Source organism: Bartonella sp. TS25HLJMH (assembly GCF_042193505.1).
GTDB classification, from domain to species: Bacteria; Pseudomonadota; Alphaproteobacteria; order Rhizobiales; family Rhizobiaceae; genus Bartonella; species Bartonella grahamii.
Map to the genome: position 1 here is coordinate 173015 of NZ_JBHILV010000001.1, position 57671 is coordinate 230685.

Here is a 57671-nt window from a genome sequence, read left to right on the forward strand (position 1 = left end):
TTTTGTTGGGGGGGCATATATGGCGCCACAGTTATTGGGACAAGGAATGCAGCTTGCTGTTGCAAAAAAGAATGAAAAATTGGTTGATATACTCAATTATGCGCTGAAATCTCTAGAAGAGGATGGTAAACTTACAGAACTTTATTTGCGGTATTTTCCAATAAGTTTTTATTGATGAATAGTTTTTTAATTAAGAGCTGTTAATCTTTCTGTGCCTATTCGATAGGAAATAGCTTCTGCGAGATGATAGCGTGAAAGATTATCTGATTCGTCAAGATCAGCAATTGTGCGTGCAACTTTGAGAATGCGATGATAAGCGCGTGCAGAGAGGTGCATTTTTTCACTTACATCTCGTAAGAGTATGGTCGCACTTTTATCAGGAATGGCAATCTGTTCTATAATTTTGGCAGGGCAATCGCCATTGGTGCGAATATGATCAAACCCCATTGTTGCAAAACGTTTAGCTTGAATGGTACGGCATCGTGCGACGCGTTTGGCAACATCGCAGCTTTTTTCTGATTGTTCTGGTTGCATAAGGTCCATAGCTGTCAAAGCAGGGACATCGATCCGTAAATCAATTCGGTCAAGCAGAGGACCAGAAATACGGGACTGATAATCGATTTGACAGCGTATTCCTTTAGCGCAAACATGGTCTTTTTCGCCTGCCATACCACAACGGCAAGGATTCATTGCGGCAATGAGTTGAAAGCGAGCAGGATAGCTAATATGGTGATTAGCGCGGGCGATAACCGATTCCCCACTTTCTAAGGGTTGACGAAGAGAATCAAGAACCTGCGGAGAAAATTCAGGCAATTCATCAAGGAATAACACACCATTATGGGCAAGGGAGACCTCTCCCGGTCGTCCTTTAAGTCCCCCACCAATCATTGCAGCCATGGAAGCAGAATGATGTGGGGAACGAAAGGGGCAATGAAGTGAAATGGTATTATGAACCGTTTCTCCTGTAATAGAAGCAATCAGAGAGACATCTAAAAGCTCACGGCTATCAAGGGGTGGCAAAATGGAAGGTAAGCGTTGCGCTAACATAGATTTCCCAGCACCAGGAGGTCCTACAAACAAAAGGTTATGGCGTCCAGCAGCACAAACTTCTAAGGCACGTTTGGCTGTTTTCTGTCCTTTGATTTCGCAAAGATCTGGAAGTTCAGTTTCGATAGTATATTGGCGCGGTTGTGGACGTTTTTGAATTTGGGTTCCTTTGAAATGGTTGACTATAGTGAGCAGAGTCTCTGGGGCAAGAATATTTATTTCTGCATTTGCCCAAGCAGCTTCAGGCCCACATTGGAAGGGACAAATCAGTCCTTTATCGAGTGATAACGCTGTCATGGCAGCTGGTAAAACACCATTAACAGCGGTAAGTGAACCATCCAGTGATAATTCTCCTAAAATGATATAGTCTTGTGCTACTTCAGGAGGGAGGATTCCCATAGCAAGCATTAAGCCTACAGCGATTGGCAAATCATAATGCGAGCCTTCTTTAGGCAAATCAGCTGGTGCAAGATTAATCGTAATCCGTTTAGTAGGCATAGAAAGTCCACAAGCATGGAGGGCTGCTTGCACACGTTCACGGCTTTCTGCAACTGCCTTATCAGCTAATCCAACAATAGCCATTCCTATTTTACCAGACGAAATCATAACCTGTACATCGACAGGGACTGCTTCTAGACCGCGAAAAGCAACAGTTGTAACACGTGCGATCATTTATTTATTTTCCCCCTTTAGACTTTGTAGAGACAATCATATCTATGCATAAAAATCAAGAAGCTTCTCTATGGTTTTTTTTATAGAGAGATCTATATACAAAGGCAGTTTTTTAGCGTTCTCATGGAAAGTTATTTGTACAAATTTAACCATGATAGTATGGGACGCAATAAAACATTTATAATAAGCTAAATAAATATGTTAAGAAAAAAAGAATGAGGCTGTTCGTGTTATACAACAGTGCAGAATTTTATGAAAATATAAGGGGAGGGTGACGTTATGTATCGCAGAGTGTTATTTGATGTGATAAAACGTGTAAAATGTGCAAAGTAATTATATTTACCTTTCTTATTTTTATATTATTTAAAGTATAGTAGATGCAAAGTGTATTATAAGGTATCTGATTTTATGGTATACCAGACAAGAATTTTGTTAAAATCAGGGACTGTACGCTGTGTATTTATAGGTTTGTGTTTCGCTTTTGCTTTTCCACAGCCACTTGCTGCATTTGATTTTTTCGACATACCTTTTTTTGGTCAAAAGAAAACAAATTCTCCTTCAAATTATGCTAAAAGTACAGAGAGATTCTATAAAGTTGATGTTGTTGCACCGCCAGGCGCGCCATTAGAAGGTATAAAAATAGTTAAATCTGTTTCTTCTCTTGTTGCTGATAAAGAGAAAGCATCCGCCAGTTCTTCTGGTTTGCTAGCCAAGGCGCGTTCAGATTATCGAGCGATTCTTTCTGCTCTTTATGCTGATGGACGCTACGGTGGTGTTATTAGTATTAAAATTAATGGCTTAGAAGTCGCTGATTTAAGTCCGGTAACTCAGCTTCCAGCACAATCCAATATTGTTATTACAATTAATGCCGGTCCACAATATGTTTTTAGTATTGCAGATATCGATAAAGTAGCTCCGTTTGAAAAACGTAAAGCGCATAAAATGCCCACAATTGAAGAATTGGGCTATAAAGTTGGGGCTATTGCTAAATCTGAAACCATTTTGAAAGCAGAAAAATGGGCGATAGAAGGATGGCGTCAACAAGGTTATGCCAAAGCTAAAATTATGAAGAGTGAGGTCGTGGCTGATCATGCTGCGTTGCGTGTTGAAGGACGGATTGTTGTTGATCTTGGAAAAAAGGCTCATTATGGTCCTTTAAGTGTGCGTAATATAAGTAAGAAACCACGTGTAGATTCAGCTTATATCGCATGGATGACCGGATTGAAGCTAGGTCAGAAATACGATTCCGATGCGTTAGCTAAGGCAAATGAACGTCTTGCGCGCCTCGGTGTTTTTCGTGCTATCAATATACGTGAGGCTGATACCATTAATCTAGATGGCAGTTTACCTCTTGCACTTGTTGTACAAGAACGTAAACCGCGTCGTTTTGGTGTAGGCGGTAGCTATTCAACATTAGATGGCGCTGGTTTTGAAGCTTATTGGATGCATAACAATCTTTTTGGTCATGCAGAGGTTCTTAAAATTGAAACAAAAGTAAATGGTGTTGGTAGCAATAAAAAGCAATCGTATAATTTTAAAAATTTTGATTATCTTTTCGGTGGCACGTTTATAAAGCCTGGTGTACTTACGCCAGATACAGATCTCAGGTCAGAATTAAAAATACAACAAGATGTTCTAGAAAATTATACGACAAAAGCCATCAAAGGAAGATTAGGTATTACGCATATTTTCAATGGTAATCTATCGGGACGGGCTGCTGTAGAAGTTTCAAATGGTTATTCACGTGATATTTATTTTGGGAGCCGTAATTTTACAACAATAGGTTTCCCTAGCGGTTTGATTTACGATAGTCGTAACAATAAGTTTAATGCAACAAAAGGTTTATATGGTGAAGTTTTCATTGAACCTTTTTATGAGATGCGTTTTAGCAACTTTGTTGCAAAAGTAACAGTAGAAGGTCGTTCTTATTGGGCGTTGGATGAAGGGGATCGTTTTGTTTTTGCTACTCGGGCAAAGCTTGGTACAATTCTTGGGAATGATACAGCACAAATCCCCGCGAATACGCTTTTTTTTGCTGGTGGTGGGGGCTCTGTTCGTGGTTATGCTTATCGTAATATTGGTATCAAAACAGAAAATGATGCGGTTGTTGGTGGACGGGCGGTTGTTGAGGGATCGGCAGAGTTGCGTGTTTCTTTAAATGATAAAATAGGGTTTGTCGGTTTTCTTGATGGAGGTTTAGTAGGGGAAAAGGCGAATTTTGATTTTTCTCAAAAAATTAAATGGGGAGCCGGTATAGGAGGTCGTTATATGACGGGTCTTGGTCCTTTACGCGTTGATTTAGCTTTTCCTTTAAAGAGAGAGAAGGGTGATCCTCGCATTGGTTTTTATGTGGGTATAGGGCAAGCATTTTAATGAAAAAAGGTGTACATTTATCAGCTTTCTTCTTTGTATTTTTGTTTTTTTGGGTGGGTGGTTTTGTTTTTGCGCAAAGAGGAGATACTCTTCCCTCTAGCAAAATGAAAACAGATGATCGCTCATGGTTTGTTTCTTTAATTGAACGAAAGCTTTCAGCGCCCAATCGTCAAGTTCGTTTACACAATATGCAAGGGACACTGTCTTCTCAAACATCAATTGATGTTATTACTGTCAGTGATAAAAAAGGGGTTTGGCTTAAAATTACCAATGCTAAAATGGATTGGAATCGTCTAGCGTTGCTGAGAGGGCGGATGGATATTAACCAGCTTTCGGCAGAACAGGTTACATTTTTACGCAAACCGCAAGGCAATTCTTCTTTTGTTTCTTCCCTTGAGACGGGTAAGTTCTCTTTACCAAAATTGCCGCTTGCTCTTTCTATCAATACGCTTACAGCTCAACATGTGATATTTGAACAGAATCTTTTTGGTTTTTCTGCTGATATGTCCTTAAAAGGCAATTTCACTTTGGCGAGTGGTAATTTTGATGTCGATATAGCGGCGCATCGTTTAGATGCACCGGGTTCTTTTTCTGTTCTCACCAAGATATCTGATAGTAATCGTACAGCTCAAATTGATATTTCTGCTAACGAACCACAAAATGGTATTTTGGCGAATATTTTTAACATTGAACAACGTCCAGCATTAAATCTCGTCGTGAAAGGTGATGGTACTTTTGATGATTTGGTTATCAAACTTTCTTTAGAGTCCGATCATCATTCTATTTTAGATGGTAATGTTATTCTTGCAAGTGTTCCAGAAGGACACAGTTTTTCTACGAAACTAGAGGGAACACTGAGCCCTTTAATACCTTCTCAATATCGTAGTCTCTTCGAATCTGATATAATATTAAAAGCAAAGGCAAGAAGAACAAAAGAAGGTGTGACACACCTTGATCAGATAGTTATTCAGAGCAAAGCAATGAATGTTATAGCCAATGCTGAAATAACGGCAGATGGATTTTTGCGGCGGCTTTTTGTTGATGGTAAAATGGCTCTTGATAACGAACAGGAGTCTGTTCATTTGCCTGTATCAGAAGTGCCAAAATCTGCCAATACTCTTGCTTTGAACATTGACTATGGTAGCGAAGGGCAACAATCTTGGAATGGGCGGTTGGTTGTAGGTCATTTAAGCAATAAAAATATTTATATTCGCGATGCAATTTTTGATATGGGAGGAGTAAGCGAAAATCTTGATAATGCAGCTTCTCGTCATGTTGGTGTTCAGGTTAAAGGAACGCTTCAAGGGGTTAAAAAGATTAAGGGAGCGTTAGTAGAAAATTTAAGTCAAGCAGTTCATGTGCATCTAGATACGGATATTGTTTCGAATAAACCAATTTTGATTCATGATCTGAGTGTTACGGCTCAGGGTTTTTCTTCTTGGTTAAAAGGGACAATGGAGAATTTTGTTTTTAAAGGCGATCTCGGTTTAAAAGCTCAAACATTAACTCCTTTGGAAGTGTTCAGTAAACAATCACTTTCTGGTAGTGCAGATATTAAAGCCAAAGGAACGATCAATTTATTGAGTGGCATTTTTGATCTCCAATTATCAGGAATGGCTGACGATATGAAAATAGGCGTGCAGCCTTTTGATCGTTTATTCAAAGGAAACATCACTCTTTCAGGTGGTGCTACTCGAAATGCGAAGGATTTCATTTTTCGTCATTTTAATTTGAAAAATCAATATACAAACATAAAGGCTAATGGTTATTTTTCAGATGAAAGCGCTAAAATGGATCTATCTGCTGAAATATCTGATTTGTCCAAATTAGATCCAAAGATAAGTGGTGCGCTTACAATTAAAAGTACGGTGAGAGGGCGCAATAGCCATATAAAACTAAATACATGTGCCCATATTGCTGAAGCATTAATCGTAGGGAAGAAACTTCAAAACACAACATTTAACATAGATGCACTTGTAGATAATACAGCACCAGTTACTGCTTTAACGGGGGTGGTAAAAGGTGAAGGGATTTTTGCTAAGAAACCTTTGCATTTATCGGCCTCTTTTAAAGATTCTCATAAAATTCGAAAACTTGAAAATATCGATATTAGAGGGGGAAGTGCAAAAATAACGGGTGCTCTTTCTCAACAACTTGGCGGTTTTTTGAAAGGAGCGCTGCATATTGATGCCGATGATATTTCCGTACTTTCAGCGTTATTTTTGCAGGATGGTAGTGGGAAAGTAAACGGAGATTTTATTTTTGATGAACAAAATGGCAGACAAAAAACCAATGTGAAGGCGCATGTTAACCATTTGAATTTTTCCAAGAATAAAATAAAAAAATTGGCAATAGATGCTGACATATTCGATCCTTTTGGCATGACACAGTTTGAAGGAGTTATCAATGCAGAACATATTCAAACACCTTTGATAATGGTCAATCGTTTAAATGCTCACGCCGATAGAAATAATGGACAAACGGTTTTTACTGTCCAAGCGATGTTGCATGATACTCTCAATGCACAGTTTTCTGGTCGTTTAATGGTTGAGGAACTTCCAGACAGTATAAAACGAGAAGTGCAAATTGAAACGGTGGATCTAAAGCAACACACTTTTCATGCAACATTGCTGAAACCATCCATAATTGCTTTTGATAAAGATGGAATGACAATCAATGAATTAGGAATTGCAATAAATGGAGGCAACATCATCCTAGCAGGGAATATTCAAGATACCCTAAATTTGCAACTTACAATGAATGCGCTTCCTGCTACTTTAGTTAATCTGTGGAAAGCCGATCTTGGAGCAGCAGGGAGTGTAACAGGGCATGTTATGATTCGTGGTCATTTTAAAAAACCTGATATAACTTACGATATAAAAGGTGAGGGACTGACAACCGTTGCTTTTCAAGATAAAAAAATTATGCCTTTTTCTTTTTCTGCTACGGGGAAAACCTTAGATCAAAATCTTACTTTGAATGCAAATTTAACAGGAGAAGGAGTACAAGCACAAGCTCAAGGACATGTATCTCTAGAGAAAAATAAGCTTGATCTTCATATTAATTTACAAAATTTATCTGCACGTTTGGTAAATGGTTTTATTGCAGGACAAGCGCTTGATGGGACAATGATAGGCAAAGTTGATATTGGTGGAACAATGAAGGATCCATCTGCTCATTTTGAACTTTCTAGTCAAAGTTTAACCGCTATGACGCATAAAGGACCGATGTCAATCAATATAAATGCTCGTGGTTCTTATAAAAAATCGACTTTTCATATTGAAAATATGATAGCTACTGGAGATAAAGGATTAGATCTTTCTATCCATGGGCCTGTATCTCTTAATGGTTCAGAGGCAAAATTAAATGTTAAAGGGGTAATGCCTCTTGATTTTGTTAATCTTTTATTAGCCAAGCGTGGTGCACATATAACGGGTACAGCAAGAATTGATACAGCTCTTAATGGGGCATTATCAAAGCCACAATTGATAGGAAATATTTCTATAGGCGACGGTAGTTTTTTTGATTCACAAACAAATGTAGGGTTGAATAATATAACGCTTGAAGGCAAATTGAACGGTGATCACATCCTTATAGAGAAAGCTTCAGCTTCTTCGTTTGAGGGGGGAAGAATTTCTGCTTCAGGTCGTATCTCTAATGGTCTAGAGACAAATTTGATATTTCATCTTGATAATGCCAATTATAATGATGGTTCTATGATTCTGGCAACATTATCAGGTGAGATGACAATGACAGGTCATTTTTTAAATGATCTTGTTCTTGGTGGTGATATCATCGTTGAAAAAGCTGAAGTTTTTGTTCCTGATAATTTTAAAAGTGCCAAGTTTCTTGATGTTAGAAATAAGAATTTAACTAAATCGATTCAAACAACACTTGAACGTGCTGATGTTAAGAACATGGACAAAAGCAAAAGCCGTATAGTTACACAAGAATCTTCATCTGTCGTTCTATCAAATATGCGTATTACAGCACGCAATCAATTTTTTGTACGCGGAAAAGGATTAGATGCTGAATTGGGAGGACGTATTAATCTAGCTGGTCCATTGAATGATGTGCATCCAGTTGGTGAATTTAGAATGATTCGTGGACGTTTTGATATTCTTTCGCAACGTCTTAACTTTGATCAAGGACAAGCGAGTTTTAGCGGTAATCTTAATCCTACGGTTTATTTTGTAACCAACAATAACAGTGGTGATATTCAAGTCACTGTAACTGTAAGTGGGACGATTGATAATCTTGATATTAATTTTTCTTCACAACCGAATTTGCCTCAGGATGAAATTTTGGCGCGTTTGATTTTTAATCGCTCTATTAATGAATTATCACCATTTCAGATTGCTCAACTTGCAGCAGCAGCCGCTGATCTTGCAGGTGCTTCTAATACATCTTTGTTGAATACTTTACGAACTAAAATTGGGCTTGATGATCTGGATGTTATTGTTAATGAGAAGGGTAATACGGGCTTACGTATTGGACGCTACATACACAATAATATTTATTTGGGCTTTGAAGCAGCGTCCGATGGAACGACGAAAGGAACAATTAATTTAGATATTTCGCGTCATCTCAAAGCTAAAGGTGCCATAGGAAATGAACAAAATTCTAGTATTGGTCTCTTTTATGAAAGAGATTATTAAAGATTGAATTTTAAAAAACAATTTCTTCGTTTTTTGTCTCTCATTTCTAAATCTGAGGAAGGAGAGATAGACTAGAAATCCTATAAAAGAAGAAGCTTTTTTTGAAGCGTGAAGAAATATATCTAAAACACTCGATTTTTGTTTATGCTATTCTCTAAAGGAGCAAAATCTTCACGGAAGATAGTATGTTATTTTGCTGTTATATATTTATTTAGAGAAATACCTTACCTTGTTCTCAAACTCATCTCGTACTGTTGCCTAAAGAATGTAATGTATGCAATATTGATTTATAAAGATAAATTATCTTTGTTCAACTTGAATTAGAACTTTGAATATCGTATGGTTCTCTCATTGCGCATTTCTCTCATGTTGAATCAATCAAAACCATTCGGTTTGCATGTTACAAGCGGGGAATCCTGTGTGGATAAAACTATTAAGAAATGACTAAAAATGCCTCTTATGAATTATCTCGAGAGCTAAGAGCTGTCGCAACATTAGGGGTTGGCAAAATAGTGTGAATAGTGCCAGCTTGTTACTCTATAAGCGTAAAGATGGGGGGCTTAATGGATTTATCGTTATACAATTCACAAACGTTATGGCGAAATGGTCTTGGAGAGGACTTTGAGAGAGGTCTCTTTAAAACAAGCACCTGAATTTGCAACACAATGGCATTCTGTTTTTACGTGAAGGACGTGATTCCATTAAAGAAAGCGATAAACAAAAGCGTAAGACAAGTGTAGAATTTATAAAATATCGATTTTATTTTCAAACGCATTTAAAGCAATATTTTTTAATAATAAAAATTACCTATTATTTTAGATTATTGTTTACTGTGTTTTTGAATGAGATCACTTTTCTTATGAATGAATCCCCCCCAAACAGAACACTCCAAAATATAACACTATTGTGTTGCAAATTCATGTGCTTGTTTTAAAGAAACATTTCTCAGTGTGCGCTTGAGCCTATTTCACAAGCAACCTTATGAAATGATATAAAGTACTTCTTATGAATAGTATAAAATCCATACTACCATTGTTAATAAAGGTATAAGTATTTATTAAAGATATAAGCTGGCATTATCATTCTATTTTCCAGCTTCTCATGTTGCCGACAATCTTCTCACATTGAAAATGTAGAGGTATTTTTATTGCTTATCTTAAGAGTTTTCATGCATATCCAATATCTCTTATGACGTACAACAAGTGCTTTTGATTGATTCATCATAAATATAAAGAAAATTTGCAATAAGCAAATTACATCATATCTTTTATTTAAGATATAAAGTAATAAATTATGATTATAAATCAAAGTATTAAAATGCAGGTCAAAAGATATTTTTTGTAAAAATATTATCAGAGTTATATGTCATATTTTTTCTATTTAGGTGGTTAAAAGATTAGGTGGTTAAAAGAAAGAGGAATGTCATTTTACTCTTCATCCGTTTTTTTCATATTGAAATCATAGCCTTATATAAGCACTAACGTTGTGCATTTATAAACTCTTCAAAAATTTAAGATATTGGAAGAATATCACTTTAATTTCAGATGTAGAAAAAACAGCAAAGCTTGCTTTAAAGCAATCTACGATAGTAAAAAAGTTTTATAATAAATCCTCTCTTATTTTTTCAATGTTTTTTTACGCTGAGTGTATCTATAATTTGCAGTACAATTTATAATTGTCAGCCTATTCTGTTACCATAAAAGACCGACATTTGAGGCTTGGTGATATAAAGCATGTAAATCTTTTTGAAAAAGTATTTTGAAAGCACGTGGTGAATATTTAGGGTAAGCCTTGTATAAGTGAATCACATAAGTTGTTATCAAGTGGAACGAACTCAATAAAAATATGGATCGTTTACAGATCAGATTGGGTAGAATCTTTGTCCTTTAAAATGTGTGGAGAAAAAATTGTCAGTGCAGGGATAAATACGGATAAAGGTTGTATGAATTCAGATACATCATCATAATTCGCGGCAATTTTTTCAAACTTTTATGCTCTCTCTTTTAGGATTCACAACATTTATGAATGTTTCAACACTTATTTGAGGAAGGGAGGGGGTTTTTGAAGTTTCATTGTTAAAGTCAATTGCATTCAACAAAATAGCGAGTAAAGTTTTCATCTAAATCCAAGAAGTTTATTTTCAATAAACCATAAATTCTTTGCCAATTTTTGATTGAAGTAATACTTTTGCTTGGTAACAAGCCTTTTTTATAAATGGATCGTTATCTTCTATCCATTTTTATTTCAAATCTTATTTAAGGATCTAGAAATTAGGAGGTATGTTTTTGAACTGGATATTATGAAGTTTTTTATAAAACCCATGTTCTTTTGCTAGCAATTCTTTCTGAGTACCTTGTTCAATCAGTTGTCCATTTTGTATGACCACAATTTTATGAGCACGAGCAATCGTTGAAAGGCGATGAGCAATAATGATTGTTGTGCGTCCTTTGGTAAGGTGGTGAATGGCTTCATTAATTTGTGCTTCGGTGTGTGAATCAAGCGCACTCGTTGCTTCATCAAGAATCAGAATTTCGCTATCGTGAATCATTGCTCTAGCGATAGCGAGCCGTTGTTTTTGCCCCCCTGAAAGGTTACAGCCATTATCACCTATCTGTGTATCATAACCATTTGGCAAACTCATAATAAAGTCATGAGCATTTGCTGCTTTTGCTACTTCGATAATTTCGTCATCACTAGCCCCTTCTTTTCCAAGCCCGATATTATATTTAACAGTTCCTTGAAAGAGAAAAGTATCCTGTCCTACATAGGCCATCAGATTTCTTAGAGAGCGAAATGTTGTGTAGCGAATGTCTTGATCATTAATCAATATGCGTCCTTTTGTGGGGTCATAGAGGCGCATAATAAGGTTGATAAGGGTTGACTTTCCCGAACCGGATGGTCCTACCAATGCTGTCATTTTTCCGGCTTCTATTTCTAGGTTTATGTCTTTCAATATCATTTTGTTATTAGTGTATGCAAAAGAAACATTTTCGAAACGAATAGTTCCTTGCGTTTTACTCAGATCTTTAGCTTCTTTATGTTCTATAACTGTAAGGGGACAATCGAGTATTTCAAACATCGTACGGATATTAACCAAGCCAGATTCAATTTTGACACGTACATTTGCTAGTCTTTTTGCAGGTTCATAAGCTAAAAGTAAAGCAACAATAAAGGACATAAATTCACCTTGAACACCTGCGCGTTGGGTTGCAAGATAACCGGAAAAACAAATAATACCTGCAATGGCAACACCCGTGAGTGTTTCCATAATCGGATTGGTAATAGCTTCGAGTATTGCAATATTGTTTGTTTGTTTTTCAACATCACAAATGGCTTTGTTCATCCGTTTTTTCATGACTTCTTCTAGTGAAAAGGCCTTGATGATTCGAATACCAACAGCCGTTTCCTGTACGATTTTGATAATTTCACCAAGTGAAAGGAGCTCTTTTTCCATCAGGCGGCGAACGCGTTTTAAAGCCATTCGAACGCCTAAAAAAGCGAGTGGTCCTACGATTAAAGTAATGGAGATTAACACAAAGTTTTGAATGAACATGACAAGCAACAGACCACTAACGGAAAGCAAATCACGTACAAAAGTTGTGATAATAGTATCAATTATATTACGTACAGCTGTCGCATTATGAGTTACACGAACAAGAAGATCAGATGAAGTGTTATTATGATAAAAAGAAACTCCTTGTTCCATAAGTCGTGCAAAAATTTTACGCTGTTGTTCAGCAATGATACTATTTCCTGCTTTGTTTAGAAAGTAAGTTTGGGAAAAAGTTGCGACTCCTTTGAGAATAAAGATAAAAGCAATGAAGCTAGAAATCAAAACAATCATAGGAAAATCTTGTGCACCAATAATCTGATTAACAACATCCCGCATAATCCATGCACTGGTTGCTGTGGTACAAGAAATGATGATCATTGAGAAAATAGCCGCACTATACCAACGCATATGTTTACGAAAATTTTCTCGCAAAAGGCGGATAATAAGATGTTTATCAAAAGAAGAAATTTGTTTTCTAGCCATGAAGTGCTTCTATATTCTCCATTATTTCATGCAAGATTGAAACATTCTTAATTAAAAAGCTCCTTAACCTTTTTTACAAAAATAGCCTTTTCTTTCAAGGTTCATCATATCAATTTCACGACGGCGAGAGTGAAAAATGTAGCGCAAAGTTTCTGTGAAAGGTATAACGAAAATTTGTTGTTCATCATTATTTTTAATTTTTAATAAAAGGTAACGGCGAGTTTCACCATTGTATTTACCAATTTCCATATTGTGATAGCCTTTGGCACTTGAAATGGCTCACAAAAAACATTTCTGCTCTTCTAATAATTTTTATGTATCATCTCCGTTTGTGATGTGTAAGCAAACAATTTTGCTGCATTGCATGATAAGAGAGCTTGAAATAAGAAGACCTTACGATGTTTGAACTTTCTCATTTAATATGCAAAATAACGAATTCTTCTTATAAATCGATAAAGCATTATTAAACTCTTAAAAGGATTTATACACATTTATAAAACCTTAAAAGCACCACAAAAACTCTATGTGGTGCCTCTAAATAATACCATACGCTCATTTTAACGAGTTGCATGCTGATGAGTTGCACGCAAATATTATTCCAATGCAAAACTATTTAGGTGCTATCACCATCATCATTTGCCGGCCTTCAAGCTTTGGCTCCAATTCGATTTTGGCAATTTCACTTGTATCTTCTTTCACACGCTGAAGAAGCTTTAATCCAAGATCTTGGTGAGCCATCTCACGACCACGAAAACGCAAAGTAATCTTTACTTTATCACCATGATCAATAAAGCGATGAACAGCTTTGAGTTTGACTCCATAATCATGGACATCAACATTTGGGCGCATCTTAATCTCTTTGATTTCTATGACTTTTTGCTTCTTACGTGTTTCAGCAGCTTTTTTTTGGGTTTGATATTTTAATTTGCCCAAATCGATGATTTTACATACAGGTGGCTCCGCATTTGGTACAATTTCAACCAAATCAAGTCCCGCATCTGCAGCCATAGCAAGAGCCTCTTGTATCGCAACAACTCCCTGATGTTGTCCCTCATCATTGATAAGCTGAACATGAGGTACTCGGATATCCTGATTTGAACGTGGTCCGTCTTTTTGGGTAGGTGTCATTTTAAATGGTTTACGAATGGTTTATGCTCCTTAATTTTGATTCAACTACAGTTAATTTAATATACAATTATGCGCCTAAAAACAACTATAATTCGCGCCTTTTTCATTATTTGATTTATTACTTTTTGGAATGATTTAGATTATAAAAGTTTTTTTCTTAATTTAAAGAAATTGTTTTATGGAGGATAAAGAATTATGGATCAAAATATTCCTTGTCAGTTTTTTTCGTTTGAGAACACCGCACTTGCAGTACGCTATCGCAAGGGACGGCAATCTCCAGGGTTGGTTTGGCTTCATGGCTATCTATCCGATATGTCAGGGGATAAGGCGATGTTGGTTGATAGTTTTGCTCAGAAGAATGATTTGTCTTGTTTACGTTTTGATTACTCTGGACATGGAGAATCAGGTGGTGATTTTTTTCAAGGAACGATTTCACGCTGGGTTAAAGAAAGTTTAGCGGTTTTTGAAACTTATTGTGAGGGTCCACAAATTTTGATTGGCACCTCTATGGGCGGGTGGATTGCGCTCAAGCTTGCTATGATGCTAGCACAGAAAAATAAGAAGCTTGCTGGCATGGTCTTGATTGCGCCAGCTCCTGATTTTACACAAACATTGATAGAATCAGGGTTGGGTCGAAAGGGGTGGAAAATTTTAGAAGAAACAGAGCATATTGAACGATCTGCGATTAGTTATACGGAGCCGGTTCCCTTTACAAAAGTATTTATTGAAGATGGCAGAGACAACTGCGTCATGAGGGGATGTATAGATGTTGGATGTCCAATCCATATTCTACAAGGGATGGAAGATGTGGAGATACCCTATCAGCATACATTGGCTTTACTGGATCATTTGCCTCTCCATGATGTAACATTGACACTTGTTCGTGATGCTGATCATCGCTTTTCTCGTCCGCAAGATTTGGATTGCCTCGAAACGGTATTGAAGTCATTGATTGACCGGATTAATTAATGCGGGAGAAGGGTCAAATTCATTGATGATGAAGATATAATGTATGAGCATTTCTAAACAGCATTTTATTTTTTCTGATCGCTCTGTACCTGTACAGGTGCGGGAAAATAAATGCGCGCGCCGTCTTACCTTACGTATTGATGCGAGCGGACAGAGGATTTGTGTAACAACACCACCAGCGATAAGTCTCTGTACAATTCAAGGTTTTATTGAAAAGCATCGGTCTTGGATTGAGGAACGTCTTGCTCGTGTAAAAATCTCTCATGAAAATGCTTATCTCAAAGAGGGAGCGACGATTCCTTTATTGGGTGTTTGCCATTCCATAAAGCATAGAGAAGGACGTGGGGTGACGGAAATTATTGCAGGAGATGCAGAACAAGAACCTCAAATTATCGTTTATGGTCAATTAGAATACCTCCCAAGACGCATTGCTGACATTTTGAAAAAACAAGCAGCACGTATTATAACACCTTTGGTGGTACATTATGCCCATAAAGTAGAGAGTAAAGTCAAATCAATTTGTTATAAAGATACGAGAAGTCGTTGGGGGTCATGTTCAATAGATAAGCGTCTTTCTTTTTCTTGGCGCCTTGTTATGGCACCAAAAGAAGTTGTGGAATATGTTGTTGCTCATGAGGTTTCTCATCTTGTTGAAATGAATCATGGTCCAAGATTTTGGGCTCTTTGTGAAGAACTATGTCCTGATAGTAAAACGTATCGTGCTTGGTTGAAGGAAAATGCTCATAGATTGCAAGCAATTAATTTTGATTCATATAATTTAAAGGCGTAAAAAACTTTCCAATGAAGGCAATATTTAACGGAACTTTTTATTGAGTGTTTTGTTGAGTGTGTACTTGCTCATGCATAATGAGGAAGCCATTGAAGCTCTCAGCACGATTGTTCTCCCCAGCTTGGTTTGCTGAGTGTCTTCAATGTTTTTGCTTTATCTTTTTTGTAATTCGGCGTAATAACCTTAAGTTCCGATGATTTATAAAAAATGGGAAGGGGAACTTATGCCTATTCTTACAGATCCACTTCAGCTATTACAGAGACTTATCCGTTGTCCTTCTGTTACACCTTATGAAGCAGGAGCTTTATCAACTTTGGAACAATTTTTGAAAAAAATGGGATTTCATGTTGAACGCCCTATTTTTACGGATAAAAATACAGATAATGTTGAAAATCTTTATGCAAAAATGGGAAATGAAGGACCCCATCTTATGTTTGCAGGTCATACAGATGTCGTACCACCAGGTGCATTGGATGAATGGACCTATTCACCTTTTGAAGCTGTCATAGATCAGGGGAAATTATATGGGCGGGGTGCTGTTGATATGAAGGGCGGAATCGCTTGTTTTATTGCGGCGCTAGCGCGAGTTCTTGAGAAACGGTCCATTAAAGGAATGGTAAGTTTTTTGATTACCGGTGATGAAGAGGGACCTGCTGTTAATGGTACCATCAAACTTCTCAAATGGGCAGAAAAAAAAGGCGAAAAATGGACTGCGGCTCTTGTGGGGGAACCAACAAGTGTAAAAACTGTTGGGGATGTCATCAAAATTGGTCGCCGCGGATCGCTTTCTGGTATCATTACTGTGAGAGGTCGCCAAGGTCATGTTGCTTTTCCAGAGCGGGCTGCTAATCCCTTGCCTTTAGCAAGTAAGCTTATTCAAGCATTGACACAAACTGCTTTAGATAAAGGGACAGAGGATTTTCAACCCAGTAATTTAGAGCTAACAAGCATCGATACCGGTAATTTAGCGGTCAATGTTATCCCAGCGCAGACCACAGTTCATTTTAATATACGCTACAATAATCTTTGGACAAAAGAAACACTGATGGAGGAAATTAAAAAGCGTCTTGCTTTGGTGCAATCAAAAAACAATGATGATCAATATCCCTTTTATCAGCTTGAATGGATTCCAAGTTTAGGGGATGTTTTTTTGACCAAAAATGATAGTCTCATTCAAACTTTATCCAATGCTATTAAAAGTGTAACAGGGAATATACCAGAATGTTCCACTTCTGGTGGTACTTCAGATGCGCGATTTATTAAGGATTATTGCCCAGTGGTTGAATTTGGCTTACCAGGGCAAACGATGCATATGGTAGATGAGTGTGTAGCTCTTGATGCAGTAGAAACGCTCACTACTATTTATGAGCGTTTTATTGTCGATTTTTTTGCATGAAGAAATGATTGCTGGTTCAAAAATACCTTTATCTTATTGTGCCATAAGATATTGCCATTTGAGGTGTGGTAATATGAGACACGTAAGACTTAATATATTAAGTGGGTTTAGAATAAGTGATGAATATTCTTAAGTTGTGATTCTTGCCTGTAGAGTCTTTAGTTAAGTAAATTACATAACTGGAAAGCCAAGTGGGACCTGCTTTAAGAAGTAGAACTGTTTACAGACCATATTAGGTTAAAAATATTCGTTCTTAAAGTGTAGAAAGGAAGTCAATACGCAATCATATATGGAAAACAGTGAATATTATATCATAATTGTGTTATGACAGGGTGAAGCTATAGAGACACACAAAAACATGCTGCTATTGTAAAAAATTCGTACAACATAAATGCACTCATTCACAGCTCATGCCTTAATATGGTTTCTGCACTCTCATAAAAGGTACTTTTTGTTTCAATTAGCCTCTCTTGGAGTAAAGCCCATAGAAATGCGCTTTAAGTTTGTTTTATTTCATATATTTTCCCCTTCTTTTTTGTCCCCAAAAACTTCCATTGCAAAATCATTACGAGATAGAAGGTGAGCTTATTTAATCAGCTGTAATATTGGTTATGATAAAGATACACAGAAATTCTTTAGTAGTAGTACGTTTAATTCTTTAGCCAAGGAGTGTCCTAGTATTATTCTCAATTTTTTAATAAAATAACCTTAAAGGACGCGTACAGATACTCATAAGCATGTACGAAAGTAAGATCATATGGGATTAATATCGTTTTGCTTTCTAACAAAGTAATCTCGATTCATATCTGGTATATTTGCCATTTGAGTGCATTATTTGTTTAATAAAGCCCATGATTTTGCTGTGATCTATAAATCAATACCAATCATACAGCTGCGTATCTCAAATAAATATTGGTTCGGTATTTTTTGCGACAACAGCTTTTATATGCCAGAATAGAATAAAAGTATTGTGTATCTATTCTTTGTAATCTCTGAAACAGACATACAACCACAACCTGATTGAGGGAAAATATAAAGGTATAAAGGTGAAAATCAACGTGCTTTTTTACTCGGTTTTACGGTTTTCAAAATTATCTAGAGTAATATCATTTTTAAATGATTAGAGATTGATACATGGTTTCATGCTTATTTCTTTGGTTCTTTAAATGGTGCCACGATTTTATAAAGAACAATACATTATCGTATTATGCATTCACGTACTTGTAGCAATTTTCTCAATACTTGTCACATTCGTGCCACTACGGTGCTTATGAATAGTGTAGTATAAAATTTTCCGTGAAGTGTATAAAGTCTACAGTTCCTAACCATCTTTACGTTTATGAAAAAGAAAGTTAGACCACCATACACTTTCTAGCTCAAAATATTGTGATAGCTTTTATCCATACGCTTCTCTACTTTTAAGGTGTAAGGAAATGGTGGTAACTAATTTACTATAAATAGTTTTGAAATGAGAGAATCTCACGATATTCTAATCTGGCCTTTTTTATGAAAAATGATGATTATGATTAAAATAAGTATGTTGTTATAAAAACTTTAGTTTGCGAGTTGGCTGATGATGTGATCAAGAACAATACGTCCTTTGGTTGTCGCTTTTAAGCGTTGGTTATCCACCATTTCTATCAATTCTTGGTGTTGTAAATCGATCAGTTTTTCCACTGGGATGCGTTTAGGACTTAAGGTTTCATAGCGTATAAGTTCTAAGCCTTCGCAAAGACGTAATCCCATAAGGAGCATTTCATTTGCCTGTTGTTCAGTGGTTAAATATTCCGTTTCAATACAGCCATGTCCTGTTGTTTCTACCAAATTAAGCCACTGTTCTGGATGCTTTTCATTTATTGTGACATAACGTTTGCGGTTTTCAAGGTGTGATGACAATGTTTTTGAACAGGCAGAGGAATGATTCGGTGTGTGCTCAATGAAACGTCCATGTGCTCCTGGACCAAATCCTGCATATTGGTGATAACGCCAGTAAAGAAGATTGTGTGCTGATTCAGCACCGGGTATTGCATGATTTGAGATTTCATAGGCAGGAAGTCCATGCAGTGCTGTTATTTCTTGGGTAAGATGATACAGATCTGCTGCTAGCTCTGATGGGGGAAGGATAAGTCTTCCTGCATCATGAAGCCGTTTAAAGGCAGTTCCTTCTTCGATTGTCAATTGATAAAGAGAAAGATGGTCCGCTGCCAAATCAATTGCTTGTACGAGTTCAGATTTCCATTGTTCAAGGGTTTGTTCGGGGCGGGCATAAATGAGATCAAAGGATAAACGTGGAAAAATTTGCCGTGCTAAAACAATGGCACAAAGAGCTTGTTCCACATTATGGAGTCGACCAAGTTTGCGCAATGCTTTATCACTGAGCGCTTGTATCCCTAGAGATAAGCGGTTAACACCTGCCGCACGGTATCCACGAAAGCGCTCTGCCTCCACACTGGATGGATTAGCTTCTAATGTAATTTCAACTTTATCATCGACTACCCATTTTTTTGCAAGTGCTTGCAATAGGGCATCGACAGTTTGCGGCTCCATAAGAGAAGGGGTTCCTCCACCAATAAAAATACTTGTAATATGGCGTGGGCCTATTTTGTGGTATTGCGTTTCTATTTCGCGCTTAAAGGCGGTGACAAAACGTGGTTGATCAACACCATGGATGCGAACATGCGAATTAAAGTCACAATAAGGACATTTAGCTGCACAAAAGGGCCAATGAATGTAAATGCCAAAAGGTTCATTCATGAAAGTGCTAAAAGGTTTTCTGCCAAAAGTTTGAAAGCACGTGCACGATGTGAAAGAGGGGGATCATTACGTTTCCAGTTGTGTTTTTGCTCTGTTGACATTTCTCCAAAGGTATTTTCATACCCATCTGGTAAAAAAATAGGATCAAAACCAAAGCCTTTGTCTCCCCGTGGAGGCCAAATGAATGTTCCTTCAACGCATCCGCGGAAGTAATCTGCATGAGCATCAGGCCATGCAATGCAAATGACGGATATAAAACGGCATTTTCGTTGGCTTTTTTCTCGCGCTCCGACTTTTTGGAGTTCATTTTCTATTTTTTTCATAGCTTTTAGAAAATTACGTGTGCCATCGGCTTGAATTGCCCAATCAGCGGTATAAACGCCTGGCGCACCTTCCAATGCATCTACCTCTAAGCCTGAATCATCAGAAAGAGCAGGAAGTCCTGTCTTTTTTGCTGCTGAAAAAGCTTTAATATAAGCATTTTCTTCAAATGTTTTTCCCGTTTCTTTTGGTTCTGGCAAGTCCAGTTCTTTTGCTGATTGTATTATTAAACCGAAAGGCGTAATTAAAGTAGTGATTTCATGTAATTTGCTGGTGTTATGTGTAGCAATGACAAGTTTTCTATCTGCTATGCTTCTCATATAGATTTCTCCAAAAATGAAAGGGGAACTATTTTTGTGCTAAAACTAGCTTAAATACTCATATACACACATTCTGCTTAATTTTACAGATATGGTTATTTTACACGTTTTATGATAGTTTTATTCCAATAAAATTTTTTATCTTGTATGAAGATAACCTTGCAAAGATATGAAAGACATGTCTTTTTTATGATAGCATTTTAATGGTAAATTTTCAATTTCCTGCTTGCTCTAAAGGGTAAAATTTTCTATTTACAGCGGTTTTTAAATAATCTAGATTCTCTTGGCAAGTCCCTACAGCAGACCACTTTACAGATCATCTCTTATCTTAAATATTTCTCACACACTCTAACAAAAAATACCTCCTGCGTAATTTATCAATCATCACTCTGAAAGGTAGCATTTTACGACTCAATAGGATAATATGTTTTTATACTACTTTAGACTATTTGACCAAACCTTGGCAAAACTTATATAAGAGATGAGGATTTTAAAAGTAGTGAAACAATTGTGATGAAGCACAAAACTATTGATAATGAACTAAAATATCTTGATGAACGTTCGCGTGATATTTTTCGCCATATTGTCGAAGCTTATCTTAATGATGGTGAACCTGTAGGGTCACGCAATCTTTCGCGGCTTTTACGACAGACATTATCGCCTGCGACGATTCGCAATGTGATGAGTGATCTTGAACATCTCGGTTTGATTTATGCACCACATGTTTCTGCGGGTCGAATGCCGACACAATCAGGTTTACGTTTTTTTGTTGATGCATTTATGGAAGCGGGTGATTTGCCAAACGAAGAGCGAGAAAATATTGAAATGCAAGTCAAAGAGGCTGGTCATGCACAATCGGTTGAACATTTTCTTGTTCAAGCAAGCCGAGTTCTTTCAGATCTTTCACGTGGGGCAGGGCTTGTTTTAGCAACAAAACAAGAAGGAACATTGAAACATATTGAATTTGTGCGCCTTGATAGGGAGTACGCTCTTGCCGTTTTGGTGACTCAACAAGGTGAAGTTGAAAATCGTATTGTTCATTTGCCAGAAGGGGTTACCCATGCACAATTGACGGAAGCAACGAATTTTCTCAATGCCCATATCCAAGGGCGTACATTGAGTGAAGCTAAAGGGGAAATTGCCCGCTTATGCGCAGAAACACAGGCAGCACTTGATGATTTATCGCATCATCTTGTTGAAACGGGATTAGCTCTTTGGGGAGGAGAAGGTGCTGATCATAAAATACACCTCATTGTTCGCGGGCGTAGCAATTTACTTGAAGATGTGAAAGCAGAAGAAGATTTAGAACGGTTACGCCATTTGTTTGATGATCTTGAAACGCGTGAGAGTATGGCACAGCTTCTCGATTTAACGGATGAAGGTTCTGGGGTTCGAATTTTTATTGGTTCAGAAAATAAGTTATTTTCACTTTCTGGTTCTTCTTTAGTTGTAGCACCTTATCGTGATTCACAACAAAGAGTCATTGGTGCTTTAGGCGTTATTGGTCCTACACGGCTTAATTATGCAAGGATTGTGCCCATGGTTGATTATACAGCTCAACTTGTGTCACAGTTATTGCGTTAAAATGATGCAGGTAAGTATTTGTACTATAAAAGCTCATTGTATTATATACATCGATACCCCTTGATTTTTGTCTGTAGAATTTCGATATCGAGAATAACGAATCTTATGAAGGAATAAAATTTTTATGTCTGATGAAAAAAACAAATTTACTGACGCTTCATTTGAAAATTGTGATTTAAAAAATCCAGCTGATCGTAATACACTTAAACAGGCAGCCGATGAATTTTTAAAAACACATAAAACAGAGGAACATGAAGACGTTGAAAAAGAAAGCAATGAAGTGAGTGATCTTTTAGCGTCTTTGCAGGATGAAAATAAAGAACTGAAAGATCAGCTTTTACGTCTTGTTGCAGATATGGAAAATCTTCGACGCCGTACTATGCGAGATGTGGCGGATGCAAAGGCTTATTCCATTGCTAATTTTGCACGGGATATGTTATCGGTTTCTGACAATCTCAATCGTGCTTTAGAAGCTATTCCAGAAGGGGCAAAGGAGAGTGATGCTGGTTTGAAATCATTGGCAGAAGGCGTTGAAATGACTGAACGTGCCATGATGGCAGCATTAGAACGTCATGGGGTGCAAAAAATTCATCCAGAGGGACAAAAATTTGATCCTCATTTTCATCAAGCGATGTTTGAAATTCCTAATGCCGATGTTCCAGATAACACTGTTCAACAAGTTGTTCAGGCAGGTTACATTATCGGTGAGCGTGTTTTACGTCCAGCGATAGTTGGTGTAGCTAAAGGGGGAGCAAAAGAAGCTTCTGTTGAAGCTGATTCGGTATAAATGTTTCAACAGAAACATCTGTAACGCGAGATAACAGCATTACAACATATACCGCTTCAAATTTTGAAGAAGTTCATCAAAAAGGTTTTAAAAGGGTGTAAAAACACCCTTTATTTTTGAAGTAGCCAAGTGCCTTTTACAATATAAGGAGCATTGCTTTCAGGAGATGGTGATAAAAGTAAAACGAATCGGTCAACCTCAAAAGGAAGAAATGAAAAATCACCTCGAGAAGATAGATAAGCAGGAAGATCTTCAGGTCTAATATCGAGTAACCGTGCAAGAGTGATATGAGGCATAAATTGTTTTTCATCAGGAGCTAATTTCAAGCGGCTCCGGATTTTTTGCATCTGTTCGTGTAAAAGATTAAGAGTTTCACAAGGTTCAATACGGACAACAAGAGAGTGGGGAGCATCTTTTGAACCAAAAACTTCAAAACCTCTCGTTTTTAGCGCAAAAGATGGAAGCTTTATTGCTTCAAAGGCACAAATAATCTCATCTGCTACAGAGTTCTCAATTGCACCAAAAAAAGATAAAGTGATGTGGAAGTTTTGCGGGTTAATCCACTGCGCATTTGGCAAGCCATTTTGCAGCGATATGAGAGCATTTGTTGCTTCTTGTGGAATTTGAAGTGCACTAAACAAACGTTGCATGTTATCTCCTTATAATTAGAAAACATCACTACGAGCGCAATGATGTATGAATGAATAATGGATTGCTCTACTAGGAATGAGTCAATCATATAGAAAAAGAAGAGCTAAAAAATGGCTAGCATAATTATAAATTGAATTTATAAAGCTTATAAATCTGAAATAATGCTCATAAAAACCATGTTTGCATGAAGTTATTGCAAAGATATCGAGTTAGAGTATCACTCATGCCTTCATTATCAATTCCATAAACACAGCCTAAATAAAGCAAGTCGATAGATTTTTGATTGTGGGGTCATCTTTACAGCGGTCAAAAAGAGATTCAAAGCCACTTTAAGCATATCTCTATAAACATTTAATTATGTGTTTTAAACGTGGCGACAGCCATTAATGTTTAACAAACATGCAAATTCATCAAATAACAATGGAAAAGAAAACTCATACAGATATTATGTATAACACAATTGCTACAAGTATTTATACCTACGATAAATCCAAGGCCAATTTAAACGAATATGAACTCAGATATTATTAAGAAAAAACGAAGAAGTTAACAAAATAATTATTAGAAGAAGTCTCTTTTTATCTTAGGGATGATCACACTTCTTTTTTTGTGAGAAGTTTTAGTTCTCTTCTCCAAAGTTATTATTGATAAGCTTTTCAAGAGCATTAAGAGCATCTGTTGCTTCTGGTCCTGAAACACGAATGGTGAGGTTGCAACCGGATGAAGCCGCTAGCATCATAAGTCCCATAATTGATGATCCGCCAACGATTTTTCCATCCTTTTCAACTTCAACAGTAACATTAAAATTGTCAACAGTTTGTACAAATTTTGCAGAAGCACGTGCATGCAACCCACGTTTATTACAGATATTGAAATGACGACTTATACATGGGAGGGTATCTTTGGAAAACATTGGTATTTTATTATCCGCTATAAAATCATACTTGGTACATTAATATATTTACGTCCTGCTTCTTGTGCTATTCTTAACGCGTCTGATAATGAAATATCAGGACATTTGCGAATAGAAATCAGTTTAATAAGCATGGGCAAATTAACACCCGCAATCATTTCAACGCGTCCTTTTTCAATAGCAGGAATAGCTATATTTGATGGTGTTCCACCGAACACATCTGTTAATATGATTACGCCATGATCCGTATCTGTATCAGTCACTGCGGCTATAATATCACCCCGGCGCTGATCTATATCGTCATCAGGATAAACGCATATTGTTGCGAACTTTTCTTGCGCTCCAACAACATGTTCCACAGCATGTAAAAATTCAACAGCCAGCTCACCGTGCGTTACAAGCACGAGTCCAATCATTTACGCAAACTCCTGTTAACTAATAAGATCCGACCATATTGGTGGGAAAGACATTTTACAAGGCTTTGTCTTGCTGCCAAGAAAAATTTGCAAAAAAAAGGCAAAAATTGTGATTTTTTTATCTTTAGAAAAAAATTAGACAGATTTTTGCCATATTTTTCTAAACAAAAATGCTTCAATAGCTTGACAAATGGCTGTACAATCGGCTTCACGAAGAGAGGGAAGTTTTAAAAGAGGAATATGCAAATCTTCAAATTGAAAAGTTTTATTTGTGGAAAAACGTTCATATTCCGGACCGAGAAAAATAACGCAATCGATAGTTGTGTGCTTTTCAAATTCTATCATATAAAGACCAACGCCACGAATCTCGATACCGCCCTCTAAATTATCAGGAGTGTATCCGTGAAGTTTTCCATTTTCCGCACGCAACATTGTATAATCATCACTGATAAACTTCGCTTCACGTTTTGACCACTCAGCACGGTCGAGCAAAGAAAGGGTAAGGGTTGATTTTCCTGATCCCGATGGACCTATAATTAACAGCCCCTTACCGCCCAATTGAAGGCAATTTGCGTGGAGTATTTCACATTCTGTTGTCATGCATTTTACTTTGGATAAAAGATTTATTTAGCGAGGGGAAGCATAATAATAAAACGTGCACCAGTTTTACACTTTCCAAGTGTAAGATCAATAATATTTTCGGCTGTAATTGTCCCATTATGAGCCTCGATGATTTGCCGACTAATAGAAAGGCCAAGTCCAGAGTTTTGTCCAAAAGCATCTTCGTTTGGTCGATCTGTATAAAAACGCTCAAAAATACGTTCAATATTTTCTGAACGAATACCTGGGCCATTATCTTCAATGGTTAAAATAAGGGTTGAAGCATGACTTTTCATAGTAATGCAAATTTTGCCACGATTCCGAGGAATAAAAGAACGTGCATTTTCAAGAAGGTTTGAAATCACTTGCCCTAAACGGAGTTCATGTCCCAATACAAGATAGGCTTTTCCATGAGGACGTGGGACAATATTAAGGCTTATATCAATGGTTTGCGTATTACGATACACTTCCTGAACAGCATGAACAAGACTTTCCAAAAGCGGTGTCATATCAACAATCTCTGCGGTTTCTCGTGCAAGCTCTGCGTCGAGCCGCGATGCATCAGAAATATCTGTAATCAACCGATCAAGACGGCGCACATCATGTTGAATAATTTCAAGCAATTTCTCTTGTGCTTCTTCATTTTTAGCCAGAGGGAGAGTTTCAACAGCACTGCGTAGGGAGGTGAGAGGATTTTTTAATTCGTGGCTTACATCAGCAGCAAAGCGCTCAATGGCTTCAATACGCATATAAAGGGCATTAGTCATATCACGAATAGAGGTTGAAAGGTGGCCAATTTCATCTTCACGCATTGAAAAATCAGGAATTTCTACACGCTGATTATTGCCATTACGCACTCGATTAGCCGAGGCAGATAATTTACTTAATGGATGGGCAATCGTATGGGCCAAAAAGAGAGAAAGAACCAAAAGTACGCTGCCTACAACGGCAAAAACTTTAAAGATAACCAGTCTTTCACCTTTTACAATGTTATCAATATCAGAACCAGTGGTTGAAAGAAGAAGAGCTCCAACTACTGCGCGATAGCGTTGTACAGGAACAGCAACAGAAACAATTAATTGACCTTGTCTGTTGCGTCTTTTAGCCGTAGCAAGAGATCCGTTTAATGCGCGGTACACTTCTGGATAAGCAATACCACTGGTTTTTGTTTGTTCTCTGTCAAGAGCAATACCTTTGCCATAAAATGTGCTTGAATACCATGAAGTAAGGCGATCCCACATGCTTTGTTCTGTTTTAAGCGGGGGTAAATCATAACTAAAAACTTCTCCACTAGAATAAAGAACGCGCGAATCAAGAAGGAGAGTAGCATCACGATCATAGATACGTGCTCTTGTCGTTTTAGGGGTGATGAGACGCCGTAAAAGAGGGGCAACTTGCTCAGGGTTAATAGGGAAATCCCAAGAATCGGTTGATTGAGGGGCGGGTGTAACGCTTTCACCAGTTTGTAACTCTAAGAGTTTTTGGGGGTCAATGAGGATAGAATTTGTATCTACTGTTGCAGAAGCAGCAATAGCTCCAGCAATAATTTTTCCTTGGGTACATAAACTTTTAATTTTTGCTTCAATTAAACCATCGCGAAATTGGTTAAGGTATAAAATGCCTGTAACTAAAACAGCAAGGGCAGCAATATTTAATATAACAATACGACGTGTGAGGCTGGAAAAAAGCAATTGTCTAAAGAGACGTTGTGTTCGAAGATGCAAACGGGCAAACATAAGAAATGGCGTTGAGGATGTACCATTAACAGTTGTTTTTTGTAAAGTTTCCAGTTGAGAATTGTCTGTCATCGATTTGATGGCCGTTCAAATTTTTGCGACAAAGTAGTTTTATACCTCGTGGAAACGATAACCTACACCATAAAGTGTTTCAATCATTGCAAAATCATCATCCACTTGTTTAAACTTTTTACGCAGACGTTTAATGTGACTATCAATGGTGCGATCATCTACGTAGACTTGATCACTATAGGCAGCATCCATTAAAGCATCACGACTTTTTACAACTCCTGGTCTTTGTGCTAAGGTTTGCAGAATCAAAAACTCCGTAACGGTTAAAATAACAGGTTTATCTTTCCATGTACAGGTGTGGCGTTCTTGATCCATTACAAGATCTCCACGTTTGAGAGAAGAGGTGGAAGAAGTTCCTGTAGAAAGCGGTTGGTTACGTGCATTAGAACGGCGCAAAATAGCTTTCACGCGTTCAATAAGAAGACGTTGGGAGAAAGGTTTAGTAATAAAATCATCAGCTCCCATTTTGAGACCAAATAATTCATCAATTTCATCATCTTTAGAGGTGAGAAAAATAACTGGAAGATCAGATTTTTGACGTAAACGACGCAAGAGTTCCATCCCATCCATTCGGGGCATTTTAATATCAAAAATAGCTAAGTGTGGAGGGTGAAGTGTGAGACCCTTGAGTGCAGATGCTCCATCTGTATAGCTTTCAACCCGATAGCCTTCTGTCTCAAGCGCAAAAGATAAAGATGTCAAAATATTGCGATCATCATCAACAAGTACAATCGTTTGCGTGATTGTTGGTGTATCTTTCATGGTTTCTTAGACCTTTCTATTGCTGTGGTAGCAAATTACCCACACTTATTTATATGGGAGTTCATATTTTTTTTGCAAAACAAATATGATACAAATTGTAGCAAAGTAAAAAACCTTTTGTCATTACTGTAAAATCTTGTTTTGCTTTCATAATTTATAATGTTTCTACGTCTATTAAGATCCCTTCATTTGAGAGAAAATTTTCATAAAGGCTTTTTTAACAAGGTTTATTACAAAGTTTATTATTGTATTTGTCTCATAATTGAACAGATGTAGTTTTGATTGTTGAAGTTTAGAAAATCTGCCTATGTGTTTTAAGAGCAAAGAAAAGAATGTGGCAATATATGCACAAAAATTTGTTTCTGCTACACGAAAGGAGGTCGTAATGGGATTTTTTAATTTTATTAAAACTGTAGGGGAAAAGTTAGATATTGGGGACCATGACCCAAAAGAAAAAGATTTTAAGAGAGCATTTGATCATTTTCAACTCGGTACAGAAAAAGTCAATATTCAAGTTGAAGACGGTAAAGCTATTTTAAGCGGTGAAGTTCCAGACAGGGAAACACTTGAAAAAGCACTGCTGGTTGTTGGCAATTCACAAGGTATCTCTTCTGTAGATGTTGATCAATTAAAGGTTACAAATACAACGCCTAGAAAACCTTCTCGCTTTTATGAGGTTAAATCTGGTGATAATCTTTGGAAAATTGCTGAAGAGGTTTATGGAAAAGGGCAAGGTAATAAAAACACATTTATTTTTGAAGCCAATAAGCCAATGCTAAAATCTCCCGATAAAATTTATCCTGGACAAGTTTTACGTATTCCTGAAATTGACCATAGTTAATTCATTAAAGGGGAGAATTTGTTACTGATGGCATTAAACAGAAAAAGAAGAAGCGTACAAAAATTTCACGCTTCTTCTTAAAAGTGTGTATTATAAAACAAGGAGCCTAGTGCCTATGAGAGGATTTAGAAGGTGATGGTGCTTTCATAGCGTTTACAGAGAAATCAACATCAATCGTTCCTGCTTTCTCAAATGTCAATTGTGCGCTAATTTTATCACCTAACTTGAATGGTTGTGAAAGCCCCATAAACATAATATGATCACCGCCAGGCTTAAGCGTGATTTCGCCATTTCCCGGAATTTCAATGCCATTGTGCATTTTTTCCATTTTCATAATATCATTAACGACAGCCATAGAGTGTATCTCTGTTGTTTTTACTCCGTTTGTGGAAATAGAAATCAAACGGTCTGGGGTATTACTGTGATTAATAATGTAGAGATAACCGCTACCAACTCTTATACCTTCAGGTGTTTCGCGTGTCCAAGGATTGAGAATTTCTATGTCGCCAAGTTTATATTGCTGAGCACTTGCTGGCAGGGTTACACTAGCAAAGAGAAGAGCACACACGATATTTATGATAAGCTTTTTGTATGAATATTGTGTATGTATTATATTCTTAAAGATAAGATTTGTTATTTTCTTAATAATAGATGTCATCATTGATTTACCCTCCTTCATAAGATTCTCACTTTGAATAGCTTTTTATTTTAGCAGAGCTTTTATTTAAAATAAAAGAAAGAAATGCTAAAATGAAATTGATTTGAATATGAGAATAAAAATCATAGAATTCTTGGATTTTAAAGGAAGACAATAAAGTTTACAATGACAACACACCTCTCAATGCTTCCGTATTCACCTCATAATAGTATTTGTAAATGGTATAAAATCTATGATGCACTACTATTTTACTTAATAAAGATATAATACAGAACAATTATAAACCACTTTACCAATTTTTAATATTACGACATCTCTTGGTATTTTAAAGCGTTTATACAGAGGCATTTTTATATATTTTCAAAGTTCAAAATTATATAGTTAAGAAAAAACGCTTTAGGTGAGTTTAAAGCATATCTTTCAAATAGCAGTAAACAATGAGAGCGTTAAAAGGAGAATTTTTGAAAGGATATCGATAGATAATACCTCTACTGATATGAGCATTAGATATGATGACTATTTTAGTCCAAGGAAAATTTATAATATTCGTGATATAAATTATTCGCCTTTTAAAAAGCTTTTACGTGAGTATCATTTTATTAATGATGAGAAGATCAAGAGCGAGAGTGCAATCACTCTTTTGTTCTTTTAATTTTTATAGAAAGATATATTTATTGAGAATTGCAAGAAAAATATATTATAATCTCAAGTCTCTCATAAATATGGTATTTATGGGTCATTAGAGCGCCTATTTTAAAATAAATTTTTTATTTTGGAGATGTTTCTCTCATTATTCTCTTGTAGCAATAAAAGCCTGTTCTTATATACGAGGCAACAAGGCTTATTGCGACTTGCAATTTATTATTATTTTATGTTGCTTGAAGCAATATATGGGTTTTGAGTGTTATGAGGAGCTGTCTTAAAAAGATGCTTTATGAAGGTTGAGGTAGCTTGCTGAATGGAGATTATAATATGGCAAAAGTAATTGGTATTGATTTGGGGACAACGAACTCTTGTGTGGCTGTTATGGATGGCAAAAACGCAAAGGTTATCGAGAACTCAGAAGGAGCACGAACAACACCTTCCGTTGTTGCCTTTACTGATGGGGGAGAGCGGCTTGTTGGACAGCCTGCTAAACGGCAGGCGGTAACAAATCCCGAAGGGACAGTTTTTGCAGTTAAACGTTTGATAGGGCGTCGTTTTGATGATCCTATGGTTGAAAAAGATAAAGCACTTGTGCCTTATAAAATTGTTAAAGGTGACAATGGTGATGCATGGGTTGAAGAAGCGGGGAAAAAATATTCTCCATCGCAAATTTCAGCTATGATTTTGCAAAAGATGAAGGAAACAGCTGAATCTTATCTGGGTGAAAAAGTTGAACAAGCAGTTATTACTGTTCCTGCTTATTTTAATGATGCGCAACGTCAAGCGACTAAAGATGCGGGTAAAATTGCTGGACTTGAAGTTTTACGGATTATTAATGAGCCGACTGCTGCTGCTTTAGCTTACGGTTTGGATAAAAAAGACGGAAAAACAATTGCTGTTTACGACCTTGGTGGTGGTACATTTGATATTTCAGTACTTGAAATTGGAGATGGCGTTTTTGAAGTTAAATCAACTAATGGAGATACGTTTTTAGGGGGTGAAGACTTTGACATGCGCTTGGTTGGTTATTTTGCAGATGAATTCAAAAAAGAGCAAGGAATTGATCTGAAAAATGATAAATTAGCTTTACAGCGCTTAAAAGAAGCGGCAGAAAAAGCAAAAATTGAGCTTTCTTCGTCACAGCAAACAGAAATCAATTTACCATTTATCACGGCAGATCAATCAGGTCCCAAGCACCTAACAATGAAATTGACTCGAGCAAAGTTTGAATCTCTCGTTGACGATTTAGTGCAGCGCACCATCGAGCCTTGTAAAGCTGCGTTAAAAGATGCTGGATTAAAGGCCGGTGAGATTGACGAAGTTGTTTTAGTGGGTGGTATGACACGTATGCCCAAGATTCAGCAAGTCGTGCAAAGCTTCTTTGGTAAGGATCCACACAAAGGCGTTAATCCTGATGAAGTTGTTGCAATGGGTGCTGCCATTCAAGGGGGGGTATTGCAAGGCGATGTCAAAGACGTGTTGCTTCTAGATGTAACCCCTTTATCCTTGGGGATCGAAACCTTGGGTGGTGTTTTTACACGTCTCATTGAGCGCAATACCACTATCCCAACGAAAAAATCTCAAGTTTTTTCAACAGCTGATGATAACCAGAGTGCTGTGACTATTCGTGTTTTCCAAGGTGAACGGGAAATGGCGAGTGATAATAAGTTATTGGCTCAATTTGATCTTGTTGGTATTCCTCCAGCACCACGTGGTATACCTCAAATTGAAGTTACTTTTGATATTGATGCGAATGGTATTGTTAATGTTTCGGCCAAAGATAAGGGAACTGGTAAAGAGCATCAAATTCGTATTCAGGCATCAGGTGGTTTAAGTGATGCTGATATTGAAAAAATGGTACAGGATGCGGAAGAGCATGCAGCTGAGGATAAAAAACGCCGTGAAGGTGTTGAAGCTAGAAATCAAGCGGAAGCTCTTATTCATTCAACTGAAAAATCACTCAGTGAATATGGCGATAAAGTATCAGCTGAAGAAAAAGGACAGATTGAAACAGCGATATCTGATTTGAAATCTGCGCTTGAAGGCAGTGATACTGAAGAAGTAACAACAAAGATGCAAAAATTAGCTGAAGTCAGTATGAAGCTTGGACAGGCTATGTATGAAGCTTCACAAGCAGCGAGCGCTGACACTGAAACAGAAGCAAAGAATGACGATGTTGTTGATGCTGATTTTGAAGAAGTTAATGATAAGAAGAAATAGTGTCAGCATATGTGTTGATTAATTTATAAACCCGGCCTTTGAAATATAAGGCTGGGCTTTATTATTTGAGTGAGTTGCAACTTTGTTGCTAAAAATATAAATTAAAAGCAATCTTATCCATAAAGATGGATGACAGAGAAATTATCAGGAATACATGATGAAGGTTGACTATTATGAAATTCTTGGCGTGACTCGTGAATGTGATGATAAAAAGTTGAAATCTGCTTTTCGTAAGTTGGCAATGCAATATCATCCTGATCGCAACGCCGGGGATAAAGAGGCAGAGCGAAAATTCAAAGAAATTGGCGAAGCCTACGAAGTCCTTAAAGATCCCCAAAAGCGTGCTGCTTATGATCGATTTGGTCATGCGGCTTTTGAAAATAGCGGTAGTCAAGGAGGAGCAAATCCCTTTGGAGGTTTTGCTTCTGGTGGTGGCTTTGCTGATATTTTTGAAGATTTTTTTGGCGAAATTATGGGAGGTGCGCACCGTAAGCGTGGTGATGGTCGCGAACGTGGTGCAGATCTGAGTTATAATATGGAAATAACCTTAGAAGAGGTATTTTCAGGAAAAACTGCAGAAATTACTATTCCCAGTTCCGTTACGTGCGATGTTTGTGAAGGATCAGGAGCGAGAAAGGGCTCTAAGCCGCAAGTTTGTGGAACATGTCATGGATCTGGTCGTGTGCGTGCTGCACAAGGTTTCTTTTCTATTGAGCGAACATGTCCTTCATGTCATGGACGTGGTGAAGCTATTACAGATCCATGCCCAAAATGTCAGGGGACACGACGCATAGAGAAAAAACGTTCATTGAGCGTGAATGTTCCAGCTGGTATTGAAGATGGAACGCGTATTCGCCTTTCTGGTGAGGGTGATGCTGGTATTCGTGGTGGCCCCAATGGTGATCTTTATATTTTTCTTTCCGTTAAACCGCATGAATTTTTTCAGCGAGAAGGAGCAGATCTTCACTGTCGCGTTCCCATTTCAATGGTAACAGCTGCTTTAGGAGGAGAGTTTGAAGTTTCCGATCTTGATGGTGTTAAAGCGCGTGTTAAGATCCCAGAAGGGACACAAAATGGACGTCAGTTCCGCCTTAAGGGCAAGGGTATGCCCATGTTGCGTCGGCAGCAAGCAAGGGGTGACCTTTACATCCATATCACGATTGAGACACCACAGAAATTAACGCAAGAGCAACGTGAACTATTGCAAAAATTTGAAAAACTTTCAAATCATGAGAACTCACCGCAATCACATGGCTTTTTTTCACGTATGAAAGAATTTTTTGAAAATATTTCTGGTTAAATATGTGAATGTTCTCAGAATAGATTAGAAAAAACTTTTGGAAGGTTATTTTAATTAAGCTTTCTATAGTCTTATCATCTGTGAAAAGCATTTTTTTCTTGAAAAGAAAAGAGAGAAACGATTAATTTAGGGTAAGTGCCTGCCGCTGATAGTTTTTTACATTTCACGAGTTTTATGGATAAGTCTTATTTTTGAGTATCTATGATATTTTAAAAAGGGCTTATCCATACAAGAGGAACGCAATTGAGTGACTAATTTCCAGTGTCATGATAACTGCCTTTATGCATTCAGCATTTTTTGTATTTATTGTTTTACTCAAAATGCCTTTTTAAAAGCCCTATACTAAAACTGTCAAATAGGGTAGTAGCCTACCAAGAAGTAGCTAAATAAGCTATTAGACAATCCATCTTTTTGAAATAAAATATCAATTCCTCATAACCAATTTTATTTTTGGCATTTTTGATAGTCTTAAAAATTTCTTGGATAAGGTTACAGTGCTAAGTCAATCTACTTCTTATCTTGGTGATCTGTTAATTTTATTATTATAAGAAAATTTTGTTTTTACCTTACAAAATCAATGGTTGTATATATTCTTATTCATTGTTAAATATCCATAAGCGTAAACTAACGAGTCGAATGTACGGCATAACTTTAAAATTTTTTCAGAACTTTGCTTTTCAATTTTATACATAAAATCATAAAATAATAACGTTTTGTACGCCTGTTTTGTTTAATTTTTCGCTGTCAATTTTTTGAGGAAGTTGTTTTCTTATTTCATTTCGTTATTACTTTTCCTAAATTCCACTAAGAGATGGTAAAAAGTGATGAGGAGGCTCTATTAATGGATGATGCTAAAAACGGTGCTGTAGATGTTTTAGAAAAACAAGCAGCATTTCTATCGTCTGCTTTACCATATATGCAAAAATACGAAAATGAAACGGTTGTGGTAAAATATGGCGGTCATGCTATGGGTGATCCTGCCTTGGGGCGAGCGTTTGCGCGTGATATTGCTCTATTAAAGCAATCGGGGATTAACCCTGTTGTTGTTCATGGTGGAGGACCTCAAATTGCTGAAATTTTGATGAAAATGGGGATTGAATCACGATTTGAAAACGGTTTACGGGTAACCGACGAGCGGATCGTTGAAGTCGTTGAAATGGTTTTGGCCGGTTCCATAAACAAAGAAATTGTTGCTCTCATCAATGCAGAGGGTGAATGGGCAATAGGATTATGTGGCAAGGACGGCAATATGGTTTTTGCCGAAAAGGCTTATAAAACTGTCATTGATCCTGATTCGAATATTGAACGTGTTTTAGATTTGGGATTTGTTGGTGAGCCTATTGAAGTTGATCGCACATTGCTGGATCTTTTAGCATGTTCTGAAATGATACCAGTTCTTGCTCCTGTGGCTCCAGGACGCGATGGAAAAACCTATAATATTAATGCTGATATTTTTGCTGGGGCTATTGCTGGTGCATTAGAGGCTAAACGCCTTTTATTTCTTACTGATGTTCCTGGTGTTTTGGATAAACAGGGCCAACTTTTAAAAGAATTGACAGTTTTTGAAGCAGAGAAACTTATCAAAAATGGGACAATTTCAGGAGGCATGATTCCAAAAGTAGAGACTTGTATGAAAGCCCTTCAAAATGGTGTGGAAGGTGTTGTCATTTTAAATGGTAAAACTCCTCATTCTGTTTTACTAGAACTGTTTACCGAACAGGGAGTTGGAACGCTTATTGTTTCATAAATTGTGCGGAAAATTGGAGGAGAAAGTCTTTCATGACAAATATAAAACAGCTTAAATATCCTTTATTAAGTAAGCCAGAATTGGCAATATTTGCTGCAACAATATTGTGGGGTATTACATTTTTAGTCATTCATATTGCGGTACGCTATAGTGGTCCCCTGTTTTTTGTTGGATTTCGTTTTATTGTTGCATCTCTTATATGTGGGGCAATTTTTTGGCGCTCTATAAAAGGTATAACGGTTTATGAAGTTTTCGCTGGGATGGCGATTGGTTTAGCCATGTTTTTAGGTTATGCTTTTCAAGCAGCTGGACTTCAAACGATTATTAGTAGTCAGTCGGCTTTTATTACAGCGCTTTATGTACCGATGGTTCCAATCTTGCAATGGATTGTTTTTAAAAAACCTCCCCGTTTTGCTTGTTGGGTTGGTATTGTTTTCGCTTTTATTGGGCTTGTTCTTGTTTCAGGACAAAAGCCGGGGAATTTTGATTTTTCAAAAGGCGAAATTTTGACTTTGTTAGGCGCTTTAGCGATTGCTGGAGAAGTCATCCTCATCGGAATTTTTGCCAATAAGGTTGATAGTCGGCGTGTGACCATTATCCAGTTATTTTTTAGTGGTTTTTTTTCATTTTCTTGTATGCCTTTGATGGGTGAAAGCATTCCTGAATTTTCGTGGGTATGGTTTAGTATTGGCATCGGATTGGCATTAATGAGTGCCATCATTCAATTGGCTATGAATTGGGCACAAAAGTCTATTTCCCCTACACGTGCAACACTCATTTACGCAGGTGAACCTGTATGGGCTGGTATTGTTGGGCGTTTGGCTGGAGAGCATTTATCCCCGTTAGCATTATTAGGTGGCTTGCTTATTCTGATTGGGATCATTGTGGCTGAAGTACAACCTTCACAATGGCGTAAAAAAAATAAAGCAATTGAAAAAATTGATTAGCTATGCACCTTTTCTGTTATAATTTTATTACATGAGATTTTTGCTTGCAAAGTTTTCATTTTTGAGGCTTTTTTTAATATGAAGAAAAGGAGGCTTTATAAGTTATTTCAGCTTTTGTATGGCAAATTGGAGCAATAATATTTATCTGTCTGCTTAACCTCTGAAACGGGAAGTCAACCTTCATTGAGTTAAAGCATGAAGTGGTAAAGACAAAAAACAACTCTCATCTTTACTGTTATTGTTAAATTTAGCTTTACAATTTTCAAAAACATCCATGGTAATTTTTTTGAACAATAGAAATTACGCACCGTTGCACGTTATTCCTTTTGTTATTTCATGGGATCACGCTTTTCACGTAAAATAGAACACCTAAAGCAGCCTCCCATAATGTTGTATATTAACGTGTTTTTTAAAAAGACAATTTTCTTAATATACATCATATTCATTAACGGTTCGCGTGAAGTATAGAAAAACCACAGAGCATCTTAAAATAGAAGGCACTAGCATTTTCTTTGCCAGTTCTCAATATTACGACAGCCTTTGGCATTTGAAAGAGAGAGGCATGTTTACTCATTTCTTAAACGTTTTTATCCATACACTAGTCCTGTTTTATAATGGAGAAGCAAAAAATTTGATTGATTCATTATGAGAAGATTTAAAATGAGAGAGTCTCGCAATATTCAGAGTTTTCATTTAAATTGCAAAACAATAAACGATCATTATAAATCAATGTGTTATCCAATGAATCGAAGAGGATTGGTGTTTTTTATCTTTAATGGATGGAGGAAGAAGTTGTATAAAAATTACATAAAAATATCACTCAATAGAGCATATTTCTAAAGTTTTAAAAATTGAGAAGAAACGCCCTCGATATTCATGTTATTTTATATAAGATTGCTAAAAAAAGCAGGTTATTGCGTATAAATAAAAAAGTATTTCTTGCGAATTTTATTGTAAGCCTAAATGATATAAACGCCCATCATATAAATATTATAACACATTGATTTATAATGATAATATAGAATCATTTACATTGAATTAGAACTCTGAATACCGTAAAACTTTCTCACTTCAAATCGTTTTCATGTTAAATCAATCCAAATCTACTTGCTTACACGTCACAAGAAGGTGGGCCATGTGGGTAAAAACTGTACAAGAAAGCCATATCTCTTATAAACTCTTTCAAGTGTAAAGGATTATCGCAACATTTGAGGCTGGCAAAATGTGTTATGGTACCGGTTTATCCAGCATATGAGTCATAAAATAAGATGTGAAAATATCATTTTAGCACCTTTGGATTTAATTTAGCAAATAAAAGCCTCATTTTTTAGGTTATGAAAAGTTGTATTTTGAGAAGCTTTTTAGGTTTATATTCTTTTGATAGAAGCCGGAGCATAATTGGTCTTTGCGTTTTGTATTATTCTTTGCTAAATCGCCTTATATGACAATAGATCGTAATTATATTCGTAATTTTTCCATCGTGGCGCATATTGATCACGGTAAATCCACTTTAGCTGATCGTTTGATTCAAATAACAGGTGGGCTTGATACACGTGAGATGAAAGAACAAGTACTCGATTCCATGGATATTGAGCGTGAACGTGGAATTACTATTAAAGCACAAACGGTACGTTTACACTATAAGGCAAAGAATGGTGAAACCTATATTTTAAATCTTATGGATACACCTGGTCATGTGGATTTTGCTTATGAGGTTTCGCGTTCATTGGCAGCTTGTGAAGGTTCTCTGTTGGTGGTGGATGCAAGCCAAGGTGTAGAGGCGCAGACGTTAGCAAATGTTTATCAAGCAATTGATAATTCCCATGAATTGGTTGTTGTGCTCAATAAAGTTGATCTTCCAGCAGCAGAACCTGAGCGTGTTAAAGAACAAATTGAAGATGTGATAGGCATTGATACATCTCAAGCAGTAGAAATATCAGCAAAAACAGGTTTGGGTGTTCCTGATGTTTTGGAGGCAATTGTTACACAATTACCACCTCCACATACAGGCGATGTTGCAAATCCCTTGAAAGCAATGTTGGTTGATAGCTGGTATGATGCATATCTTGGTGTCATTGTTTTGGTACGGGTGATAGATGGTACTTTAAAAAAAGGCCAAACCATTCGTATGATGGGTACAGGAGCAAAATACCCAGTTGAGCGCGTTGGGGTTTTTACACCTAAAATGGTACAGGTTGATGAGTTAGGACCAGGCGAGATTGGTTTTATCACTGCCTCTATCAAAGAAGTAGCAGATACACGGGTTGGTGATACGATTACAGAAGAGCGCCGTCCTTGTGAAAATGCTTTGCCTGGTTTTAAGCCGGCGCAACCAGTTGTGTTTTGTGGTCTTTTTCCAATTGATGCTGCCGATTTTGATGATTTGCGTGCAGCCATGGGCAAATTACGCTTAAATGATGCGAGTTTTTCTTTTGAAATGGAAACATCCGCGGCTTTGGGATTTGGTTTTCGCTGTGGCTTTTTGGGACTTCTTCATCTTGAAATTATTCAAGAGCGGTTAGAGCGTGAGTTTAATTTGGATTTAATCGCGACAGCACCTTCGGTTGTTTATCGCATGAATATGAATGATGGTTCTGTTAAAGAGTTGCACAATCCAGCGGATATGCCTGATGTGGTTAAAATTTCTTCAATCGAAGAACCATGGATTCGGGCGACAATCATGACTCCTGATAATTATCTTGGGTCAATTTTAGAACTATGCCAAGAACGGCGGGGGATACAGGCTGGTTTGTCCTATGTTGGAACCCGTGCTATGGTAACGTATGATTTACCACTGAATGAAGTTGTTTTTGATTTTTATGATCGGCTAAAATCAATCTCAAAGGGTTATGCTTCTTTTGATTATCAGATGGCAGATTATGCAGAAGGGGATTTAGTTAAAATGTCTATTTTGGTAAATGGAGAGTCTATAGATGCATTGTCTATGCTTGTGCACCGCACGATTGCAGAAAAGCGCGGACGTTCCATGTGTGAAAAACTGAAAGATCTTATTCCCCAGCATATGTTTCAGATTCCAGTTCAAGCGGCTATTGGTGGTAAAGTTATAGCGCGCGAAACAATTCGTGCTTTGCGTAAAGATGTAACAGCGAAATGTTACGGGGGTGATGTCACGCGTAAGCGCAAACTTTTGGAAAAGCAAAAAGAAGGCAAAAAGCGGATGCGCCAATTTGGAAAAGTAGAAATTCCACAATCGGCATTTATTCAAGCGCTCAAAATGAACAAATAATGAAAAAAGGAGTACTGTCTCTCATTGATTGCGCTTTTGCTTTTGTTGATTGGTTCAGGTGCTTAAAGAACACTTTTAAATAGAATTGCGCTGTGCTTCATGTTTTTGTGTATTGCGTAATGGTGTCATGCTTCTCACGTAAAACAGAATGCTTTAAACGAAATACATTTATGTTGTATATTGGTGTGCTTGTTTTAGTGAATCATCACTCAATGCATCAAATTCCATTTCACAATAGGGGCTATGAAAAATATAAAGTAACATACACTGTGAATGATATAAAATCCATTTGGCATCACCGTCTTTACGCGTCATAAAGGTGCAAAGCGCACCTATCATACTCTTTTTAAGCTCAAAATATTATGACAGTCCTTATCACTTGAGAGAATTCTTGTATTCGAGGTTATTATTTAAGTAAAAAAAACGATGAAATATTATTATGAATTAATATTGTGTTTAAGAACGTAAAAGATCATTAATGGATGTTTTTTCTCGTGTTTTTTGATCAACGCGTTTTACAATAACGGCACAATAAAGGCTTGGTCCTGCTTCACCATTTGGTAAAGGTTTTCTAGGGAAAGAACCTGGCACAACCACTGAATAGGCTGGTACCTCACCGATAAAAATTTCACCTGTTGTACGATCAATAATCTTTGTAGATTTTCCAATAAAGACGCCCATTCCCAAAACAGCACCTTCACGGATAATACAGCCTTCAACAATTTCAGAGCGAGCACCGATAAAGCAATGATCTTCAATGATTGTTGGATTTGCTTGCAGTGGTTCCAAAACACCTCCAATACCAACACCGCCAGAAAGATGGACATGTTTACCAATTTGTGCACAAGAACCAACGGTGGTCCATGTATCAACCATTGTACCCTCATCGACAAAAGCACCAAGATTAACAAAGGATGGCATCAATATAACGTTGGGTGCAATGTAAGCAGAATGACGTACAATGGCTCCAGGAACGGAACGAAAATCAGCACTTTTAAAATCTGCCTCTTGCCAACCAGAGAATTTTGAAGGAACTTTATCCCACCAATGTGTTCCATTGATTCCACCAGTGATAATTTGCATAGGATTAAGTCGAAAAGAGAGCAAAACCGCTTTTTTCAACCATTGATGAACATGCCATTGTCCATTTTTTTGTCGTTCTGCAACACGGATTTCACCTTTATCAAGAAGGTTCAATGCATGTTCGACACCCTCACGGATTTCACCTTTTGTGGTAGTGTTGATGGAATCGCGATTGTCAAAAGCTTGTTCAATAATCATTTCAAGTTGTGTGAGATGGGTCATGACGAGAGTTCCGTTAAACAAGTTGAAAGCTTCAAGATTTATTCTCTATGAACTACGCGAAGAAATGTGTTCAGTCAATAAAACGATGAGGAAGTAGGATAGGTGCATGAAAAAAGGCTGTAAAGAAAAAAGAAAAGGAGAGCAAGAAAATTGGACACCACTTCTCCATACGAAGGATGCTCTACAAAAAATACATAAAATCTCTAACTCAGCACAAATGCGTTCGTCTACTTATCGTTTAGCCTATATCGATCAAGATTTTATGATGCGTCCAGAGTTGCGCTCACAACGTATTGGTCTTGAATTTTTAAAGCCAGAAATAACCCTTAAAGAATATGATATTCAATCAACAGTTGTTTTGTTTGGTGGTGCGCGTATTCCTGAATCTGGGCAAGCAGCGTGGGCTGCAAAAAATGAAATACAAAAGAAAAATTTGCGTGCTATGTCACATTATTACGATGAAGCGAGAGAATTTGCGCGTTTGTGCTCACTTTATTCTGCTACGACAGAATATCGTGAATTTGTGGTTGTTACGGGGGGCGGACCAGGAATTATGGAAGCGGGAAATCGTGGTGCTTGTGATGTTGGTGCCCCAACGATTGGTTTGAATATTATTTTACCACATGAGCAAGAGCCTAATTCGTATGTGTCGCCGCATTTGTGTTTCAATTTTCATTATTTGGGGATGCGCAAAATGCATTTTTTAGTACGAGCGAAAGCATTAGCTATTTTTCCTGGAGGATTTGGGACTCTGGATGAATTGTTTGAGACGCTAACTTTAGTACAGACGGGGCGTATGAAACAGGTACCAATTTTATTGTTTGGCAAAGAATTTTGGAGCAATACTATCAATTTTGAGTATCTGTCTGAACAAGGTACAATTTCTCCTACTGATGTTAATTTTGTGAAATTTGTCAATACAGCAGCAGAAGCTTTTGAAGAAATTCGTTCTTTTTATAAACTGCCTTGATGATTTTTAAGACGTTCACTCTTGAAGGATAATTAATACTCTACTTTGGTTAAATAAAGACCTGAAGGAGGAGCAACAACACCACAATGTTTACGATCTTTAGCATGAAGAGCCGCTTCGAGATCTTGAGCTGTCCAACGTCCAATACCCACTTCCATGAGGCTTCCTGCGAATGAACGGATTTGATGATGAAGAAAAGAACGAGCTTGCGCATAAAGGAAAATTTCTTCACCTTCTCTTTGAACATCCAAACGGTCAAGGGTGCGAATAGGGTTTTTGGCTTGGCAATGAGCTGAACGGAAAGTGGTAAAATCATGTTTTCCTACAAGCTTTTGAGCAGCTTCATGCATGGCTTCAGCATTAAGAGGCTTTGGCAACCACCACACGCGTTTGGCATTTAAGGCTGGTGGAGAGCGACGATTAAGAATTTTAAAAAGATAATGGCGTTTTACAGCGGAAAATCGTGCATCAAAGTCATCAGGGACATTTTGTACGTTTAAGATTGAAATCGCTTCTCCCTGTTTACGTAAAAGAGCATTGAGCGCATCACGTACAGTATGGGGATGCCAGTTTTTTATGAAATCAACATGCGCAACTTGTCCCGTAGCGTGTACGCCCGCATCGGTTCTTCCTGCTGTTGTTATAGTCAATTGTTGTCCACTAAAGGAAAAGATTACTTGTTCAAGAGCTCCTTGTACAGTGTGAAGTTTTGCTTGACGCTGCCAACCAGCATAATTTGAACCATCATATTCAAGAGTGAGTTTAAAACGTGGCATCTTAAAAAACAGCAGAAATATGAGCACCTCGCAAAAAGGTTGCGCTATCAAGGATTTTACCACCCGATCTTTGGAGAGAGGTTATTTCTATCCGCCCTTGTCCACAATGGACAATCAAAGAATCTGGTTCGATCCGTCCAATTTCAAGAGAAGGACCTGTTGTTAAGCGACTATCAAGAATTTTTACACGTTCTTCTCGTCCCCCAATATTCATATTGCACCAGCAACCAGGAGAAGAAGAGAGCGCACGGATATGCCTATGAATAAACTCTGCAGGTTTTGTCCAATCAATGCGGGTCTCTTCCTTTTTGATTTTGGCAGCATAGGTGATGCCTGTCTCTGATTGTGGGGTCAGTTTAAGTTGTCCTTTTTCAAGAGTTGATAGGGTTTCTATCATAAGTTCTGCGCCAATATGTGAAAGTTTGTTTAAAAGCTCAGTAGTGGTGGTGTTATCAGTAATGGGGATGGAGCGAGAAAGAGCGATGGGTCCCGTATCAAGTCCTTCATCCATTTTCATGATCATAATACCTGTTTCTTTATCACCAGCCATAATTGCTCGTTGAACAGGTGCAGCACCACGCCAACGTGGTAAGAGTGAAGCGTGGGCATTAAAACAACCAAAACGCGGTGTTTCGAGAATAGCTTTGGGTAAAAGGAGTCCGTAAGCTACCACAATAGCAACATCAACAGAAAGTGCTGCAAATTGCTCCTGTTGTTCGATTGTTTTGAGTGTTTGTGGCGTAAAGATAGGAATAGATTTCTCTTTTGCTACATTGTGAACAGGTGAAGGGATTAATTTAAGTCCTCGACGTCCTGCTGGGCGAGGGGGTTGACTATAAACAGCAACAACATCATGACCTGCATCCAATAAAGCATGTAAAATAGGAACAGAAAAATCTGGTGTTCCCATAAAACTTAATCGTAAAGCCATTACAAAACTGCTTCCTGCATGTTTTTTTCTTTTTCGCGTTTTTTAAATTTTCGTATCACCATATCGCGTTTGATCTTTGAAATGTAATCAATAAAAAGGCGCCCATCTAAATGATCAATTTCATGTTGCAAACAAGTTGCCAAGAGATCGTCTGCTTCAATTTCTGTTTGTTTTCCTTCACGGTTCTGATAGCGAACACGAAGGCGTTTAGGACGTTCAACTTCTGCAAAATAGTCAGGAATAGAAAGACAACCTTCTTTATAAATATTACGCTCATCTGAAAGCCATAAAATTTCAGGGTTGATAATAACAAATGGTTTTTTCTGCTCATCTTCAGAATTTCCAGAGACATCTATAACCAACATACGTAGCGGTATACCAATTTGAATAGCAGCAAGACCAACGCCCTTAGCATTATACATGGTTTCCAACATATCATCCGCAAGTTTTTGGAGAGCTAAATCGACCTGGTCAACGGGTTTGGACACTTCCCGTAAAATCGGATCAGGTAAAGTAACTAAAGATCTCATTGGCATAAGTAGAGATTAATCAATGGTTTGTTATTGGTCAATATTGAATAACGGATTCTTGCGTTTTTTTACAATAAGAGCGTTATATTACAATTTATGTTTGATTCGTTTTTTTCCATACTCACTGGTGAGTTTTTTTCTAAGCTAATGCTTTTGCTTTTATTTTTACTTGTCTGTTTGGCATTTTTTATGTTGGTACATTCTCATCGAAAAAAAGCATTTTTGGAAAATGAAATTGCTGAACGCGCACGGGAGGCACAAATGCAGATGGCTACCTTGCTGAGAACACAAGCTGAAATGCAAGGCAGAATGCAAACGATGGCGGAAATTTTTGGTCAACGGCAGGCTGAATTGAATAAATCACTTAGTGAGCAACTCAATGGGATGACAACAAGCTTAGGCCAAACACTTCAGGTACAGACCAAATCCACTTATGAAAATTTGAATCGTTTGCAAGAGCGTTTAGCAGTAATTGATGCGGCACAAAATAATATTCAATCGCTTACGGGACAAGTTGTTCAGTTGCAGTCCATTTTAAGCAATAAGCAGACACGTGGTACTTTCGGTCAGGGGCGGATGGAAGCAATTATTGCCGATGCCTTACCAACAAATGCTTATGCTTTTCAGGCTGTTCTTTCCAATGGAAAGCGCCCAGATTGTCTCATTCATATGCCCAATAAAGCCCCTTCTCTTGTTGTTGATGCTAAATTCCCTCTGGAGGCTTGGAATGCTATGCGTAAGGCAGAATCAGCGCAAGAGCGTCAAGAGGCAGAACGCCAATTTCGTACCGATATGGAGGTCCATATTCGTGATATTGCACAAAAATATTTGATTCCTGGAGAAACCCATGACACTGCTTTCCTTTTTGTGCCATCTGAATCGATTTTTGCAACAATTTATGAGGACTTTGAAGCACTGGTACAAAAATCCAATAGAGCCCATGTGATTATTGTTTCACCATCTTTGTTGATGCTCTCTGTCCAAGTGGTACAAACCATTATGAAAGATGCACGTATGCGTGAACAAGCGCATTTAATTCAATCAGAAGTAGCAAAATTGATGGAAGATTTTGGACGAATGGATACGCGTGTTCGTGCGTTACAGAAGCACTTTCACAAAGCAGGTGAAGATATAGAGGGAATTTTGATATCGTCCTCCAAAATTATGAAACGAGCAAATCGCATTGAAACTGTCGAATTAAAAGAGAATCACTCCGAACCAACAAAAATGACAACATTATCTCAGTCGCAAACATTGCGTTTTGCTGATGAGGAATAAAGCAAAGCAAGCTTCTTAAATATCACAAGTCAGATCATGTTCTTTATTGATTGGTAATACTTTTTTAGTACCTCTATCTTGTTTTATTTCTTAAACGAGAGGAATAGGAATATGCGACACCTTTTGTTTTTAGGGGCACTGGTGTTTCTGCTAGATGGGTGTGCAACAACCACTCCCATACACACAAACAACGCTTGTGCTATTTTGGCACAAAAAAATGGTTTTTTTGACAATTGGGGTAAGGCTTCTAAACGTGCAGAACTGCGCTATGGGATTCCTATGCCTATTATTCTTGCAACCATTAATATGGAATCGAGCTTTCGTCACAATGCACGTCCTCCACGTAAAAAACTACTTGGTTTTATTCCATGGAAGCGTCAATCGACAGCCTATGGTTATTCTCAAGCGCTTGATAGTACATGGGCAATGTATCTTCGCTCTACGGGCAGATCTTTTGCATGGCGTACGAATTTTGCAGATTCTGCTGATTTTATTGCTTGGTACCATCGCCAAAGTGTTCAACGCAATGGAGTGAGATTTGATGATGCATATAGCCTTTATTTAAATTATCATATGGGACATGGTGCTTATGCGCGTGGCGGGCGTGTCTCTGCTGCACTTTCACAGGCAGCACAGCGCATGGCAAGGATATCTAGGCTCTATGAACAGCAATTAAAGAGATGTGGATGGCGTTAGGGAAGATTTTTGAAAATCTCAATTAGGGAATTTTTGCGGTAAAATTATTTGAGAGCCAAATTTCTTATGGCGTGGTAAAACTGTATCGTTTTTCCGATTGTCAAATGAAATAAATTGTTATTTTTTAGAATAAACCAAAGAGACAGAAAGCTTTTGCAATACACAATATATTTGAGTGCACTCTCGATATTTTTACCTCCTTTGTTTAAAAAATTTACAATGGAAACTGTCTCCTATTTGGCTCTGGTATTTCGCACAGGTCTAAGTAACAGAGATTATTAAAGAAAAATTTTAAAATTTAATCTCATTTTTTATTTTCATTATGCGTATTACTGGCTGATTATTACATGAATATTTTCTTTGTTAACGTATAAAATAGCAACCAAAAAAAAATGCAATTCGAGCATCATATTAAAGTAAGAATCTCGAATGGCGTAGGGTTTTATCATTTCAGATCTCTTGAGGTTAAATCAATAAAAACAATTGGCTTGCACATAACAAGCGTAATTGGCATGTGGATAAAAACTGTGAAAGAAAAGACTAAAAATGTTTCTTATGAACATTCTCAAATGTAAGAATTATCGGTAACATTGGGAATTAGCACATATAATGATGGCGCCACTTCGCTTTCACACTTCAACCTTGTTTGTGACGGGCAAGGAAACAAAATTAATTGATTCAATATGTTATTTAAACGTGAATATACCTTAGGTATTAAGCAGGTAGATGCTACTCAAGGTGGGCAATTTTTTAATTGGCAGGACATTTGATCAGGCTAAAAATACTCGAAAAAAGCTCTGATTCGCAATAATTGAGAAGTATATTTTAATATTTTATTCTCTCATCTTTGTTTAGGTACTTCGTACCTTTTAAAAAGATATCGATAGCCAACATTATTATGATTTTGTGGAAATATTGTGATAAAGGGAATTCAAATTTTGTCCTTTAAAACAAGACGTAAGTTAAACAGATCATTTTCTGTATTTGTGCAAAGCATAAAAATTATCTACTTTCACGGTTACGACAGTAAAATTTTATAATCCAACAAATGATTAAAAATGTGTTATAATATCATTAAAATGCAAGGAACAGGCGCTATTTGAATGATGATTTAATAGCACATAAATCTTTTAAATTGATGCACAGATTCTCTATTATAATTAATACTATAATTAATTCCCTTGATAGAATATCTGGTCCTTTTGGTGGAGCTAAGCGGGATCGAACCGCTGACCTCTTGCATGCCATGCAAGCGCTCTCCCAGCTGAGCTATAGCCCCTATAAAAACAAATTTTTCCAAAAGGAAAGTATACAATTTCAGCTTTTTAGAACGATCAAAATTGAAGATCAAGAAGAATTTACATTCAATGGAAAAGATATCCTCTTTCACTTCTCTTAAGCATCGTCATCATTAGAAACACCGCCTCCGAGAATATCAGTAACGTCATCATCTTCATCGTCATCATCATGAGATAAAAATGTATCATCGTCATCACCGAGATCTACATCACTATCTTCTAAATCAGGAAGATCGTCATCTTTAGAATCCTCATCATCCTCTTCAAGAAGCATAAAAGCAGATTTTTCAAGTGCTGTATCAAGCTCTTCAGCATCAACGTCTTCCTCATTGTTCGCTTCAGCTGCTGCAACTTCAAAGTAAGAACGCGGATAAGAAATTCCTGTATAGGGCGACACAATAGGATCGCGATTTAGATCGTAAAATTTTTTTCCTGTTTCTGGATCAACACGTTTAGTTCCAAGTTCTTGTTTTGCCATAAACCGTGCCTCTTTGATTAACTATTATTCCATTAAAAGATAAATTTTATGGTGCTTAATCGAAAAATAATGCCTTTGTCAAAGATAAATACACTGTTCCACAGTGATTTTTTCATGACGTCTTTTAAAGCATGTGCTAAAGGATGCACAATTTCATAAAAGTTAGATAGAATTAAATAGAATTTCCATGCAAAAAGCAATCCCTATAACCACCTATAAATCGAGTAGTCTCTCTGGAAAAATTAAAATACCAGGAGATAAATCAATCTCTCATCGCTCTCTTATATTGGGAGGATTAGCAAGTGGTGAGACACATATTCATGGATTACTTGAAAGCGCTGATGTACTCAATACAGCTGCTGCTATGCAAGCTATGGGTGCCTGTATTATTAAAAAAGATGACTTCTGGACCATACGAGGAACAGGGAATGGTTGCCTTTTAGCTGCACAAAAACCTTTAGACTTTGGAAACGCTGGAACGGGTGCTCGTTTGGTTATGGGAATGGTTGGTCCATATCATATGAAAACAACCTTTATTGGTGATGCTTCTCTCTCTAAACGTCCAATGGGACGTATCCTTGATCCGCTGCGTCTCATGGGGGTTGAAATTGAAGCAACGCACGACGATCACCTTCCTTTAACGCTTTATGGTCCGAAAATGGCTAATCCGATTCGTTACCGTGTTCCAATAGCTTCCTCCCAAATTAAATCAGCAGTCTTGCTTGCTGGACTCAATACCGCCGGCATTACAACTGTTATTGAACCAGTTCTAACACGAGATCATACGGAAAAAATGTTAAAAGCATTCGGTGCACAACTTGAAATAGAAAAAGATAATGAAGGTGCGCATTTGATTCATCTGAACGGTCAACCCCATCTTACTGGGCAAACGATTCATATTCCGGGTGATCCTTCTTCTGCTGCTTTTCTAATTATTGCAGCCCTTCTTGTAGAAGACTCTGATATCACCATTGAAAATGTTTTGATAAATAACTCTCGAATAGGACTTATCGAAACATTGTGGGAAATGGGTGCTCAAATTGAATTTTTGAACCGACGTCAAACAGGTGGAGAGGATGTTGCTGATCTACGGATAAAATCATCGGTTCTTAGAGGCGTTATGGTGCCCAAAGAACGTGCTCCATCGATGATTGATGAATATCCTGCTTTGGCAGTAGCAGCAGCCTTTGCAGAAGGCAAAACAGTGATGTTAGGAATTGAAGAATTGCGTGTAAAAGAATCAGATCGACTGTCTGCTGTTGCTCAAGGACTCGAAATTAATTGCGTAGACTGTGAAGAAGGTCAAGATTTTCTTATTGTTTATGGGAAAGGTTCTGCCAAAGGTTTGGGTGGTGGACATGTCTCCACACATCTTGATCATCGAATTGCTATGTGTTTTCTCATTTTTGGGCTTGTATCAGAAAAACCTGTTACCATTGATGATAAACGAATGATCGCTACGAGCTTTCCAGAATTTATTCCTTTTATAAAACAACTTGGGGGGAAAATCGCTTGAAGCCTTTTGTTATTGCCATTGATGGACCTGCAGCCTCAGGCAAAGGAACCTTAGCACGCAAAATTGCTGCACATTATCGTCTTCGCCATCTTGATACTGGTCTTACTTATCGTAGTGTTGCTCATACGCTTTTACAACAAAATTTAGCTCTTAATGATGAAAAAAATGCTATTATTTATGCTAAAGAACTTGATTTTAATACTTTAAATCCTTCCCTTCTTTCTTCTCATGAACTTGGTGAAGCGGCTTCAAAAATAGCGATTAACCCTGCTGTACGCAAAATTCTTGTCGAAAAACAACGCAACTTTGCTAAAGTTTTGCCTGGCTGTGTGCTTGATGGACGTGATATCGGAACTATTGTTTGTCCTGATGCCGATATTAAGTTTTATGTTCTAGCCAATGTTCAAACGCGCGCCAAACGTCGCTACCAGGAGATTTTAAAAAAAGGTGTTCAAGCAAATTATCATGAAATCCTAGCTCAACTTGAACAGCGCGACAGTCGCGATATAATGCGCAAACAAAGTCCACTAAAACCAGCAAAAAACACCCACTTGCTTGATACGTCAGAATTGAGTATAGAAGCAACATTTGAAATTGCATGTAGTTTTATTGATCCAATCATAAAAATGCATATAATTGGATAAATTCGTTAAGGTGACTTCCAGCCTAGCGCTAACTTTTTTTCCTTTATTCAAGGAGAAAGGCAGGGAGTTGCTTATGTTAACACTAACCTAGCGCTCATACCTTATAACACAAGGTATATATTAGGAGTTCTTATGTCACAATACAATCCCACAACAGCGGATTTTGAAGCCCTTTTAACAGAATCTTTTCAAACCAATGATCTTAATGAAGGATCTGTTGTTAAAGGTCGTGTTATTGCAATCGAAAAAGACATGGCCATTATTGATGCTGGTCTTAAAGTCGAAGGACGTATTCCTCTCAAAGAATTTGGAGCTAAAGCAAAAGACGGTTCTTTGCAAGTTGGCGATGAAGTTGAAGTTTACATTGAACGCATTGAAAATGCGATGGGTGAAGCTGTTTTATCGCGTGAAAAAGCACGGCGCGAAGAAAGTTGGGTCCGTTTGGAGGAAAAATTCAATGCTGGTGCACGCGTTGATGGAGTGATCTTTAGCCAAGTAAAAGGTGGTTTTACAGTCGATCTTGATGGTGCCGTTGCTTTCTTGCCGCGCAGCCAAGTTGATATTCGTCCCATTCGTGATGTTTCACCTCTCATGCATAATTCTCAGTCCTTTGAAATTTTGAAGATGGATCGTCGTCGTGGCAATATTGTGGTTTCACGTCGTACTGTTTTAGAAGAAAGTCGCGCCGAGCAACGTTCAGAAATTGTACAAAATCTTGAAGAAAACCAAATTGTTGAAGGTGTAGTGAAAAATATCACAGATTATGGTGCCTTTGTTGATCTTGGTGGGATTGATGGTCTCTTGCACGTTACAGATATGGCATGGCGGCGTGTTAACCACCCATCTGAAGTCCTCACAATTGGTCAAACGATTAAAGTTCAGATTATTCGCATCAATCAAGATACACACCGTATTTCTCTTGGAATGAAACAGCTTGAAAGTGATCCTTGGGAAAGTATCAGTGTTCGGTATCCGATTGGTAAAAAAATTACGGGTGCTGTCACCAACATTACTGATTACGGTGGTTTTGTTGAAATTGAGCCAGGAATCGAAGGGCTGATCCATGTTTCTGAAATGAGCTGGACGAAGAAAAATGTTCATCCTGGAAAAATTCTGTCTACATCACAAGAAGTAGAAGTGGTTGTTCTTGAGATTGATCCTTCTAAACGGCGTATTTCTCTTGGCTTAAAGCAAACATTTGAAAATCCATGGGAAGCTTTTGCCAATAAATTTCCTGTCAATTCGCAAATTGAAGGAGAGGTTAAAAATAAAACAGAATTTGGTCTGTTTATTGGGCTTGAAGGCGATGTTGACGGTATGGTTCATTTGTCTGATCTTGATTGGAACCGTCCTGGTGAACAAGTCATTGATACTTACAATAAAGGCGATATCGTTAAAGCTGTGGTCCTTGATGTTGACATTGAAAAAGAGCGCATTTCTCTTGGAATTAAGCAGCTTTCCAGCGATAAAGTTGGAGAAGCAGCGGCTTCTGGCGAATTGCGAAAAGGTGCTGTTGTAACATGCGAAGTGATTGCTGTTAACGACAATGACATTGGTGTAAAATTGATTGACCACAACCTTGAGACAACCATTCGGCGTGCTGATCTCGCGCGTGATCGTGATGAGCAACGTCCTGAGCGTTTCGCAATTGGGCAAAAGGTTGATGCTCGCATCACAGCATTTGATAAAAAAACACGTAAAATTTCAGTATCGATTAAAGCTTTAGAAATTGCAGAGGAAAAAGAAGCTGTTGCACAATATGGTTCTACAGACTCGGGTGCTTCTCTTGGTGATATTCTTGGTGCTGCTTTAAAAAAACAAGAACAAGATTAATCATCAATCATTAAAGCTTACGGTGTTATTAAGGTCACTCATTTTAGGGTGACCTTTTTATTTTCTAAAAAATTGTCTGCTTATTTTCTAATTATTGCGTAAAAAATTATAAATGCTTGCAACTAAAAACAAAAAGTTTGTTTTTTTGTCTATCAACGGTTCACTATTCAGATAAAATGCTTACAATTTAAATAAAAAACGATGTAATTGAATAACAATGGGACATTATGACGTGCATAATACCTTTCATAAAGTGCTTTTTTTCTCAAAAAGAGAAAAAAAACCATTTTATTAATACGGATTTTCCTCTTCGTGCAATTTATAAGGTACGGGAAGATCTTTATAACTTAGGGCATGATATAGCTTCTGGTAAAGAAATTTTACTCCCTGAATATGAAGGAGTAGAAGATTTTCGCAATAGATTGAATGAAAATGCGAAACTTATTCTTAATGCCTTTCATACCAGTGATTTTGCAGCCCGAAATGATGAGACTATCGCACCGTCTGCTCAATGGCTCATTGATAATCATTACACCATTGATAAAACTATACAAAAGCTACGTCGTAATCTACCTAAGTCCTTCATAAAGCAACTTCCTCTTTCTACACACAAAGCGGAAATACCACGAATTTTTGCTTTAACTTGGCTTTATATTGCGCATACCGATAGCAGCTTTTCACAAGAAACACTCACTGCTATGACCAATGGATTTCAAGAAGTTTGTGCGCTCACAATTGGTGAATTGTGGGCTCTTCCTTCTGTTATGCAAATGCTGCTCATTGAAAATGTCCGTCGTCTTTCAGTACGTATCGAAAAAGCGCGACATATGCGCCATCTTGCTAGTCAAGTAGCTGATAAAATTTCTCTTGTAGAAAATAAAACAAATCTACACTCTCTCTTTACGCAGTATAAACCATTTACTGTTGATCCAACGTTTTCAGCACATTTATTCTATCGCTTGCGTAGTGCATCTGTCGATTCAACCGTAGCATTAACTTGGCTTGAAAAGCAATTGAAAAGCCAAGGCAGTAGCTTAGAGATTGCAACAGCTGATGAACATACCCGACAAGCAGCAGATGGTGTGACCATGGGAAATATTATCCGTGCTCTTAAAGCTATAGATGATGTTGATTGGACAGCATGGTTTGAAACAGTGAGTTGTGTCGATTCTATTTTGCGTAAAAATAGTGATTTTTCTGAAATTGATTCTCACTCACGCAATATTTATCGACAAGTCATTGAAAAAGTTGCACGCTTTTCGCCTCTTAGTGAGCTGGAAATTGCACATAAAGTTGTAGAAATGGCAAATTCCACTTCTAAAGATATGCCTCATCATTCTTGTGTGGGGTGGTACCTTGTTGATGATGGTCGTGGCATATTTGAAAAGGCTTGTGGATATATCCCGCCCTTTCTCATAAAATGGACACGAGCTTCCTGTTGCTCAAAATTGAGAGTTATCGCCATTCCTGTCTCTTTTCTGACGCTCGCTCTTTTGCTTGTAATTTACGCCCTTTTACAAATATCTGGCATGACATCATGGATGTCTTTTTGCTTTACTGTATTAGCGCTTTTTCCTACTATCGATGCTGCTTTTGCTTTATTTAACACTGTTGTTTCATGGTTTGTCCCATCAAGACAACTCATTGGCTATGAATATAAAGAAGGTATTCCAAAACATGCACGGACAATGGTTGTTGTACCTACTTTGATGACATCACGCGATGATATTGATGAACAAGTGCGCAATCTTGAAGTGCACTATCTTTCTAATCCTAAAGGTGCCATTCATTTTGCACTCATTACAGATTGGGTGGATGCTCCATTGAGAGAAACGCAAGATGATCTTGATTTATTGCACTATGCGCAAAAGAGTATTGAGAAACTCAATAGTCGTTATCATCGTGATAAACTTCCTCTTTTTTTCCTTTTACATCGCCGACGCCTTTATAATACAAGCGAAAAATGTTGGATGGGATGGGAACGAAAGCGAGGAAAACTTCATGAACTCAATCGGCTCTTAAGAGGCGATAAAAACACAAGCTTTTATCCTCCCGATCCGCATCTCCCTATGGATTGCTGTTTTGTTATGACGCTGGATTGTGATACACGTCTTACTCCAGAGAGCGTCGCGAAACTTGTTGGAAAGCTTAATCATCCACTCAATCATCCCATTTTTGATCCGCAAAGTGGAAAGGTTGTAAAAGGCTATAGCGTTTTACAACCACGCATTATTCCTTCTCTTACAACAGGAAAAAAAACATCAATTCTCCAACGGGTTTTTTCTATCAACCGTGGCATTGATCCTTATGTTTTTGCCGTTTCTGATACTTATCAAGATCTTTTAGGAGAAGGTACCTTTATCGGTAAAGGTCTTTATAATATTGATGCATTTGAACAAGCGCTTGATGGCAAAATTAAAGAAAATACTATTCTTAGTCATGATCTCTTAGAAGGAGGTTATGCTCGTACTGCTCTGGTAAGTAGCATAGAAGTCATTGAAGACTATCCAACCGCTTATAATATTGATGTTATGCGTTATCATCGCTGGATTCGCGGTGATTGGCAGCTTTTGCCTTATCTTTTTTCCCACCGTCAAATAAGTTCCGTGACGCGTTGGAAAATGCAGGATAATTTACGTCGTTCTCTTACTCCACTTATGTGGTTAATCGCAGCATTTGCAGGATGGACTTTTTTGTCTTTCAAGAGTGCAATTGTCTGGCAAATATTCTTGTTGTTTAGCTCCTTCATTTCTCCCATTCTATGTGTATTAAAAACGCTAGTCTCGTCCAATATAGATCATTCTTTGCGTGGACATTTTCAATTAATTTGGAACAAAACTGCTCTTACAAGCGCTGATATATTTCTTAAAACGACGTTTCTTGCTCATTCGGCGTATTTTATGACCGATGCGATTATTCGTACACTCTATCGTATGACGATTTCAAAACAGCATCTTCTTGAATGGAAAACTTCTGCCGCAACAAAATCAATGCCCAATAGTTTGCGTTTCTATGTTTTTACAATGGCACCAGCATCGCTTATTGGTGTCCTTACTGTAGCACTTTCTCTTTTTTCTGATAGTTTTGCAAGCTTGATTGCTTTTCCTTTTGGGATAGCATGGTTTTTTTCACCCTTCATTGCTTGGATTGTGAGTCAACCTTCAACCTTTCAAGATAGCCTTGATCTTTCCTCAAAAGATGAAAAAAAACTTCGCTCTATTGCACGGCGGACATGGCTTTATTATACAACCTTTGTCAATGCACAAAACAACTATTTGCCTCCCGATAATTTTCAAGAAGATCCTGAACCTCTTGTTGCTCAACGTACATCTCCTACGAATATTGGCGTTTATCTCCTTTCTATTATTGCTGCACGTGATTTTGGCTGGATTGGTTTTGAAGAGACCATTACCCGTATTGAATGTACATTACGCTCTCTTACAAAAATGGAAAAGTTCCGTGGTCATCTCTATAATTGGTATGAAACGGATACACTCAGGCCTCTTTTACCTACTTATGTATCAACCGTTGATTCAGGAAATCTTGCCGGTCATTTGATAACACTCGCTTCTGCCTTAAGTGAATGGGCTGAAAAACCGCCTCTTTTTTTTCAAAGTGATCGGGAAGGCTTATCGGATGTTCTTGCTATTCTTGAAGAAACTGTCAAAGAAATTCCAGATCATCAACCCAATTTACGCTCTTTACGTCAAAAAATCGAAGAAAACATCACTCGTTTTCATGACTCTGTCTTCACTTTTGTAGAACAAGAAAATACGATTCCTTCTCACATCATAGACCTTTCACATGCAGCCCATGATATTGTGCACTTAGTCAGTGAACTTGACCACAAAATTCAAACGATAGAATCTGCTCGTGCGCTTTCTTGGGCTAAATGCCTTATCGATACCTGTAACGCTTATCATCATGATGCGACTGCTCATTGTGATACTGAAAAATTACGTAAAAAACTAAACAGGTTGGCTATAGTTGCACGGCAAATAGCCTTTGATATGAAATTTGACTTTTTAGAACAGCCTAAACGGCATCTCTTATCCATTGGATATCGTGTTCAAGAAAACAAACTCGATGAAAATTGTTATGATCTACTTGCTTCAGAAGCACGTCTTGCAAGTTTTTTTGCTATCGCAAAAGGAGACATAAAACTTAAACATTGGTTTCGTCTTGGTCGACTCCTCGTACCCATAGGTTGGAAAGGTGCGCTCCTATCATGGTCTGGATCGATGTTCGAATATCTTATGCCATCTCTCGTAATGCATGAACCTTTAGGATCTGTCCTAGATCAAACAAATCGATTGATTATTCGTTGTCAAATACAATATGCTCATAAACGGGAATTGCCATGGGGTATTTCAGAGGCCGCATTTAACGCTCGCGATCATTTAATGAATTACCAATACGCTCATTTTGGTGTTCCAAACCTCGGACTCCAACGTGGTCTTTCACGCAATGCTGTCATTGCTCCCTATGCCAGCCTTCTAGCGGCACAATATGCTCCTGTTTGCGCTGTCGCTAATTTAAAACGACTTCGTGATCTTGGAGCTTTAGGAACATATGGTTATTATGACTCTGTCGATTTTACCCCTTCACGCGTGAAAACAGGGGAAAAATACGCTGTTGTACGCAATTATTATGCGCACCATCATGGCATGTCTATCCTTGCTCTTAACAATGTTATTTTTCAAGGGCGAATGCGTGACCGTTTTCACCGTGATCCCATTATTGAAGCAACGCAATTGCTGTTACAGGAAAGAGCGCCTCATCTCATTCCTATTATTCATACCAAAGCTGTTAATCGTATGCGCAATAAGTCTCAAGCACTTGACGCCGCTCCTTTGCGCATTATTACAAACCCGTTGCTCAAACCACGAGAAACGTTACTTTTGTCTAATGGCTTTTATTTTACCATGCTAACAGCGAATGGTTCTGGCTACAGTCGGTGGCACGATTATGCGATTACGCGCTTTATTCCTGATGCAACAGAAGATCAACAAGGTACTTTATTCTTCTTACGCGATACGCATAGTGGACGGTGGTGGTCTGTTACTAGTGAGCCAACACGTGTTATTGAAGAAGAAGCTGTCAGCATTTTTACAGATGAAAAGGCTGAATATACAAAAATGGTTGATGGTATAAAATCAACACTTGAATGTCTTATTACATCTGAAGGATGTGGCGAAGGTAGACGTATTCAACTGATGAATACGACAAATAAAGAGCGCCTCATTGAAGTGACTTCTTATGGTGAATTAGCGCTTGCCACAATGGATACAGACGAAGCTCATCCTGTTTTTTCCCGTATGTTTATAGAGACAGAAATTGCTGAGGAAGGTAAAACAATTTTTGCTAAAAGGCGCAAACGCTCACCTAGCGATCCTGAAATCTATGTTGCCCATTTTGTCTCTAGTACAACAGATATTCTCCAAGAGACAGAAGCTGAAACGGATCGCTCTCTGTTTATTGGGCGGGGTCGATCTATTCATCGGCCCGCTGCATTTGACCAAAATACTCGTTTCAGTAACAGTCAAGGTTGTGTTCTTGATCCTATTATGTCATTGCGATGCCGTATCAAAATTTCAGCATATGGAAAAGCAGAACTTATTTTTTGGACTTTTGCTGCTCATACAAAAGAAGCGCTGCATAATCATATTAAACATTATCGACAACCCGATATGTTTCAAAAAGAACTTTCAAGGGCATGGACGCGCTCACAAGTCGCACTGTATCAGAGCGGAACCCAGCCTAAAGAAGCTATTGTCTATCAAAAATATGCCACATCGCTTATCTACCTTGATCGAACATGGCGTC

The 57671-nt window shown here is 37.6% G+C and carries 39 protein-coding genes and 1 tRNA gene (2 of these 40 running past the window's edge); 21 read left to right on the plus strand and 19 right to left on the minus strand.

Annotated features, from left to right (window positions below):
- Positions 1–175, plus strand: partial view of a transporter substrate-binding domain-containing protein gene (locus ACFINF_RS00695; RefSeq protein WP_375619222.1) — the 3' portion only. 731 nt of this gene lie to the left of the window's left edge; only the last 175 of its 906 coding nucleotides appear in the window; its start codon lies beyond the left edge, outside the window; its stop codon occupies positions 173–175.
- Between the two features lie 11 nt (positions 176–186).
- On the opposite strand, the gene ACFINF_RS00700 is transcribed toward ACFINF_RS00695, so the two are convergent.
- Positions 187–1719: a YifB family Mg chelatase-like AAA ATPase gene (locus tag ACFINF_RS00700; protein ID WP_375619223.1), complete on the minus strand. Its 1533-nt coding sequence runs from the start codon at positions 1717–1719 to the stop codon at positions 187–189.
- A gap of 408 nt (positions 1720–2127) precedes the next feature.
- On the opposite strand from ACFINF_RS00700, the gene ACFINF_RS00705 reads away from it, so the two are divergent.
- Together ACFINF_RS00705 and ACFINF_RS00710 are read left to right on the plus strand one after the other, a co-directional pair.
- Entirely contained in the window at positions 2128–4092 is a 1965-nt protein-coding gene (locus tag ACFINF_RS00705; RefSeq protein ID WP_375619224.1) for an autotransporter assembly complex family protein, read from the plus strand.
- The gene (locus ACFINF_RS00710) at positions 4092–8750 is read left to right on the plus strand and encodes a translocation/assembly module TamB domain-containing protein (RefSeq protein WP_375619225.1); all 4659 of its coding nucleotides are present in this window, start codon (positions 4092–4094) and stop codon (positions 8748–8750) included. The genes ACFINF_RS00705 and ACFINF_RS00710 overlap by 1 nt, the downstream gene beginning before the upstream one ends.
- 2263 nt (positions 8751–11013) lie before the next feature.
- Here the strand turns inward: ACFINF_RS00710 and ACFINF_RS00715 are convergent.
- The 3 genes from ACFINF_RS00715 to infC form a co-directional block, all read right to left on the minus strand.
- On the minus strand, positions 11014–12786 hold the full coding sequence (locus tag ACFINF_RS00715) for an ABC transporter ATP-binding protein (RefSeq protein WP_375619226.1): 1773 nt from the start codon (positions 12784–12786) through the stop codon (positions 11014–11016).
- Positions 12787–12849: 63 nt separating this feature from the next.
- The gene (locus ACFINF_RS00720) at positions 12850–13035 is read right to left on the minus strand and encodes a hypothetical protein (protein ID WP_375619227.1); all 186 of its coding nucleotides are present in this window, start codon (positions 13033–13035) and stop codon (positions 12850–12852) included.
- A 360-nt stretch (positions 13036–13395) separates the two neighbouring features.
- Positions 13396–13914, minus strand: a complete 519-nt coding sequence (gene infC / locus ACFINF_RS00725; protein ID WP_026500140.1) for a translation initiation factor IF-3 — start codon at positions 13912–13914, stop codon at positions 13396–13398.
- Between the two features lie 195 nt (positions 13915–14109).
- On the opposite strand from infC, the gene ACFINF_RS00730 reads away from it, so the two are divergent.
- The 3 genes from ACFINF_RS00730 to dapE all read left to right on the plus strand — a co-directional run bounded on the left by ACFINF_RS00730 (position 14110) and on the right by dapE (position 17069).
- Entirely contained in the window at positions 14110–14883 is a 774-nt protein-coding gene (locus ACFINF_RS00730; RefSeq protein ID WP_375619228.1) for an alpha/beta hydrolase, read from the plus strand.
- Between the two features lie 43 nt (positions 14884–14926).
- Complete coding sequence (locus ACFINF_RS00735) at positions 14927–15673, plus strand: M48 family metallopeptidase (RefSeq protein WP_375619229.1); 747 nt, start codon at positions 14927–14929, stop codon at positions 15671–15673.
- 223 nt (positions 15674–15896) lie between these two features.
- Positions 15897–17069: a succinyl-diaminopimelate desuccinylase gene (gene dapE / locus ACFINF_RS00740; RefSeq protein ID WP_375619230.1), complete on the plus strand. Its 1173-nt coding sequence runs from the start codon at positions 15897–15899 to the stop codon at positions 17067–17069.
- Between the two features lie 1554 nt (positions 17070–18623).
- Here dapE and hemW read toward each other — a convergent pair.
- Positions 18624–19823 (minus strand): radical SAM family heme chaperone HemW, encoded by a 1200-nt coding sequence (hemW, locus tag ACFINF_RS00745; protein WP_375619231.1) that lies wholly within the window; start codon positions 19821–19823, stop codon positions 18624–18626.
- Positions 19820–20464, minus strand: a complete 645-nt coding sequence (rdgB, locus tag ACFINF_RS00750; RefSeq protein ID WP_375619232.1) for an RdgB/HAM1 family non-canonical purine NTP pyrophosphatase — start codon at positions 20462–20464, stop codon at positions 19820–19822. Before rdgB ends, hemW begins: the two co-directional genes overlap by 4 nt.
- Before the next feature lie 513 nt (positions 20465–20977).
- On the opposite strand from rdgB, the gene hrcA reads away from it, so the two are divergent.
- Together hrcA and grpE are read left to right on the plus strand one after the other, a co-directional pair.
- A complete protein-coding gene (gene hrcA / locus ACFINF_RS00755; RefSeq protein WP_375619233.1) occupies positions 20978–22048 on the plus strand; it encodes a heat-inducible transcriptional repressor HrcA in 1071 nt (356 codons plus the stop codon).
- A 124-nt stretch (positions 22049–22172) separates the two neighbouring features.
- A complete protein-coding gene (gene grpE / locus ACFINF_RS00760; protein ID WP_375619234.1) occupies positions 22173–22835 on the plus strand; it encodes a nucleotide exchange factor GrpE in 663 nt (220 codons plus the stop codon).
- 110 nt (positions 22836–22945) lie between these two features.
- Here the strand turns inward: grpE and thpR are convergent, their stop codons facing one another.
- The 6 genes from thpR to ACFINF_RS00790 all read right to left on the minus strand — a co-directional run bounded on the left by thpR (position 22946) and on the right by ACFINF_RS00790 (position 27985).
- Entirely contained in the window at positions 22946–23485 is a 540-nt protein-coding gene (gene thpR, locus ACFINF_RS00765; protein ID WP_375619235.1) for an RNA 2',3'-cyclic phosphodiesterase, read from the minus strand.
- Positions 23486–24105: 620 nt separating this feature from the next.
- Positions 24106–24399 (minus strand): HPr family phosphocarrier protein, encoded by a 294-nt coding sequence (locus ACFINF_RS00770; RefSeq protein ID WP_012754483.1) that lies wholly within the window; start codon positions 24397–24399, stop codon positions 24106–24108.
- 17 nt (positions 24400–24416) lie between these two features.
- Positions 24417–24815 carry a PTS sugar transporter subunit IIA gene (locus tag ACFINF_RS00775; RefSeq protein WP_375619236.1) on the minus strand — a complete coding sequence of 133 codons (399 nt, stop codon included), beginning with the start codon at positions 24813–24815 and terminating at the stop codon, positions 24417–24419.
- A 135-nt stretch (positions 24816–24950) separates the two neighbouring features.
- A complete protein-coding gene (locus tag ACFINF_RS00780) occupies positions 24951–25415 on the minus strand; it encodes an HPr kinase/phosphatase C-terminal domain-containing protein (RefSeq protein ID WP_375619237.1) in 465 nt (154 codons plus the stop codon).
- A gap of 23 nt (positions 25416–25438) precedes the next feature.
- On the minus strand, positions 25439–27223 hold the full coding sequence (locus ACFINF_RS00785) for a stimulus-sensing domain-containing protein (protein ID WP_375619238.1): 1785 nt from the start codon (positions 27221–27223) through the stop codon (positions 25439–25441).
- A 39-nt stretch (positions 27224–27262) separates the two neighbouring features.
- Positions 27263–27985, minus strand: a complete 723-nt coding sequence (locus tag ACFINF_RS00790; RefSeq protein ID WP_005774392.1) for a response regulator transcription factor — start codon at positions 27983–27985, stop codon at positions 27263–27265.
- A 385-nt stretch (positions 27986–28370) separates the two neighbouring features.
- Between ACFINF_RS00790 and lysM the strand changes: the two genes are divergently transcribed.
- Positions 28371–28826, plus strand: a complete 456-nt coding sequence (gene lysM / locus ACFINF_RS00795) for a peptidoglycan-binding protein LysM (protein WP_375619239.1) — start codon at positions 28371–28373, stop codon at positions 28824–28826.
- A 106-nt stretch (positions 28827–28932) separates the two neighbouring features.
- Here the strand turns inward: lysM and ACFINF_RS00800 are convergent, their stop codons facing one another.
- Positions 28933–29487 (minus strand): copper chaperone PCu(A)C, encoded by a 555-nt coding sequence (locus ACFINF_RS00800; RefSeq protein ID WP_375619240.1) that lies wholly within the window; start codon positions 29485–29487, stop codon positions 28933–28935.
- A 969-nt stretch (positions 29488–30456) separates the two neighbouring features.
- Between ACFINF_RS00800 and dnaK the strand changes: the two genes are divergently transcribed.
- The 5 genes from dnaK (at position 30457) to lepA (ending at position 39590) form a co-directional block, all read left to right on the plus strand.
- Positions 30457–32349, plus strand: coding sequence for a molecular chaperone DnaK (gene dnaK / locus ACFINF_RS00805; protein ID WP_375619241.1), 1893 nt, complete (start codon positions 30457–30459; stop codon positions 32347–32349).
- 157 nt (positions 32350–32506) lie between these two features.
- Positions 32507–33649 (plus strand): molecular chaperone DnaJ, encoded by a 1143-nt coding sequence (gene dnaJ, locus ACFINF_RS00810; RefSeq protein WP_375619242.1) that lies wholly within the window; start codon positions 32507–32509, stop codon positions 33647–33649.
- A gap of 841 nt (positions 33650–34490) precedes the next feature.
- Positions 34491–35396 (plus strand): acetylglutamate kinase, encoded by a 906-nt coding sequence (gene argB, locus ACFINF_RS00815; protein WP_375619243.1) that lies wholly within the window; start codon positions 34491–34493, stop codon positions 35394–35396.
- Between the two features lie 32 nt (positions 35397–35428).
- Entirely contained in the window at positions 35429–36343 is a 915-nt protein-coding gene (locus ACFINF_RS00820) for a DMT family transporter (RefSeq protein WP_375619244.1), read from the plus strand.
- A 1441-nt stretch (positions 36344–37784) separates the two neighbouring features.
- Entirely contained in the window at positions 37785–39590 is a 1806-nt protein-coding gene (lepA, locus tag ACFINF_RS00825) for a translation elongation factor 4 (RefSeq protein ID WP_375619306.1), read from the plus strand.
- A 456-nt stretch (positions 39591–40046) separates the two neighbouring features.
- Here the strand turns inward: lepA and dapD are convergent, their stop codons facing one another.
- On the minus strand, positions 40047–40895 hold the full coding sequence (gene dapD, locus ACFINF_RS00830; RefSeq protein ID WP_375619245.1) for a 2,3,4,5-tetrahydropyridine-2,6-dicarboxylate N-succinyltransferase: 849 nt from the start codon (positions 40893–40895) through the stop codon (positions 40047–40049).
- A gap of 106 nt (positions 40896–41001) precedes the next feature.
- On the opposite strand from dapD, the gene ACFINF_RS00835 reads away from it, so the two are divergent.
- Complete coding sequence (locus ACFINF_RS00835; RefSeq protein WP_375619246.1) at positions 41002–41865, plus strand: LOG family protein; 864 nt, start codon at positions 41002–41004, stop codon at positions 41863–41865.
- Positions 41866–41897: 32 nt separating this feature from the next.
- Here ACFINF_RS00835 and truA read toward each other — a convergent pair whose 3' ends face one another.
- From truA to def, 3 genes are read right to left on the minus strand one after another with little or no spacing between them, the layout of a single operon-like run.
- Positions 41898–42641: a tRNA pseudouridine(38-40) synthase TruA gene (gene truA, locus ACFINF_RS00840; protein ID WP_375619247.1), complete on the minus strand. Its 744-nt coding sequence runs from the start codon at positions 42639–42641 to the stop codon at positions 41898–41900.
- 1 nt (position 42642) lies between these two features.
- The gene (gene fmt / locus ACFINF_RS00845; RefSeq protein ID WP_375619248.1) at positions 42643–43572 is read right to left on the minus strand and encodes a methionyl-tRNA formyltransferase; all 930 of its coding nucleotides are present in this window, start codon (positions 43570–43572) and stop codon (positions 42643–42645) included.
- Complete coding sequence (gene def / locus ACFINF_RS00850) at positions 43572–44108, minus strand: peptide deformylase (protein WP_375619249.1); 537 nt, start codon at positions 44106–44108, stop codon at positions 43572–43574. The genes fmt and def overlap by 1 nt, the downstream gene beginning before the upstream one ends.
- 90 nt (positions 44109–44198) lie before the next feature.
- Between def and ACFINF_RS00855 the strand changes: the two genes are divergently transcribed.
- Both ACFINF_RS00855 and ACFINF_RS00860 read left to right on the plus strand, forming a co-directional pair.
- The gene (locus tag ACFINF_RS00855) at positions 44199–45380 is read left to right on the plus strand and encodes a DNA recombination protein RmuC (RefSeq protein ID WP_375619250.1); all 1182 of its coding nucleotides are present in this window, start codon (positions 44199–44201) and stop codon (positions 45378–45380) included.
- Between the two features lie 111 nt (positions 45381–45491).
- Entirely contained in the window at positions 45492–46076 is a 585-nt protein-coding gene (locus ACFINF_RS00860; RefSeq protein WP_375619251.1) for a hypothetical protein, read from the plus strand.
- Positions 46077–47279: 1203 nt separating this feature from the next.
- Here the strand turns inward: ACFINF_RS00860 and ACFINF_RS00865 are convergent.
- Positions 47280–47355, minus strand: a tRNA-Ala gene (locus tag ACFINF_RS00865).
- Positions 47356–47471: 116 nt separating this feature from the next.
- Complete coding sequence (locus ACFINF_RS00870; protein WP_012754501.1) at positions 47472–47852, minus strand: TIGR02300 family protein; 381 nt, start codon at positions 47850–47852, stop codon at positions 47472–47474.
- 187 nt (positions 47853–48039) lie between these two features.
- Between ACFINF_RS00870 and aroA the strand changes: the two genes are divergently transcribed.
- From aroA to ACFINF_RS00890, 4 genes are all read left to right on the plus strand, one after another.
- A complete protein-coding gene (gene aroA / locus ACFINF_RS00875; protein ID WP_375619252.1) occupies positions 48040–49368 on the plus strand; it encodes a 3-phosphoshikimate 1-carboxyvinyltransferase in 1329 nt (442 codons plus the stop codon).
- Positions 49365–50012, plus strand: coding sequence for a (d)CMP kinase (cmk, locus tag ACFINF_RS00880; RefSeq protein ID WP_375619253.1), 648 nt, complete (start codon positions 49365–49367; stop codon positions 50010–50012). The genes aroA and cmk overlap by 4 nt, the downstream gene beginning before the upstream one ends.
- A 132-nt stretch (positions 50013–50144) precedes the next feature.
- Positions 50145–51845 carry a 30S ribosomal protein S1 gene (rpsA, locus tag ACFINF_RS00885; RefSeq protein WP_026500132.1) on the plus strand — a complete coding sequence of 567 codons (1701 nt, stop codon included), beginning with the start codon at positions 50145–50147 and terminating at the stop codon, positions 51843–51845.
- Between the two features lie 227 nt (positions 51846–52072).
- A protein-coding gene (locus tag ACFINF_RS00890; protein WP_375619254.1) for a GH36-type glycosyl hydrolase domain-containing protein crosses the window boundary here: on the plus strand, positions 52073–57671 show its 5' portion. It continues 2972 nt past the right edge of the window; 5599 of the gene's 8571 nt are visible here — the first part of the coding sequence; it begins with the start codon at positions 52073–52075; its stop codon lies beyond the right edge, outside the window.

Coding starts and splice junctions, on each gene's coding strand:
- ACFINF_RS00800 (WP_375619240.1), bottom strand. CDS start 29,487: ATGATGACATCTATTATTAAGAAAATAACAAATCTTATCTTTAAGAAT.
- ACFINF_RS00715 (WP_375619226.1), bottom strand. CDS start 12,786: ATGGCTAGAAAACAAATTTCTTCTTTTGATAAACATCTTATTATCCGC.
- lysM (WP_375619239.1), top strand. CDS start 28,371: ATGGGATTTTTTAATTTTATTAAAACTGTAGGGGAAAAGTTAGATATT.
- aroA (WP_375619252.1), top strand. CDS start 48,040: ATGCAAAAAGCAATCCCTATAACCACCTATAAATCGAGTAGTCTCTCT.
- dapD (WP_375619245.1), bottom strand. CDS start 40,895: ATGACCCATCTCACACAACTTGAAATGATTATTGAACAAGCTTTTGAC.
- ACFINF_RS00720 (WP_375619227.1), bottom strand. CDS start 13,035: ATGGAAATTGGTAAATACAATGGTGAAACTCGCCGTTACCTTTTATTA.
- hemW (WP_375619231.1), bottom strand. CDS start 19,823: ATGAATGAACCTTTTGGCATTTACATTCATTGGCCCTTTTGTGCAGCT.
- ACFINF_RS00705 (WP_375619224.1), top strand. CDS start 2,128: ATGGTATACCAGACAAGAATTTTGTTAAAATCAGGGACTGTACGCTGT.
- ACFINF_RS00700 (WP_375619223.1), bottom strand. CDS start 1,719: ATGATCGCACGTGTTACAACTGTTGCTTTTCGCGGTCTAGAAGCAGTC.
- truA (WP_375619247.1), bottom strand. CDS start 42,641: ATGCCACGTTTTAAACTCACTCTTGAATATGATGGTTCAAATTATGCT.
- rpsA (WP_026500132.1), top strand. CDS start 50,145: ATGTCACAATACAATCCCACAACAGCGGATTTTGAAGCCCTTTTAACA.
- ACFINF_RS00790 (WP_005774392.1), bottom strand. CDS start 27,985: ATGAAAGATACACCAACAATCACGCAAACGATTGTACTTGTTGATGAT.
- hrcA (WP_375619233.1), top strand. CDS start 20,978: ATGAAGCACAAAACTATTGATAATGAACTAAAATATCTTGATGAACGT.
- ACFINF_RS00735 (WP_375619229.1), top strand. CDS start 14,927: ATGAGCATTTCTAAACAGCATTTTATTTTTTCTGATCGCTCTGTACCT.
- thpR (WP_375619235.1), bottom strand. CDS start 23,485: ATGCAACGTTTGTTTAGTGCACTTCAAATTCCACAAGAAGCAACAAAT.
- dnaK (WP_375619241.1), top strand. CDS start 30,457: ATGGCAAAAGTAATTGGTATTGATTTGGGGACAACGAACTCTTGTGTG.
- ACFINF_RS00775 (WP_375619236.1), bottom strand. CDS start 24,815: ATGATTGGACTCGTGCTTGTAACGCACGGTGAGCTGGCTGTTGAATTT.
- dapE (WP_375619230.1), top strand. CDS start 15,897: ATGCCTATTCTTACAGATCCACTTCAGCTATTACAGAGACTTATCCGT.
- ACFINF_RS00860 (WP_375619251.1), top strand. CDS start 45,492: ATGCGACACCTTTTGTTTTTAGGGGCACTGGTGTTTCTGCTAGATGGG.
- fmt (WP_375619248.1), bottom strand. CDS start 43,572: ATGGCTTTACGATTAAGTTTTATGGGAACACCAGATTTTTCTGTTCCT.
- ACFINF_RS00870 (WP_012754501.1), bottom strand. CDS start 47,852: ATGGCAAAACAAGAACTTGGAACTAAACGTGTTGATCCAGAAACAGGA.
- ACFINF_RS00835 (WP_375619246.1), top strand. CDS start 41,002: ATGAAAAAAGGCTGTAAAGAAAAAAGAAAAGGAGAGCAAGAAAATTGG.
- ACFINF_RS00730 (WP_375619228.1), top strand. CDS start 14,110: ATGGATCAAAATATTCCTTGTCAGTTTTTTTCGTTTGAGAACACCGCA.
- def (WP_375619249.1), bottom strand. CDS start 44,108: ATGCCAATGAGATCTTTAGTTACTTTACCTGATCCGATTTTACGGGAA.
- ACFINF_RS00785 (WP_375619238.1), bottom strand. CDS start 27,223: ATGACAGACAATTCTCAACTGGAAACTTTACAAAAAACAACTGTTAAT.
- lepA (WP_375619306.1), top strand. CDS start 37,785: ATGACAATAGATCGTAATTATATTCGTAATTTTTCCATCGTGGCGCAT.
- rdgB (WP_375619232.1), bottom strand. CDS start 20,464: ATGAGAAGCATAGCAGATAGAAAACTTGTCATTGCTACACATAACACC.
- ACFINF_RS00780 (WP_375619237.1), bottom strand. CDS start 25,415: ATGACAACAGAATGTGAAATACTCCACGCAAATTGCCTTCAATTGGGC.
- ACFINF_RS00770 (WP_012754483.1), bottom strand. CDS start 24,399: ATGTTTTCCAAAGATACCCTCCCATGTATAAGTCGTCATTTCAATATC.
- ACFINF_RS00710 (WP_375619225.1), top strand. CDS start 4,092: ATGAAAAAAGGTGTACATTTATCAGCTTTCTTCTTTGTATTTTTGTTT.
- dnaJ (WP_375619242.1), top strand. CDS start 32,507: ATGAAGGTTGACTATTATGAAATTCTTGGCGTGACTCGTGAATGTGAT.
- grpE (WP_375619234.1), top strand. CDS start 22,173: ATGTCTGATGAAAAAAACAAATTTACTGACGCTTCATTTGAAAATTGT.
- ACFINF_RS00820 (WP_375619244.1), top strand. CDS start 35,429: ATGACAAATATAAAACAGCTTAAATATCCTTTATTAAGTAAGCCAGAA.
- ACFINF_RS00855 (WP_375619250.1), top strand. CDS start 44,199: ATGTTTGATTCGTTTTTTTCCATACTCACTGGTGAGTTTTTTTCTAAG.
- infC (WP_026500140.1), bottom strand. CDS start 13,914: ATGACACCTACCCAAAAAGACGGACCACGTTCAAATCAGGATATCCGA.
- argB (WP_375619243.1), top strand. CDS start 34,491: ATGGATGATGCTAAAAACGGTGCTGTAGATGTTTTAGAAAAACAAGCA.